The 56,480-nt window shown below is 65.6% G+C and carries 54 protein-coding genes and 3 tRNA genes (2 of these 57 only partly in view); 39 read left to right on the top strand and 18 right to left on the bottom strand.

What is annotated here, in order from left to right:
• The 11 genes from dnaA to AC50YC_RS07155 form a co-directional block, all read left to right on the top strand.
• A protein-coding gene (dnaA, locus tag AC50YC_RS07205; protein ID WP_494952874.1) for a chromosomal replication initiator protein DnaA crosses the window boundary here: on the top strand, positions 1-906 show its 3' portion. 516 nt of this gene lie to the left of the window's left edge; 906 of the gene's 1,422 nt are visible here — the last part of the coding sequence; the start codon falls outside the window, past its left edge; it ends in the stop codon at positions 904-906.
• Between the two features lie 533 nt (positions 907-1,439).
• Positions 1,440-2,564, top strand: a complete 1,125-nt coding sequence (gene dnaN, locus AC50YC_RS07200; protein WP_494952873.1) for a DNA polymerase III subunit beta — start codon at positions 1,440-1,442, stop codon at positions 2,562-2,564.
• 96 nt (positions 2,565-2,660) lie between these two features.
• Positions 2,661-3,545, top strand: a complete 885-nt coding sequence (gnd, locus tag AC50YC_RS07195) for a phosphogluconate dehydrogenase (NAD(+)-dependent, decarboxylating) (RefSeq protein WP_494952872.1) — start codon at positions 2,661-2,663, stop codon at positions 3,543-3,545.
• Between the two features lie 26 nt (positions 3,546-3,571).
• The gene (recF, locus tag AC50YC_RS07190; RefSeq protein WP_494952871.1) at positions 3,572-4,762 is read left to right on the top strand and encodes a DNA replication/repair protein RecF; all 1,191 of its coding nucleotides are present in this window, start codon (positions 3,572-3,574) and stop codon (positions 4,760-4,762) included.
• Entirely contained in the window at positions 4,759-5,322 is a 564-nt protein-coding gene (locus tag AC50YC_RS07185; RefSeq protein ID WP_494952870.1) for a DciA family protein, read from the top strand. Before recF ends, AC50YC_RS07185 begins: the two co-directional genes overlap by 4 nt.
• A 422-nt stretch (positions 5,323-5,744) precedes the next feature.
• Complete coding sequence (gene gyrB, locus AC50YC_RS07180) at positions 5,745-7,829, top strand: DNA topoisomerase (ATP-hydrolyzing) subunit B (RefSeq protein WP_494952869.1); 2,085 nt, start codon at positions 5,745-5,747, stop codon at positions 7,827-7,829.
• Positions 7,830-7,890: 61 nt separating this feature from the next.
• Complete coding sequence (gyrA, locus tag AC50YC_RS07175) at positions 7,891-10,602, top strand: DNA gyrase subunit A (protein WP_494952868.1); 2,712 nt, start codon at positions 7,891-7,893, stop codon at positions 10,600-10,602.
• On the top strand, positions 10,599-11,252 hold the full coding sequence (locus AC50YC_RS07170; RefSeq protein WP_494952867.1) for a DUF3566 domain-containing protein: 654 nt from the start codon (positions 10,599-10,601) through the stop codon (positions 11,250-11,252). The genes gyrA and AC50YC_RS07170 overlap by 4 nt, the downstream gene beginning before the upstream one ends.
• A gap of 98 nt (positions 11,253-11,350) precedes the next feature.
• A tRNA-Ile gene (locus AC50YC_RS07165) sits at positions 11,351-11,424 on the top strand.
• A 63-nt stretch (positions 11,425-11,487) separates the two neighbouring features.
• Entirely contained in the window at positions 11,488-11,610 is a 123-nt protein-coding gene (locus AC50YC_RS07160; RefSeq protein ID WP_494952866.1) for a DLW-39 family protein, read from the top strand.
• A 73-nt stretch (positions 11,611-11,683) separates the two neighbouring features.
• Positions 11,684-11,759 (top strand) — tRNA-Ala (locus AC50YC_RS07155).
• Positions 11,760-11,834: 75 nt separating this feature from the next.
• Here AC50YC_RS07155 and AC50YC_RS07150 read toward each other — a convergent pair.
• Positions 11,835-12,203 (bottom strand): cupin domain-containing protein, encoded by a 369-nt coding sequence (locus tag AC50YC_RS07150; protein ID WP_494952865.1) that lies wholly within the window; start codon positions 12,201-12,203, stop codon positions 11,835-11,837.
• 117 nt (positions 12,204-12,320) lie between these two features.
• Between AC50YC_RS07150 and AC50YC_RS07145 the strand changes: the two genes are divergently transcribed.
• Entirely contained in the window at positions 12,321-13,235 is a 915-nt protein-coding gene (locus tag AC50YC_RS07145; protein ID WP_494952864.1) for a DMT family transporter, read from the top strand.
• 34 nt (positions 13,236-13,269) lie between these two features.
• Here AC50YC_RS07145 and AC50YC_RS07140 read toward each other — a convergent pair whose 3' ends face one another.
• Both AC50YC_RS07140 and AC50YC_RS07135 read right to left on the bottom strand, forming a co-directional pair.
• Positions 13,270-14,145 carry a glycosyltransferase family 2 protein gene (locus tag AC50YC_RS07140; RefSeq protein ID WP_494952863.1) on the bottom strand — a complete coding sequence of 292 codons (876 nt, stop codon included), beginning with the start codon at positions 14,143-14,145 and terminating at the stop codon, positions 13,270-13,272.
• A gap of 156 nt (positions 14,146-14,301) precedes the next feature.
• The gene (locus AC50YC_RS07135) at positions 14,302-15,282 is read right to left on the bottom strand and encodes a hypothetical protein (RefSeq protein WP_494952862.1); all 981 of its coding nucleotides are present in this window, start codon (positions 15,280-15,282) and stop codon (positions 14,302-14,304) included.
• A gap of 155 nt (positions 15,283-15,437) precedes the next feature.
• Between AC50YC_RS07135 and AC50YC_RS07130 the strand changes: the two genes are divergently transcribed.
• Both AC50YC_RS07130 and AC50YC_RS07125 read left to right on the top strand, forming a co-directional pair.
• Positions 15,438-15,983 carry a peptidylprolyl isomerase gene (locus tag AC50YC_RS07130; RefSeq protein WP_494952861.1) on the top strand — a complete coding sequence of 182 codons (546 nt, stop codon included), beginning with the start codon at positions 15,438-15,440 and terminating at the stop codon, positions 15,981-15,983.
• 9 nt (positions 15,984-15,992) lie between these two features.
• Entirely contained in the window at positions 15,993-16,874 is an 882-nt protein-coding gene (locus AC50YC_RS07125; protein WP_494952860.1) for a rhomboid family intramembrane serine protease, read from the top strand.
• Between the two features lie 955 nt (positions 16,875-17,829).
• On the opposite strand, the gene AC50YC_RS07120 is transcribed toward AC50YC_RS07125, so the two are convergent.
• Both AC50YC_RS07120 and AC50YC_RS07115 read right to left on the bottom strand, forming a co-directional pair.
• The gene (locus AC50YC_RS07120) at positions 17,830-18,435 is read right to left on the bottom strand and encodes a DNA-3-methyladenine glycosylase I (RefSeq protein WP_494952859.1); all 606 of its coding nucleotides are present in this window, start codon (positions 18,433-18,435) and stop codon (positions 17,830-17,832) included.
• A 120-nt stretch (positions 18,436-18,555) separates the two neighbouring features.
• The gene (locus AC50YC_RS07115; RefSeq protein ID WP_354171480.1) at positions 18,556-18,810 is read right to left on the bottom strand and encodes a cell division protein CrgA; all 255 of its coding nucleotides are present in this window, start codon (positions 18,808-18,810) and stop codon (positions 18,556-18,558) included.
• A gap of 214 nt (positions 18,811-19,024) precedes the next feature.
• On the opposite strand from AC50YC_RS07115, the gene AC50YC_RS07110 reads away from it, so the two are divergent.
• Positions 19,025-19,666, top strand: coding sequence for an aminodeoxychorismate/anthranilate synthase component II (locus AC50YC_RS07110; protein ID WP_494952858.1), 642 nt, complete (start codon positions 19,025-19,027; stop codon positions 19,664-19,666).
• A gap of 16 nt (positions 19,667-19,682) precedes the next feature.
• On the opposite strand, the gene pknB is transcribed toward AC50YC_RS07110, so the two are convergent.
• The 7 genes from pknB to AC50YC_RS07075 are packed head-to-tail and all read right to left on the bottom strand — an operon-like array spanning position 19,683 to position 29,247.
• The gene (pknB, locus tag AC50YC_RS07105; protein ID WP_494952857.1) at positions 19,683-21,644 is read right to left on the bottom strand and encodes a Stk1 family PASTA domain-containing Ser/Thr kinase; all 1,962 of its coding nucleotides are present in this window, start codon (positions 21,642-21,644) and stop codon (positions 19,683-19,685) included.
• Positions 21,645-21,650: 6 nt separating this feature from the next.
• Positions 21,651-23,468 (bottom strand): protein kinase domain-containing protein, encoded by a 1,818-nt coding sequence (locus AC50YC_RS07100; RefSeq protein WP_494952856.1) that lies wholly within the window; start codon positions 23,466-23,468, stop codon positions 21,651-21,653.
• Positions 23,465-24,922: a peptidoglycan D,D-transpeptidase FtsI family protein gene (locus AC50YC_RS07095; protein ID WP_494952855.1), complete on the bottom strand. Its 1,458-nt coding sequence runs from the start codon at positions 24,920-24,922 to the stop codon at positions 23,465-23,467. The genes AC50YC_RS07100 and AC50YC_RS07095 overlap by 4 nt, the downstream gene beginning before the upstream one ends.
• Entirely contained in the window at positions 24,919-26,370 is a 1,452-nt protein-coding gene (locus AC50YC_RS07090) for an FtsW/RodA/SpoVE family cell cycle protein (RefSeq protein WP_494952854.1), read from the bottom strand. The genes AC50YC_RS07095 and AC50YC_RS07090 overlap by 4 nt, the downstream gene beginning before the upstream one ends.
• Positions 26,367-28,022: a PP2C family protein-serine/threonine phosphatase gene (locus AC50YC_RS07085; RefSeq protein ID WP_494952853.1), complete on the bottom strand. Its 1,656-nt coding sequence runs from the start codon at positions 28,020-28,022 to the stop codon at positions 26,367-26,369. The genes AC50YC_RS07090 and AC50YC_RS07085 overlap by 4 nt, the downstream gene beginning before the upstream one ends.
• A 2-nt stretch (positions 28,023-28,024) precedes the next feature.
• Positions 28,025-28,504, bottom strand: coding sequence for an FHA domain-containing protein FhaB/FipA (locus AC50YC_RS07080; protein WP_024368146.1), 480 nt, complete (start codon positions 28,502-28,504; stop codon positions 28,025-28,027).
• Positions 28,501-29,247, bottom strand: a complete 747-nt coding sequence (locus tag AC50YC_RS07075) for an FHA domain-containing protein (RefSeq protein WP_494952852.1) — start codon at positions 29,245-29,247, stop codon at positions 28,501-28,503. Before AC50YC_RS07075 ends, AC50YC_RS07080 begins: the two co-directional genes overlap by 4 nt.
• Before the next feature lie 408 nt (positions 29,248-29,655).
• Here AC50YC_RS07075 and AC50YC_RS07070 point away from each other — a divergent pair.
• The 5 genes from AC50YC_RS07070 (at position 29,656) to AC50YC_RS07050 (ending at position 33,585) form a co-directional block, all read left to right on the top strand.
• A tRNA-Leu gene (locus tag AC50YC_RS07070) sits at positions 29,656-29,738 on the top strand.
• A 240-nt stretch (positions 29,739-29,978) separates the two neighbouring features.
• Positions 29,979-31,055, top strand: a complete 1,077-nt coding sequence (locus AC50YC_RS07065) for an ABC transporter substrate-binding protein (RefSeq protein WP_494952851.1) — start codon at positions 29,979-29,981, stop codon at positions 31,053-31,055.
• A 40-nt stretch (positions 31,056-31,095) separates the two neighbouring features.
• Positions 31,096-31,938 (top strand): ABC transporter ATP-binding protein, encoded by an 843-nt coding sequence (locus AC50YC_RS07060; protein ID WP_494952850.1) that lies wholly within the window; start codon positions 31,096-31,098, stop codon positions 31,936-31,938.
• The gene (locus tag AC50YC_RS07055; protein WP_494952849.1) at positions 31,925-32,770 is read left to right on the top strand and encodes an ABC transporter permease; all 846 of its coding nucleotides are present in this window, start codon (positions 31,925-31,927) and stop codon (positions 32,768-32,770) included. The genes AC50YC_RS07060 and AC50YC_RS07055 overlap by 14 nt, the downstream gene beginning before the upstream one ends.
• Positions 32,767-33,585 carry an ABC transporter permease gene (locus AC50YC_RS07050; RefSeq protein WP_494952848.1) on the top strand — a complete coding sequence of 273 codons (819 nt, stop codon included), beginning with the start codon at positions 32,767-32,769 and terminating at the stop codon, positions 33,583-33,585. Before AC50YC_RS07055 ends, AC50YC_RS07050 begins: the two co-directional genes overlap by 4 nt.
• Before the next feature lie 56 nt (positions 33,586-33,641).
• Here the strand turns inward: AC50YC_RS07050 and AC50YC_RS07045 are convergent, their stop codons facing one another.
• Positions 33,642-34,331: a TetR/AcrR family transcriptional regulator gene (locus AC50YC_RS07045; RefSeq protein WP_494952847.1), complete on the bottom strand. Its 690-nt coding sequence runs from the start codon at positions 34,329-34,331 to the stop codon at positions 33,642-33,644.
• 187 nt (positions 34,332-34,518) lie between these two features.
• Here AC50YC_RS07045 and AC50YC_RS07040 point away from each other — a divergent pair, with 187 nt between their 5' ends.
• The 4 genes from AC50YC_RS07040 (at position 34,519) to AC50YC_RS07025 (ending at position 39,015) form a co-directional block, all read left to right on the top strand.
• Positions 34,519-35,931 (top strand): flavin monoamine oxidase family protein, encoded by a 1,413-nt coding sequence (locus AC50YC_RS07040; protein ID WP_494952846.1) that lies wholly within the window; start codon positions 34,519-34,521, stop codon positions 35,929-35,931.
• A 46-nt stretch (positions 35,932-35,977) separates the two neighbouring features.
• Entirely contained in the window at positions 35,978-36,889 is a 912-nt protein-coding gene (locus tag AC50YC_RS07035) for a universal stress protein (RefSeq protein WP_494952845.1), read from the top strand.
• The gene (locus AC50YC_RS07030; RefSeq protein ID WP_494952844.1) at positions 36,886-38,409 is read left to right on the top strand and encodes an APC family permease; all 1,524 of its coding nucleotides are present in this window, start codon (positions 36,886-36,888) and stop codon (positions 38,407-38,409) included. Before AC50YC_RS07035 ends, AC50YC_RS07030 begins: the two co-directional genes overlap by 4 nt.
• A 123-nt stretch (positions 38,410-38,532) precedes the next feature.
• On the top strand, positions 38,533-39,015 hold the full coding sequence (locus tag AC50YC_RS07025; protein WP_494952843.1) for a pyridoxamine 5'-phosphate oxidase family protein: 483 nt from the start codon (positions 38,533-38,535) through the stop codon (positions 39,013-39,015).
• 56 nt (positions 39,016-39,071) lie between these two features.
• Here the strand turns inward: AC50YC_RS07025 and AC50YC_RS07020 are convergent, their stop codons facing one another.
• Both AC50YC_RS07020 and AC50YC_RS07015 read right to left on the bottom strand, forming a co-directional pair.
• Positions 39,072-39,710: an NADPH-dependent F420 reductase gene (locus AC50YC_RS07020; RefSeq protein WP_494952842.1), complete on the bottom strand. Its 639-nt coding sequence runs from the start codon at positions 39,708-39,710 to the stop codon at positions 39,072-39,074.
• A gap of 78 nt (positions 39,711-39,788) precedes the next feature.
• Complete coding sequence (locus AC50YC_RS07015; RefSeq protein WP_494952841.1) at positions 39,789-40,421, bottom strand: hypothetical protein; 633 nt, start codon at positions 40,419-40,421, stop codon at positions 39,789-39,791.
• 156 nt (positions 40,422-40,577) lie between these two features.
• On the opposite strand from AC50YC_RS07015, the gene AC50YC_RS07010 reads away from it, so the two are divergent.
• A complete protein-coding gene (locus AC50YC_RS07010) occupies positions 40,578-40,961 on the top strand; it encodes a VOC family protein (RefSeq protein ID WP_494952840.1) in 384 nt (127 codons plus the stop codon).
• 53 nt (positions 40,962-41,014) lie between these two features.
• Here AC50YC_RS07010 and AC50YC_RS07005 read toward each other — a convergent pair whose 3' ends face one another.
• Positions 41,015-41,419, bottom strand: a complete 405-nt coding sequence (locus AC50YC_RS07005) for a DUF5997 family protein (protein ID WP_441404776.1) — start codon at positions 41,417-41,419, stop codon at positions 41,015-41,017.
• Between the two features lie 78 nt (positions 41,420-41,497).
• Here AC50YC_RS07005 and AC50YC_RS07000 point away from each other — a divergent pair, with 78 nt between their 5' ends.
• Entirely contained in the window at positions 41,498-42,250 is a 753-nt protein-coding gene (locus AC50YC_RS07000; RefSeq protein WP_494952839.1) for a LysR family substrate-binding domain-containing protein, read from the top strand.
• 22 nt (positions 42,251-42,272) lie between these two features.
• On the opposite strand, the gene AC50YC_RS06995 is transcribed toward AC50YC_RS07000, so the two are convergent.
• Entirely contained in the window at positions 42,273-42,608 is a 336-nt protein-coding gene (locus AC50YC_RS06995) for a hypothetical protein (protein WP_494952838.1), read from the bottom strand.
• 225 nt (positions 42,609-42,833) lie between these two features.
• On the opposite strand from AC50YC_RS06995, the gene AC50YC_RS06990 reads away from it, so the two are divergent.
• Genes AC50YC_RS06990 through AC50YC_RS06955 form a run of 8 tightly spaced genes read left to right on the top strand, consistent with a single transcriptional unit; the run spans position 42,834 to position 49,048 of the window.
• Positions 42,834-43,136: an urease subunit gamma gene (locus AC50YC_RS06990; protein WP_494952837.1), complete on the top strand. Its 303-nt coding sequence runs from the start codon at positions 42,834-42,836 to the stop codon at positions 43,134-43,136.
• 9 nt (positions 43,137-43,145) lie between these two features.
• Entirely contained in the window at positions 43,146-43,475 is a 330-nt protein-coding gene (locus AC50YC_RS06985; RefSeq protein WP_494952836.1) for an urease subunit beta, read from the top strand.
• Positions 43,472-45,241, top strand: coding sequence for an urease subunit alpha (gene ureC, locus AC50YC_RS06980; protein WP_494952835.1), 1,770 nt, complete (start codon positions 43,472-43,474; stop codon positions 45,239-45,241). The genes AC50YC_RS06985 and ureC overlap by 4 nt, the downstream gene beginning before the upstream one ends.
• 19 nt (positions 45,242-45,260) lie before the next feature.
• Positions 45,261-45,743, top strand: a complete 483-nt coding sequence (ureE, locus tag AC50YC_RS06975) for an urease accessory protein UreE (RefSeq protein WP_494952834.1) — start codon at positions 45,261-45,263, stop codon at positions 45,741-45,743.
• Positions 45,724-46,413, top strand: coding sequence for an urease accessory protein UreF (locus AC50YC_RS06970; RefSeq protein WP_494952833.1), 690 nt, complete (start codon positions 45,724-45,726; stop codon positions 46,411-46,413). The genes ureE and AC50YC_RS06970 overlap by 20 nt, the downstream gene beginning before the upstream one ends.
• A gap of 27 nt (positions 46,414-46,440) precedes the next feature.
• Positions 46,441-47,058, top strand: a complete 618-nt coding sequence (ureG, locus tag AC50YC_RS06965; RefSeq protein ID WP_494952832.1) for an urease accessory protein UreG — start codon at positions 46,441-46,443, stop codon at positions 47,056-47,058.
• 38 nt (positions 47,059-47,096) lie between these two features.
• Positions 47,097-47,927: an urease accessory protein UreD gene (locus AC50YC_RS06960; RefSeq protein WP_494953065.1), complete on the top strand. Its 831-nt coding sequence runs from the start codon at positions 47,097-47,099 to the stop codon at positions 47,925-47,927.
• Positions 47,927-49,048 carry a HoxN/HupN/NixA family nickel/cobalt transporter gene (locus AC50YC_RS06955; protein ID WP_494952831.1) on the top strand — a complete coding sequence of 374 codons (1,122 nt, stop codon included), beginning with the start codon at positions 47,927-47,929 and terminating at the stop codon, positions 49,046-49,048. The genes AC50YC_RS06960 and AC50YC_RS06955 overlap by 1 nt, the downstream gene beginning before the upstream one ends.
• On the opposite strand, the gene AC50YC_RS06950 is transcribed toward AC50YC_RS06955, so the two are convergent.
• Positions 49,045-50,988 carry a pectate lyase-like domain-containing protein gene (locus tag AC50YC_RS06950; RefSeq protein ID WP_494952830.1) on the bottom strand — a complete coding sequence of 648 codons (1,944 nt, stop codon included), beginning with the start codon at positions 50,986-50,988 and terminating at the stop codon, positions 49,045-49,047. The genes AC50YC_RS06955 and AC50YC_RS06950 overlap by 4 nt on opposite strands.
• A gap of 256 nt (positions 50,989-51,244) precedes the next feature.
• Between AC50YC_RS06950 and AC50YC_RS06945 the strand changes: the two genes are divergently transcribed.
• The 5 genes in view from AC50YC_RS06945 to AC50YC_RS06925 are tightly spaced (at most 25 nt apart) and all read left to right on the top strand, a layout consistent with a single transcriptional unit that may run on beyond the window.
• Positions 51,245-52,537: an ABC transporter substrate-binding protein gene (locus AC50YC_RS06945; RefSeq protein WP_494952829.1), complete on the top strand. Its 1,293-nt coding sequence runs from the start codon at positions 51,245-51,247 to the stop codon at positions 52,535-52,537.
• Positions 52,538-52,540: 3 nt separating this feature from the next.
• Positions 52,541-53,533, top strand: coding sequence for a carbohydrate ABC transporter permease (locus tag AC50YC_RS06940; RefSeq protein WP_494952828.1), 993 nt, complete (start codon positions 52,541-52,543; stop codon positions 53,531-53,533).
• The gene (locus tag AC50YC_RS06935; protein WP_494952827.1) at positions 53,530-54,444 is read left to right on the top strand and encodes a carbohydrate ABC transporter permease; all 915 of its coding nucleotides are present in this window, start codon (positions 53,530-53,532) and stop codon (positions 54,442-54,444) included. Before AC50YC_RS06940 ends, AC50YC_RS06935 begins: the two co-directional genes overlap by 4 nt.
• Positions 54,441-55,916: a glycoside hydrolase family 1 protein gene (locus AC50YC_RS06930; protein WP_494952826.1), complete on the top strand. Its 1,476-nt coding sequence runs from the start codon at positions 54,441-54,443 to the stop codon at positions 55,914-55,916. The genes AC50YC_RS06935 and AC50YC_RS06930 overlap by 4 nt, the downstream gene beginning before the upstream one ends.
• A 25-nt stretch (positions 55,917-55,941) precedes the next feature.
• Positions 55,942-56,480: the 5' portion of a LacI family DNA-binding transcriptional regulator gene (locus tag AC50YC_RS06925; RefSeq protein ID WP_494952825.1), read on the top strand. Its footprint extends 520 nt past the window's final position; the window shows 539 of its 1,059 coding nt (coding positions 1-539); it begins with the start codon at positions 55,942-55,944; its stop codon lies off the right edge, out of view.

The raw sequence follows: 56,480 nt of genomic DNA, 5'->3' as shown, positions 1-56,480 counted from the left end.
GACTCCGGACTCGGCAAGACCCACCTGCTCCACGCGATCGGCCACTATGCCCGACGGCTCTACAGCGGGATCCGGGTCCGGTATGTGAACTCCGAAGAATTCACCAACGACTTCATCAACTCCATCCGTGACGATGAAGGCACCAGCTTCAAGACGACCTACCGCAACGTGGACGTCCTGCTGATCGATGACATCCAGTTCCTCGCCGGCAAGGACCGGACCTTGGAGGAGTTCTTCCACACCTTCAACGCGCTGCACAACAACAACAAGCAGGTGGTCATCACCTCCGACCAGCCGCCCAAGCTGCTCGCCGGTTTCGAGGACCGGATGAAGTCACGGTTCGAGTGGGGCCTGCTGACCGACATCCAGCCGCCGGAACTCGAGACCCGGATCGCGATCCTCCGGAAGAAGGCCCTGAGCGAGGGCCTGTCCGCCCCGGACGACGCCCTGGAGTACATCGCTTCGAAGATCTCCAGCAACATCCGCGAACTCGAGGGCGCGCTGATCCGCGTCACGGCCTTCGCCAGCCTCAACCGCCAGCCGGTCGACGTGGCCCTGGCCGAGATGGTCCTAAAGGACCTCATCACCGATGACGGGGCCCAGGAGATCACCTCCGCGCAGATCCTCACGCAGACCGCGGACTACTTCAAGCTCAGCATGGAAGAACTCTGCAGCAAATCCCGGACCAGGACACTGGTGACCGCCCGGCAGATCGCGATGTACCTGTGCCGGGAACTGACGGACATGTCCCTCCCCAAGATCGGGCAGGAGCTCGGCGGCCGCGACCACACCACGGTCATCCACGCGGACCGCAAGATCCGTGAGCTCATGGCCGAGCGCCGAGTGATCTACAACCAGGTGACCGAGCTGACCAACCGGATCAAGCAGCAGCAGCGTAATTCCTGAGCTGATTCCTGACCTGCCCGGACGCGCACTCTGACCTTATTAACAGGTGCCTGTGGACAAGCCTGTGGATAGTTAAGGGGACAACTGCGGTTAATGGGCTTAAAACCCTTAAGGCGCCTGTGGATCAGCGGAACGGGCAAAAATGTTATCCCCATCCACACCCTGTTTAAAACCTGCTCCGCCCACAGTCCATGAACAGGGCTTAACCGCGGAATCGCGCCGCCAAACAGGGTTATCCACAGTATCCACAGCAGTTATTAACACTACTAATCCCTAGAAAATGAAATTCCCTCAAATAACAACTTCCGTCCGCACCCCGCACACAGCCCAGGACCGTTCCGGACTCCGGCCGGAAACCGGCACCGGGCCGGCCAGGCCGAACCACACGGATGTAACCCGGGGATGGGAGAATCACACTTCTTGCGGCTAAGCTGTCTGCAGTGTGTCCGTCCTGGACATCTTTTGTGATTCCTTGCCGGGCCCCGGGCCCGACCACCAGCGATGACAGCAGCAATGAAAGGCGGCACCCTTCCGTGAAGTTCAGAGTCGAGCGGGACGTCCTGGCAGAAGCCGTGACCTGGGCCGCCCGGTCGTTGTCTCCGCGGCCGCCAGTACCCGTACTTTCCGGCCTGCTCCTCAAAGCTGAAGCCGGTACCGTCAGCCTCTCGAGCTTCGATTACGAGACTTCAGCCAGGCTCGAAATCGCCGCTGACATCACCACCGAAGGCACGATCCTGGTCTCCGGACGCCTGCTTGCCGACATCTGCCGCAGTCTGCCCTCAGCACCGGTCGAGATCCAGACCGACGGAAATAAAGTCACCCTCAGCTGCCGCCGAAGCTGCTTCCACCTGGCCACCATGCCGGAAGCCGAATACCCGCCCCTGCCGGCATTGCCCCCCATCAGCGGCACCGTCCCGGGCGACTCGTTCGCCCAGGCTGTCTCCCAGGTGATCATCGCGGCGAGCAAGGACGATACCCTCCCCATCCTCACCGGCGTGCGGATGGAGATCGAGGACGATCTCATCACCCTGCTGGCCACCGACCGCTACCGGCTGGCCATGCGGGAGGTCCCGTGGAAGCCGGTCACCCCGGGCATCTCCACCAGCGCACTGGTCAAGGCCAAGACGCTTAACGAAGTAGCGAAGACCCTTGGCGGCAGCGGCGACATCAACCTTGCCCTCGCCGAAGATGACAGCAGGCTCATCGGGTTCGAAAGCGGCGGCCGCACCACGACGTCGCTCCTGGTCGACGGGGATTACCCCAAGATCCGCTCACTCTTCCCGGAGTCCACCCCGATCCACGCGACCGTGCAGACCTCCGAACTCGTCGAAGCCGTGCGGCGCGTCTCCCTCGTGGCGGAACGCAACACCCCGGTCCGGCTCGCCTTCACCCAAGGCCAGCTGCACCTCGACGCCGGAACCGGCGAAGACGCGCAGGCCTCGGAAGAACTCGAAGCCCAGCTCACCGGTGACGACATCACCGTGGCCTTCAACCCCCACTACCTGATCGAGGGCCTGAGCGTCATCGAAACCAAGTTCGTGCGCTTCTCCTTCACCAGCGCGCCCAAGCCGGCCATGATCACGGCCCAGAAAGAGGCCGACGGCGAGGACCAGGGCGACTACCGCTACCTGGTCATGCCGGTCCGGCTGCCCAACTAGCTGGCAGCTGGTTCCGCCGTGATCCTCTGGAACGGCTAGACCCTCTGGCTGACGCCACCACCCGAAACACCCCAGCGCAGAAAAGAGATCATCTAAGTGCACATCGGACTGATCGGCCTTGGAAAAATGGGTTTCAACATGCGCGAACGGCTGCGCAAGGGTGGAATCGACGTCACCGGTTTTGACCGCAACCCGGACGTCACCGACGTCGCCAGCGTGGATGAACTGATCGCCGCCGTGCCGGCCCCGCGCCTGATCTGGGTGATGGTTCCCTCCGGCGAGATCACCGATGCCGTGATCACCGAACTCGGCAGCAAGCTCGATGCCGGCGACCTGGTGATCGACGGCGGCAATTCCCGCTTCACCGAGGACCAGAAACACGGTGCGGCACTGGCGGAAAAGGACATCCGCTTCGCCGACTGCGGTGTTTCCGGCGGCGTCTGGGGCCTGCAGAACGGCTACGGCCTGATGGCCGGCGGGGACGCCGCCGATATCGAACGGGCGATGCCCGTCTTCGACGCACTCCGTCCCGAGGGCGACCGCGCCGACAGCTTCGTGCACGTCGGCGGGGTCGGTGCCGGGCACTACGCCAAAATGGTCCACAACGGCATCGAATACGGGCTCATGCAGGCCTATGCCGAAGGGTACGAACTCCTTGCCGCCAAGGACATCGTCACCGACCTGCCCGGCACGTTCCGCGCCTGGCAGAAGGGAACCGTGGTCCGGTCCTGGCTGCTGGACCTCATGGTCAAGGCCCTCGATGAGGACCCCGGCCTGGAATCGATCGACGACTACGTCGAGGACTCCGGCGAGGGCCGCTGGACGGTGGAAGAAGCAATCGCCAACGCCGTGCCGGCCCCGGCCATCACGGCGGCACTTTTTGCCCGGTTCTCGTCCCGGGAGGACAACTCCCCGGCAATGAAGATGGTTTCCGCGCTGCGTCACCAGTTCGGCGGTCATGCGACCCGTCCGGCCAAGTAGTCCTGCCCTGAAATCCTGAACCCCGCGTGTACCTAGAACAACTTTCGCTCACAGATTTCCGCAGTTACGCCCAGGTGGAGTTGAGCCTGGAGACCGGCGTTACGGTGCTGGTCGGCTCAAACGGCATTGGCAAAACCAACCTGATGGAAGCCATTGGCTACCTGGCCACGCTCAGTTCTCACCGGGTCAGTTCCGACGCCCCGCTGCTGCGGTTCGGCACCGAACGGGCCATGATCCGCGCGAAGCTGGTCCGCGGTGAGCAGTCCACCGTGCTGGAACTGGAAATCAACAGCTCCCGCGCCAACCGCGCCCGGATCAACCGCAGCAATCCGGTGCGGGCGAGGGACATCCTGGGTATCTGCCAGACGGTCCTGTTCGCCCCGGAGGACCTGGCCCTGGTCAAGGGCGATCCGTCCAGCCGGCGACGATTCCTGGATGAGCTCCTGGTCAGCCTCATCCCGCGGCACTCGGCCACCCGCAGTGACTACGACCGGGTACTGAAGCAGCGCAACGCGCTGCTGAAATCCGCCCGCGCCGGGAAATTCAGTTCGGGGCATGAGGCCACCCTGGATGTCTGGGACCAGCACATGGCCCGGGCGGGAGCCGAGCTGTTGCATGCACGGCTCGAACTGGTGGAACGCCTCCGGCCCCACCTCAGGAACGCTTACGCCCAACTCACCGACGGGTCCAAGGAAGCGGGTGCCGTCTACCGCTCAACGCTGCAGGGTGCCGTGGAGGACGACGGCGCGGTATCGGCCGCTGCTGCCGGAGCCGCCGAGGACCTGCGGCCGCTTTCCGTCGACCAACTCACCGAACGCTACGTCCAGGCCTTCGCATCGTCGCGGCGCAAGGAGCTGGAACGTGGGATCTCCCTCGTCGGCCCGCACCGTGACGAGCTCGAACTGGTCCTGGGGGAGGCCCCCGCGAAGGGCTATGCCTCGCATGGCGAAACCTGGTCCATGTGCCTGTCCCTGCGGCTGGCCTCGTACTACGTGATGCTCGACGACGCGCGCACCGGCGGATCCGCTCCCATCCTGATCCTGGACGACGTTTTCGCCGAGCTGGACGTCCAGCGGCGGCGTAAACTGGCGGCAATAGTATCCGGCGCCGAGCAGGTGCTCGTGACTGCCGCCGTCGAGGACGATATCCCATCGGAACTGGCCGGGCGGCGGGTGAAGGTAGTCCCGGGAGGAATCGATGAGCGGGAAGATCGATGAATAAGGATACCGACGGCGGCCTGCAACCGGGCCGCGATCCCGACGATATCGACGCCGCCCAGTCGGCCCTGAACAGGATGCGCGAAGCGGCCGCGTCCCGCGGCGAAATCCGGCGCAAGGCTCCTCCGCGCCCCGGCAGCACCCCGCAGAAGACCGGCCGCAGTTCCGGCGGCACCCGCGGCTTCGGACAATTCCACGGCACCGGCCGGGACCCGATGGGGCTCGGCAAGGTGGTTGGCCGTCTCGTCGCGGAGCGCGGCTGGAGCTCACCGGTCGCCGTTGGCTCGGTGATGGCCGAGTGGGCAACACTCGTGGGGCCGGAGATTTCCGCCCATTGCACCCCGGAAAGCTTCACCGACACGACCCTCCACGTCCGCTGTGATTCCACCGCCTGGGCAACCCAACTGCGCCTGCTCAGCATGAGCCTGCTGGAGAAATTCCGCACCGAACTCGGCGACGGCGTCGTGACCAAGATCCAGGTCCTCGGACCTGCAGCGCCGAGCTGGCGCAAGGGAAGCCGGACCGTCAACGGGCGCGGCCCGCGGGATACCTATGGATGAGTCCGGATTTTCGTGGTTCCCGCCGCACCCGATCTGAAGCACTCCTTGCAAAACTATTGAAAAATCCGCAAATGGCGTGTAGGGCGCTCAGACGCGGCGGAGTCGTATAGGCACCCGCATCCGGTGGTCCTGGAGCCTTGCAGGTATGGCCTGTGGCCTCCCAGCGGTACTTTCCTCCCCGTTTGGCCCCCGGGAATGCGGGTTTCGCCCCTATAACACGGTAGAATCGGGGGTAGATAACTGGGCGCCGGTGAAACGTTGACTGAGTCCGTTTCCGACGCAATATCCGCGTGCGGTAGACGGATCCTCGAGCCAGCAGCACAACCGGTGTCTTCAGCGACGTGCCCGTTGGCAGTAGCTCTTTCCTTTCGGGAGGGGGCAACGGCTGGCCTTTAACGAAAAAAGAGGAGTCGAAAGCGCCTGTGGCTAACGACAATGCAGAGATCCCGGCAGTGGAACCAGTAGTGGCGGGAACGGCGGATACCCCGCCGGAAGCCGCAACTCCCCACGGCTACGGCGCCAGCGACATCACGGTGCTCGAAGGCCTGGAAGCTGTCCGGAAGCGTCCCGGCATGTACATCGGCTCCACCGGGCCGCGCGGTTTGCACCACCTGGTCTATGAAGTCGTGGACAACTCAGTGGACGAGGCCCTGGCCGGGTACTGCACTCACATCGAAATCGTGCTTCAGGCCGACGGCGGGGTCAAAGTGGTCGATAACGGCCGCGGCATTCCGGTTGACATGCACCCGACCGAGCACAAGCCCACCGTGGAGGTCGTTATGACCATCCTGCACGCGGGCGGCAAGTTCGGCGGCGGCGGCTACGCGGTGTCCGGCGGCCTGCACGGCGTTGGCATCTCCGTGGTCAACGCGCTCTCGAGCCGCGTCGACACCGAGGTCCGCCGGCAGGGCCACGTCTGGCGGATGTCCTTCGCTGACGGCGGCAAGCCGCAGGGCGGGCTGGTTCAGGGTGAAGAGACATCTGACACCGGCACCACCCAGACGTTCTACCCGGATGCCGGCATCTTCGAATCCACGGATTTCGATTTCGAAACACTGCGCGCCCGCTTCCAGCAGATGGCCTTCCTGAATAAGGGGCTGCGGATTACGCTCACCGACGAGAGGCGCGCCGCGGAGGAACCGTCCGAGGACGGGGATCTGGACCTCGACGCTATTCCGACCGAAGGTGAAGTACCGGCCGAGTTCCACACCGTCGTGTACCAGTACGACGACGGGTTGCTGGACTACGTCAAACACCTCAACTCCGGCAAGAAGGTCGATGTGGTCCACGAGGACGTCATCGCGTTCGAAACCGAGGACAAGGAACGGCACATCGCCCTGGAAATGGCGATGCAGTGGACCAACGCGTATTCCGAGAGCGTCCACACCTATGCCAATACCATCAACACCCACGAGGGCGGCACGCACGAAGAGGGCTTCCGCGCCGCGATGACTTCGCTGATCAACCGCTATGCGCGGGAGAAGAGCATCATCAAGGAAAAGGATGACAACCTCACCGGTGATGACATCCGCGAAGGCCTCACGGCGGTGATCTCGGTCAAACTGGCCGAGCCGCAGTTCGAGGGCCAGACCAAGACCAAACTCGGCAACTCCGAGGTGAAGGGCTTCGTCCAGCGTGTGGTCACGGACGGACTGGGCGACTGGCTCGAACGCAACCCGGGCCCGGCCCGCGATGTCATCCGCAAGGCCATCTCGGCAGCCCAGGCACGTATGGCAGCGCGCAAGGCCCGCGACAACGCGCGCCGCAAGAGCCCGTTGGAATCGTTTGGTATGCCCGGCAAACTCTCCGACTGCTCTTCGAAGAACCCGGAGAAATGCGAGGTCTACATCGTGGAGGGCGACTCCGCTGGCGGTTCCGCCAAGCGCGGCCGCAACCCGGAAACCCAGGCCATCCTGCCGCTGCGCGGCAAGATCCTGAACGTGGAGCGGGCCCGGCTGGACAAGGCCCTGGGCAACGCCGAGGTCCAGTCCATGATTACCGCTTTCGGCACGGGGATCGGCGAGGACTTCGACCTGAGCAAACTGCGCTACCACAAGATCGTCCTCATGGCCGATGCGGACGTCGACGGCCAGCACATCACCACCCTGCTGATGACCCTGCTGTTCCGCTACATGCGCCCGCTGATCGAGAACGGCTATGTATACCTCGCGCAGCCCCCGCTGTACCGGATCAAGTGGTCCAACGCCCCGCACGACTACGTCTACAGCGACCGGGAACGCGATGCACGGCTGCTGTCCGGCCAGGCCGCAGGCCGCCGGATCCCCAAGGACAACGGCATCCAGCGGTACAAGGGACTCGGTGAGATGGACTACACCGAACTGTGGGACACCACCATGGATCCGGATCACCGCACCCTGCTGCAAGTCACCATGGACGACGCCCTGGCCGCGGACCAGACTTTCTCCACACTCATGGGCGAAGACGTCGAATCGCGCCGAAACTTCATTCAGCAGAACGCCAAGGACGTTCGGTTCCTCGATATCTAGCGGCCACCAAAGCCCTTCATATTCCCGGACTGATATATACCTGAAACGGAAAATATAGACTATGAGTGACGAAACACCAGAAGTTCCGGCCGGCCCGGCCGATGCCGACGCCGTTATCGAGGGCACTGTCCTGGACACCGACGTGCTGACCGACCGCGTCGAACAGGTCGACCTGCAAACGGAAATGCAGCGTTCCTACCTCGACTACGCGATGGCCGTAATTGTGGGCCGGGCCCTTCCGGACGTCCGCGACGGCCTAAAGCCGGTGCACCGCCGGGTGCTCTACGCGATGTTCGACGGCGGCTACCGCCCGGAGCGGTCCTTCAACAAGTGCGCCCGTGTGGTCGGCGAAGTCATGGGCCAGTACCACCCGCACGGTGACACGGCCATCTACGATGCGCTGGTCCGCCTGATCCAGGACTGGACCATGCGCTACCCGCTGGCGCTGGGTCAGGGCAACTTCGGTTCTCCCGGCAACGACGGTGCTGCTGCACCGCGGTACACCGAAACGAAGATGGCCCCGCTGGCCATGGAAATGGTCCGCGACATCGACGAGGAAACCGTTGACTTCCAGGACAACTACGACGGCAAGAACCAGGAACCCACCATCCTGCCGGCGCGTTTCCCCAACCTCCTGGTCAACGGCTCCTCGGGCATCGCCGTCGGCATGGCCACCAACATTCCGCCGCACAACCTCCGCGAGGTCGCCGACGGCGTGCAGTGGTACCTGTCCAACCCGACCGCAAGCCGCGAAGAACTGCTCGAAGAGCTGATCGTCCGCATCAAGGGACCCGACTTCCCGACCGGCGCCACCATCCTGGGACACAAGGGGATCGAGGACGCGTACCGCACGGGCCGCGGCTCGATCACCATGCGTGCCGTCGTCAACGTGGAGGAACTCCAGGGCCGCACCTGCCTGGTGGTCACGGAGCTGCCTTACCAGGCCAACCCGGACAACCTGGCGATCAAGATTGCGGAACTCGTCAAGGACGGCAAGATTTCCGGCATCGCGGACCTCCGCGATGAAACCTCGGGACGCACCGGCCAGCGCTTGGTCATCGTGCTCAAGCGCGACGCCGTCGCCAAGGTCGTGCTGAACAACCTCTACAAGCACACCCAGCTGCAGGACAACTTCGCAGCGAACATGCTGGCGATCGTCGACGGCGTGCCCCGCACGCTGAGCCTGGATGCGTTCATCCGCCACTGGGTCACCCACCAGATGGATGTCATTGCACGCCGCACCCGCTACCGCCTCCGCAAGGCCGAGGAAGAAGCGCACATCCTGCGCGCCCTCCTCAAGGCGCTCGACGCGCTCGACGAAGTCATCGCGCTGATCCGGGCCTCAAACACCACCGAAGCGGCCCGCGACGGCCTCATGCAGCTCCTCGACATCGATGAACTCCAGGCCCGCGCCATCCTCGACATGCAGCTGCGCCGGCTCGCGGCACTGGAACGCCAGAAGATCCAGGACCGCCACTCCGAACTCGAAGCCCTGATCGCCGAGTACAACTCGATCCTGGCCTCCGAGGAACGCCAGCGCGCGATCATCAGCACCGAACTGGGCGAAATCGTGGCCAAACACGGGGATGACCGCCGCACCAAGGTGCTGCTGGGCTTCGACGGCGACATGTCGATGGAGGACCTGATCCCCGAAGAGGAAATGGTCGTCACGATCACCCGCGGCGGCTACGTCAAGCGAACCCGCAGCGACAACTACCGCTCGCAGCAGCGCGGCGGCAAGGGCATCAAGGGCGCGCAGCTGCGCGGCGACGACGTCGTCGAGCACTTCTTCGTCACCACCACCCACCACTGGCTGCTCTTCTTCACGAACCTTGGCCGGGTGTACCGGGCGAAGGCGTACGAACTCGTGGAAGCCGGACGCGACGCCAAGGGCCAGCACGTGGCGAACCTGCTCGCATTCCAGCCGGACGAACACATCGCCCAGGTGCTGGATCTGCGGGACTACCAGCAGTCGCCGTACCTGGTCCTGGCCACCAAACGCGGTCTGGTGAAGAAGACCCGCCTCGAGGACTACGACACCAACCGCTCCGCAGGCGTCATCGCGATCAACCTCCGCGACGGCGACGAGCTGGTCTCCGCACAGCTGGTCTCGGAGACGGATGACCTGATGCTCGTCTCCCGCATGGGCCAGTCGATCCGCTTCACCGCAACCGATGAGGCCCTGCGCCCGATGGGCCGGGCAACCTCCGGTGTCACCGGAATGAAGTTCCGCGAGGACGACGAACTGCTGGCCGCCGACGTGGTCACGGACGGTTCCTTCGTGTTCGTCGTCACCGAGGGCGGCTACGCCAAACGCACCGCGGTGGAGGAATACCGCCTCCAGGGCCGCGGCGGCCTCGGCATCAAGGTCGGCAAATACCAGGAGGAGCGCGGCCACCTCGTGGGCGCCCTGATCGTCCAAGCGGAAGACGAGGTCCTGGTGGTCATGGAAGGCGGCAAGGTGGTCCGTTCCTCCGTGGCCGGAGTGCCGGCCAAGGGACGCGACACCATGGGTGTTATCTTCGCCAAGCCGGACAAGAACGACCGCATCATCGAGGTGGCGCGCAACAGCGAACGAGGCCTCGAAACCGACGAACCACTCGACGACGATGCTGCCGAAAGTCAGGCATCGGCGGCGGATGACGTAACGTTGGCTGAAAATAACGGATCACATGATGGGTCCGCAGCGGAAGAATCAGCACCGGCCCCGGAGTCAGATGAGTCATCAGGCAATGCCGAGCTGGACGAAGACAATACCGGAGGTAACGAGTGAGTAATTCCGACTCATATCCCAAGCCGAACAGCGGCGTTCCCGGCGGAGTGCGGCAGCCTGCTGCCGCTCCGCGGGTAGGCGCGCCGTCCCGTCCCGAGCAGCGCCCGGGGGTGGCAGGCGGTCCCAATGGTTCCGCTCAGCGCCCGCAGGTGCCTGGCCAGCGTCCGGCCACGCAGGGACGCCCGGTCGCTCCCGGGCAGCGCCCGGCCACCCCCGGACAACGCCCGGACCAGAACCGTCCGGGCCAGAGCACCTCGGGGCTGATTAAGCCGGCCCCCAAGGCCAAGGTCCGCCGCGCCCGCCTGCTGGTGAGCAAAGTGGATCCCTGGTCCGTGCTGAAGATGGCCTTCCTGCTCTCGGTAGCGCTGGGCATCGTGACAGTTGTGGCCGCGATTGTGCTCTGGACGGTGCTGGATCTGACCGGAATCTTCGACCAGGTCGACGGTCTGCTCGGCACCCTGGCCGGTTCCGAGGGCGGTGGCTTCGAATTGAAGAAGGTCGCCTCGCTGGGACAGGTGGCATCCTTTGCCACGATCATCGCCGTCATCAACGTCGTCCTGCTGACGGCGCTCTCGATGCTCTCGGCCGTGCTCTACAACATCTCGGCCACCCTGGTGGGCGGCATCGGTGTCACCCTCACGGACGACTAAATCCCATAGTTTTCCCGGATTTTTCCCGGGGAAATGCCTCGATTTGAGATCGGGCCGGGATGTGCTGTAAAGTCGTATCTCGGCCCGATGAGGCATCGGGGCGTATAGCTCAGGCGGTTAGAGCGCTTCGCTGATAACGAAGAGGTCCCAGGTTCAAGTCCTGGTACGCCCACGGAATCTGTACGGATTCAAGTGGAGGTTCGGTGATATTTGTTTATCGCCGGATCGGAACGGGGTGAATGTGAAGAAGTTGCTCGTTGTTGCAGCTACGATCGCAGGCGTCCTGCTCTACAAGAAAGTGCAGGAATCCGAGGCCCGGAAAACTGTCTGGAGCGAATCAACCGATACGGTTGACTAGCCCGGACTCCCCGGAACGGGAGCTGGAAATCAGCTCCTCGGACTAGGGTATGATTGTCGGGTTGCTTCTTATGGGGGGCATGGCGCAATTGGTAGCGCACCTGCTTTGCAAGCAGGGGGTTCGGGGTTCGAGTCCCCGTGCCTCCACCATAGGAAAGGCCCCGGATCGCGGAAACGCGGTCCGGGGCCTTTTGCATGCCCAGCTGGTAGCCGGGGAATTACTCCTCATTCCTTGGGCTTCGCGTAGTCGCTCATGCCCTGCCAGTCGATGAAGACGTACGGTTCGTCGCCGACAACCCACGCGTCGTGCCCCGGCGGGATGATGCCGAAGTCACCCGGGCCGAACTCGTTCTCCTCGCCGTTGTCCATCAGGACCTTGAGGCGGCCCGAGATGGTGTACCCCTTGTGGGCAACCATGCAGCTCTCTGTCTGGGCGATCGGCTTGACGTGCAACGACCACTTCCAGCCCGGCAGGAACGTCACCCGTGCCACGGCATCGGCGTCCAGATTGACGATCTCCACCTGACCCATGCCGTCCTTGACGGGGCGGGTCTCCTCCGGATGGTCCAGGCTCTTGCGGATGGTTGAAGCCATAATGGTCTCCTTTGTGGATGATTGTGAGACCGGATTTAAGACTGGCACCACCGCCTGCCACGGTCAAGGATGCATCAGCAACAGGTGGCAGCAGCGAGCCCACACTACTGTTGGACCGTGAACTTCTTCCTCGCCGCCCTGGGCGTCCTCGGCGTGGCCTCGTCCGGGCCGCTCATTGCCGCCACCCTGGGTGCCACCTCCGTCAGCGCCCTGGCGATCGCCTTCTGGCGCAACGCCATCGGATCAGTCGTTATGGCCGGCCCGGTATTGGTCCGGAACCCCCGCCAGTTCGGCCGGGTTACCGGCCGCGAATTTCGCTGGTCCCTGGCGGCGGCCGTCGCCCTGGCGCTGCACTTCGCCTGCTTCATCACCTCACTGCAGTTAACCTCGGTCGCGGCAGCCACCGCCCTCGTTTGCCTGCAGTCCGGCTGGATCGCCGTCTTCCAGCTCTTCCGGGGGGTCAAACACCGCTGGCCGGTCCTGGTGGGCCTGGGGATCGCGTTTGGCGGTGTCGTCGCCATTACCGGGTTCGACATGGGTACCTCGCCGGAGGCGCTGCTGGGCGACCTGCTCGCGGTGGCGGGCGGCGCCCTGGCCGGTGTCTACACGCTGGCCGGCGGCAAAGCGCGGCAGACCATGGGGACGGGCGTCTACACCACCCTGTGCTACGGGATGTGCGCGGCCGTCGTGGCGGTGCTGGCATTGTTCTCGCAGCAGCCGCTGGCAGGTTTTGAGGCTGCCGGCTGGATTGGCATCCTGGCGATCACGGTGTGCGCCCAGCTGATCGGTCACACTGCCTTCAACCACCTGCTCGCCACCATGAGTCCGCTGCTGGTGTCCATGATCATCCTGCTGGAGATTCCGGGGGCCGCGCTGCTCGCCGCAGCGTTCCTGGCGGAGACCCTGCCGGCAGGAACCTACGCAGGCCTGGCGATGATCCTCGTGGGGCTCGCCGTCGTCGTCCTGGGGCAGCGCAGTTCACGCACCGGGTGGCGCACTGCAGCCGGACTGGCGGAGCTGGGTACGGATTGACGACGACGGCGGGCGGCGCCGTCAGCGCTGGGGATTACTGGCCGCCGCGGCGGGCGGGCTGGGCCGTGTTGACGGTGTGGATCGCGCGCAGCAGTTTGGCCGGGAAGTACACCGAGAAGAAGACCACCATGGGGGCCTTGAGCGCCATCTTCTTGACGTTGTGGGCCTTGTAGGTGCGGTCGAAACGCGTCACGTAGTAGCGGTAGTCCCGGGGCGAGTCCTCCAGCCGGCGTGCGGACATGCCGGAGACCATCTGCGGCCAGTACTGGATCCGGAGGTCGTGGTCGGCCAGGTGCAGGGACAGATCGATGTCCTCGTGCATCTCGTCCTTCTCATCCCGGCACGTCTCGGTCCGGATGATTTCCCAGGCGGAGCGTCGGAGGGCCATATTGGAGCCGAAGAGAAAGTGGTACTGGTGCTTGGCCAGCTTGAGCATCAGCTGGCGCATCTTGTCGTCGGCTTTGAGGCCGAAGCGCCGCATCGGCATATCGTAGTAGACCACCGGCCCGGTCGCAGCGTGGACGGACTTGTCCCGGAAGGCCTTCTGCACCTGTTCAACCCAGTCGGGTTCCAGGACGGAATCGGCATCGATCCGGCCCAGGATGTCCCCGGTGGCATGGTCGAGGCCGAAATTGCGGGTGGGGATCAGGCCCTGGTCCCGGTCCTGGCTGAGCAGGATGATGGGGCTCTCCGGGTATTCCAGTTGCATCTGCCGGACGATGTCGGCCGTGCGGTCCTTGGACATGTTGTCGACGACGATGATCTCGTGTGCCGGGACAGACTGGTACACGGCGGCAATGAGACACTGCCGGATGACGCTTTCCTCGTTGTAGGCCGGGATGACAATAGACACAGCCGGTGTGTGCACAGCATCGAGTAAGGCATCCTCAGAGGATTTTTCGGGTGACATCCCCCCAAATTTAGCACCAACGCGGTTTTTCGAGTCCGGCGCCGGGCGGTGCCCCGGCTACAAACTGGTAAACATCGGGTGCAAAAAGGGAGGGATCCCGCCACAATGGCGGAATCCCTCCCTTTAGCGGCTGCCCGCAGGCCGCCGGCGGTCTGCTTAGCTGCCGGTGGTCTTGTCCGTGCCGTTGTTGCGGCTCGCGGCGATGTTCCGGACAGCGGTCTTCGCATCGGTGGCAACCTTGGCGGAAGCGTCCTTGATGTCCTCAACAGCGTCCTCGGCCGCGTGCTTGGCCTTGTCCGCGGCTTCGTCGGCGGACTCGGCAGCGTCAGCCGACGCGTCAGCAGCGGTGTCGGCGGCGGCAACCGTGGCGGCGCCGGCCTGACCGGCAGCTTCCTTGGCGGAATCCTTGACGTCGTTGACGGTGGTGGCCGGAACGGGTGCCGGCGTGACCGGAGCCGGCGTCTTCCAGGGGTCCTCGACCGGCCTGGAAGCCCGCCAGGCGGCAACACCGGCGGCAACTGCCGCGGCGATGATACCGAAGATCAACAGCCCGCGGTGCTTGGGCTTCTGCTTCTTGACCAGCTCACCGCTGACGGCCTTGCTCGCCTTGTTCGCGGCGACCTTGACGTGGCTTCCCGCGGCCTTCGCCTGTTCCTGAACGGAGTGGATGATTCCCGCTTCGCCGAGCCGCTGGGCAACCGCATCCACATGCGCCGGAGCGCTCTGGAGCGTACGGTGCACGGCGTCGGACGCGTGGCCGATCTGATCCGAAAGCTTCGGCAGGTACTCCACGACCACGAGGTCGCGCGCGTTTGCGATCACCGGCGTCGCCTTGTCCAGTGCCTCGTGCAGGCGCGGGGTGGCGCTGTCAACGGCGTCGTTGATCCTTGGTGCGAGGTGGGCGAGCCCGTCCTGGAGACGCGGGGTCACCGTCGCCACGCCATCGGCGAGATTGTGGGCCGCCGACTTGAGCCCCTCCTGGATCTTGGGAGAAGCGGTATCCAGGCCCTGCTGCAGACGCGGAACGGCCCAGTTGACTGCGGCTTCAACCCGCGGCGTTGCCCAGTCCTTGGCGGTCTCTACTCCGGTGCTGACTGAATGCTCCAGCTCACGGGCAATACGGTCCGTTTTCTTCACAACTACCTCCCGATTAATGTGACGGTTCTGCAGTTAGCCTACGTGTCCCAGACCTCACGGGCTATTCTTCAAGCCGATTTTGGGCCGATTTCACCCAGCGCGGAACTGGCGGACCGGCCCGGTGTGTGATGGCCTCTCATGGAAGAATAGGGCCTATGACTGCCATCGCAACTGCAAAAGCAACCATCCACACGAGCATGGGCGACATTGTCGTCAACCTCTTCGGCAACCACGCCCCCAAGACCGTCGAGAACTTCGTCGGACTGGCAACGGGCGAGAAGGCCTGGACCCACCCGGAGTCCGGCGAGGACAAGACCGGGACGCCGCTCTATGACGGCACCATCTTCCACCGCATCATCAAGGACTTCATGATCCAGGCGGGCGATCCCCTGGGCCGTGGCGTGGGCGGACCGGGCTACAAGTTCGACGACGAAATCCACCCGGAGCTGACCTTCAACGAGCCCTACAAGCTGGCCATGGCGAACGCCGGCATCCAGATGGGCCGCGGCACCAACGGGTCGCAGTTCTTTATCACCACCATCCCCACCGGCTGGCTGCAGGGCAAGCACAGCATCTTCGGCGAGGTGGCGGACGATGATTCCAAGAAGGTTGTCGACGCCATCGAGGGTGTCCGCACCGGTGCGGGCGACCGTCCGGTCGAGGACGTCACCATCAACAGCATTGACGTAGAAAAGCTCTAAGCCCAGCGCATGAGCTACGGAATTCCGGCGGCAGAGCCGTCCGCGGAGATCCCGGTGTGCCCCCGGCACCCGGACAGGCCCGCCTATGTGCGCTGCCAGCGTTGCGGGCGCCCCGCGTGCCCCGACTGCCAGCGGGCGGCCGCCGTCGGATTCCAATGCGTTGACTGTGTCAACGAAACGAAACGCACCACACCGGACGTCAAGACCGTCTACGGCGGCGCCGTGACCTTGGGCAAGCCTGTGGTCACGCTTTCCCTCATCGGGCTGTGTGCCCTGGTCTTTGTGTTTCAGTGGCTGGTTCCCAACGATTGGATCTACCGGAACCTGGCCTTCGCCACCGTCTTCGCCAGCCCGGAGTCCGGGGTCTTCGAGCCTTGGCGGATGGTGACGTCCGCCTTCCTTCATTCGCAGGGTTTCATCCTCCACATCGTGCTCAATATGTACATGCTGTGGGTGTTTGGCCAGGCACTCGAACCGCTCCTGGGACGAATCAGATTCCTGGCGGTGTATTTGCTGTCCGCCTTTGGCGGTTCGGTCGGCTATCTGCTGCTGACACCGGGATACGTCGCGGGCCAGCAGCTGAGCGGAGTTGTCGGCGCTTCGGGCGCCATCTTCGGGCTCTTCGGAGCCATGCTGGTGGTCCAACGCCGCCGCGGCGGCGACACCAGGCAACTCTGGGTGCTGATCCTTATTAACGGCGCCATCGGCTTTGTGGTCCCCTCGATCGCCTGGCAGGCGCACCTGGGTGGGGCCGTCACCGGTGCCCTGTGTGCTGCCGTACTGGCGTACACACCCCGCGGCCCGCGCCAGGGCCTGCTGCAGGCCGCCGGTCTGGTGTTGGTCTTCGCCCTATTGGTCGCCGTCTCCGCCCTCCGGGTCGCCAGCGCCTGACCCCGCGGGCCCACCCCTGCCGTGCCGCACCTGACGGTCACGCCGGCCTGCCGCGCCGCACCTGACGGTCACGCCCCCTGCCGCGCCGCACCTGACGGTCCAGCCCCCTGCCGCGCCTCTCGCGCGGACCCTCGTCCTGGGGTTTCCCACAGCGTGGTCCCGTTTTCCACAGCGCAACACGCCCGCGCATGCTTTGTGCACTCTCACCAGCAGTCGGCGGGAACCGCAAGAAGACCCGCCCACCGGTCGAACCGGAAAGTTGTCCACAGGGTTTATCCACACTGTTGGTAACTTACACGTCTGTAGTTCAGGCGGTCGTCCCGGATCTGACGGCCACACCGGGCGATTCCTCGCCGGAGCCCTTTGCGATCTCCACAAATGTGGATAACTCCTGTGGGCAGCCCTGTGGTTAAGTGGACAACTTCCCCGGGAATCCACGCTGGTGCGCTGGGGGCGCCTGCGTGGTCGAACAAGCGATGCCGATGCCCAAGGCCGTCCCCGGGTCGGTTCCGGGATCAAATCTGATTTCAACAGGGTTATTCACAATGTTAATAACTTGTGGGTTGCAGTAATGTGGCCAGAATCAGCGCCAGCTGGGGCCGAACCCCTCGGAACCTGTCTCAAACCGCTCAGTTATCCCCAGGTGTGGATAAGTTGTGGGTACCGCAGTGTTGTTAAGTGGATAACTCGGCCGGGTGGCTGGAGGCGCTGAACAGGCGCGGCCGTCTCCGCGTGACGCTTCCCTCTTCCGGCAACGGGGAACATCCTCCGAAGTTATCCACAGGGAATCCACACTGTTAATAACTTACAACCCCGTAATTCTCCGCCGAGCCTTCTTTGGAGGGTCATTCTGAGCGCCATAACGCGCAGGAAAGGCCCGCTCAGGATCGAAACCCCTGCAAAGTTATCAACACTGTGGATAACTCAAAACCCGGAGTTGTGCACAGTAGGAGCCTCAGCGTGGCCAGATTCCGGAGGTTCCCCTGCGGTGGCTGTCCAGCAGATGGGTGTCAATCATCCCGATGGCTTCCATCAGTGCGTACATCGTGGTGGGTCCGACGAACGCGAAGCCCCGCTTCCGCAAGGCCTTGGACAGGGCGATCGACTCGGCCGAGGTCGTGGGGATTTCCTCAGGGGACCTCGGCTCGGGAGTGGACTCCGGCTGGAAGGCCCACACGAAGTCAACAAGCCCGCCATCCTGCCGCAGATCCAGGGTGGCCTGGGCGTTGGTGATGGCGGCCCGGATCTTCAGCCGGTTTCGTACGATGCCGGCGTCGAGGAGGAGGCGGTCAACATCGGCGTCGGTGAACGCGGCCACCGTCTCGGGATGGAAGTCGTGGAATGCAGCCCGAAATGCCGGCCGTTTCCGGAGAATCGTCGCCCAGGAGAGTCCTGCCTGGAAAGCCTCGAGGCTGATGCGCTCGTACAGGCCCTGCTCGTCGCGGACGGGAAGTCCCCACTCGGTGTCGTAGTACTCGCGCAGCATCGGATCCACGGCCGCCCACGGGGGCCGGGCCAGGCCGTCGTCGCCGATTACCGGTCCGGTTAGTGCCGGGGCCATCTGGACTCCTTCGCTTGCGTTGTTCTTCAGCTCCAGCATTATCTTCCCCTCGGAGGACACGGCGTTAACGCGAAAGACCGGCACACAGGGTGTACCGGTCTTCGTAACGTGCTGCGGCGTTCAGGAACGCCAGCGGGTGGTCATCAGGAAGCCAATGATGGCAATGCCGAAGCCGGCGATGATATTGCCGGATCCCCAAGCGGCGACGGGAAGTGTGCCTTCGCTGATGTAGAAGGTGATGATCCACAGCAGACCAATGATCATCAGGCCGAACATCACCGGCTTGAACCAGACCGGGTTGGGCTTATTGGCCTGCGCGGCGGAAGTCTGCGGCGTTTCGTGGGCAGTCCGTTTGCGGCGCTTTGACTCGGGCACGGGTCCTCCTAGGCGGCTGGACCAGGAGCGGGACCCTGGCTTGATATCCTGCAAGAAGGAATACCCCGGCGGTCAGCGCTCTTGGTCACGTTGAAGTTCTTATTCGGAGCCAATTCTAGCCGTAGTTCACACCACGGGGATGTCCGCCGCGAATGTCCGGAATGGCACGATTCACCCTGTTCTCTGTTTCAACGATTGGTTCAGCAAGGCACCCATGAGCACAACCAAGATTCTCGTCGTCGACAACTACGACAGCTTTGTGTACACCCTGGTGGGATACCTCCAGGAACTCGGCGCCGAGACCACGGTGGTCCGCAACGACGATGTCACCCTGGCCGAGGCAATCGACCTGGCGGAGGCACGCGACGGCGTCCTCATCTCCCCTGGCCCCGGGAACCCCGCGGGCGCCGGCGTCTGCATCGAGCTGATCAAGTGGTGCGGCAGCCACAACAAACCCATGCTTGGGGTCTGCCTGGGACACCAGGCCCTGGCCGAGGCCTACGGGGGAACCGTCACGCACGCGCCCGAGCTGATGCACGGCAAAACGTCCCTCGTGGAGCATCACGGCACCAGCGTGTTCGCCGGGCTGCCTTCGCCTTTCACCGCGACCCGCTACCACTCCCTCGCCGCCGTGCGTGAGAGCATCCCGGAGATCCTGGAGATCACCGCGGAGACGGGAAGCGGAGTGGTTATGGGGCTCCAGCACCGCAGTGCCCCCCTTTGCGGAGTGCAGTTCCACCCTGAGTCCGTGCTCACCGAAGGCGGCTACCAGATGCTCGGGAACTGGCTGGAGTCGCTCGGTATGGCCGGCGCTGCCCAGCGTGCCGCCTCGCTAAGCCCGCTTATCAAGCACTAAGCCCGCCCCGGAACGCTCAGTCGCCCTTGTCGCCCTTGGTGGACGTCGGGGTCGGGGTCGGCGTGGGTGTGGGTGTGGGGCTTGGTGGCGGGGGCGGAGCCTTGGCCACGGTGACGGTCACCGTCTTGCCCTGTTCCACCAGCGCCTCCGCAGGGTCGGACTGTCCGGTGACCTTACCCGGTTCGACCTGGGAGTTTTCGACTTCCGTGGCGGTCATGCCCAAGCCCAGCGCCTTCAGGGCGGCTTCAGCCTCGGCTTGAGGAAGCCCGACGAGCTGGGGAACCACCACCTTGCCGGTGGAAACGATAATTTCGACGATGCTGCCGGTGGGTACGTTCTGGCCCGGCGCCGGGTTGGTAGTGATCACGATGCCGGCCGGGACCGTGGGACTGTTGGCCATGGTGGTACCCGGCGCTCCGGCGAGACCGTTCTGGCGCAACATATCGCGCGCGGCAGCCTCCGTGCGTCCCGGCAGGTCGGCGGGGATGGTGATGACGCTGGGGCCCTCAGAGATGTTGAGCGTAATGTCGGAATTCGGGTCCAGCGAGCTCCCCGTGGCCGGGACGGTACCGATCGCGATGCCCTTGGCAACGGTTTCGTGCTGCATCCGGCTGAGCTGGGGTTTCAGCCCTACATTGTAGAGCTTCTGGAGGGCCTCGGTCTCGGTCAGTGATGTCACCGACGGCACCAGCACTTTAGCGATCGGGGGCGGCGGCTGGTTCATCATGTTGTATAGCCACAGGCCGCCTCCTGCCAGCACCAGGACGGTGACGAGCATCAGGGCGGTGATCCACGTCCGACGCCGGGACTTCTGACGCGGAGTGTGCTCGCGTTCGGGCGGCAGGACCAGCGGCAGGCTTCCGGTATCAGCGGCGCCGTAGACGACACCGTGGGCCATCAGGGCGTTCTCATCGTCAGCCGGGGTCTCCAGCACGGGCCGGAGCCGGCCGGTGGGGGTCTCATCGAGGAATTTCGCGCCGGTCACGGAGAAGGCCGCAGTCGGGGTGCCGTCCGGGGTCGGGACCGTGTTATTGGGGTCGGTGGGAGCTTCACTCGCGGCCGGCGCGGTGACGCCGACTCCGCTCCGCGCAGCCCGGAGGGCACGGCGGAACGCTGCGGCATCCTGGAAGCGGTCCGCGCGGTTCTTCTGCAGCGCCTTCATCAGCACGCTGTCCAGTGCTTCGGAGACGTCAGGATTCAGGCTGCTGGCCAGTTCGGGGATCTCTCGCACATGCTGGTAGGCCACCGAGACGGGGCTGTCCCCGATGAAGGGCGGCCGGCCCGCCAGCATCTCGTACAGCAGGCAGCCGGCGGAGTAGAGGTCACTGCGGGCATCGACGGTCTCACCGCGGGCCTGTTCCGGTGACAGATACTGGGCAGTGCCCACCACGGCCTGGGTTTGGGTCATGGTCGCTGCCGAGTCCGCCATGGCGCGGGCAATCCCGAAGTCCATCACCTTGACGCTGTTGGAGTCCGGGCAGAACATCACATTGGCGGGTTTGATGTCGCGGTGAACAATACCGGCCTTGTGGCTGTAATCCAGCGCCGCGAGCACCCCAAGGGTGAAGTCGATCGCTTGGTCGATGCTGACTTCCTTGGCCCGGATCAGGTCCCGGATCGTCTTGCCGGAGACAAACTCCATCACGATGTACGGCACCCGGACGGTGTCCTCGTGGTCGCCGGGGACGGCGTGGTCCCCGGTGTCGTAGATGGCCACGATCGAGGGATGGTTCAGCGCGGCGACGGCCTGCGCTTCGCGTTTGAACCTGGCCTGGAACTGGGGGTCCCGGGCCAGGTCCGGACGGAGCAGCTTAACTGCCACGGTGCGTCCCAGCCGGGTGTCGAGGCCGCGGAAGACGTCGGCCATGCCGCCGCGGCCGATCAGCTCACCCAGCTCATAGCGTCCGCTGAGGACGCGCTGCGTGTTCACGGGGCCGCGGTCCTCCCGGTGCGATGGGGTGCGGGGTGAAGTGGGCATGGTGGGCTACGTTCCCGTTGGGCTGGGGGTTGATTCCACGGCCGCGGCCTTGGCCAGGTGGTAGGTCACGAGCGAACCGGCGGGAACCTTGGCGCCGGAGGCGGGCTCGGAGCGGACGAAAGTCCCGGGGTCCTCGTCTTTGTTCGTCGGATTGACATCGACACCCTTGGCCCACCGCAGGCCCGCATTCAGGATGGCCTGCTGGACGGTGGCTTCGCTCGCCCCGGATTGCAGGGTCGGGACCGTCACGGTTTCGGGGGCTTCCGGTCCCTTGGAGTAGGACACGGTGATGGTCGTGTCAGGCTGGACCCGCCCGGCCGGGTCTATTTCCAGTACCGTCCCGGGGGCGGAGGCGTCGAAGACTTCCACTCCGGTGACACCAAGGCCCAGGCCAATCAGTTCGTTGCGAACTTCGTTGTATTGCCGGCCCAGGTAGCTTTCCGGAATCAGGTTGATTGCAGCCGGTGTCGACTGCGTGGGGGTGGCGGAGCTGCTGGTGGGGCTGGGGCTCGTGGACGTGGGCGAGGCGCTGGTGGTGGTCGGTGACGCGCTGGTCGTGGTGGCACTGCTGCTACTCGCAGGAGTCTGCGGGAACAGGATTCCGGCCTGGGTCAGCATGACGCCCACCAGTGCGAACAGCACGAGCAGGATCAGGGCAATCAGCGGCCAGGTCCAGGGGCTGCGGCCGCGGCGTTCCGGCTCATTGACCGGTTCGTCGTAGTCGTCGTCCTCCTGGACCCAATTGCGTTCCGCGGCGAGGGCGTCGGCACGCGACAGCGTGTTGCGTGCTCCGTACGAGCTGGCGGCGGCTCCGGCAGCGGTCCCTGCCGCGGCGCCCGCACCGGCGGCGCCGACCACCGGCAACGCCGAGGTGGCCGAGGTCGGACGGTCCGCAGCGCCGATGACACCGGTTGCTGCCGTGGGCATGTCCACCGGTGCCGTGATCGGCCCGGTTGCTGCCTCGAAGAGCAGCATGCCCGGGACGGCGGCGTGTGCCGCCGCGATGTCGCCGTTGCGGATGGCCTCGGCGGCCTCGGACAGCTTGAGGGCGTCGGCCGGGCGGTTCTTGGGGTCCTTGGCCAGCATGGACATCAGCAGGGCTCGGACCGGCTTCGGCAGGGTTTCCGGCAGCGGCGGCGGAGCGTCGTTGACCTGGGCCAGCGCGATCGCGATCTGGGATTCCCCGGAGAACGGACGATGCCCGGTAAGGCACTCGTATCCGATCACGCCGAGGGCGTAGATATCCGAGGCGCCGGTGGCCAGCTGGCCGGTTGCCTGCTCGGGTGCGAGGTACTGGGCGGTGCCCATCACCTGGCCGGTCTGGGTGAGGGGGACCTGGTCGGCCAGGCGGGCGATGCCGAAGTCCGTGACCTTGACGCGCCCGTCCGGGGTGATCAGCAGGTTGCCCGGCTTGATGTCGCGGTGGACCAGGCCCTGGGCGTGGGCCACGGAGAGGGCGCGGGCGGTCTGCGCGATCATGGACAGGGTGCGGTCCGGGGAGAGCACCTGTTCATGTTCGATGATGCTGCTCAGCGGCTGGCCCGGGACCAGCTCCATGACGAGGTAGGCGGAGCCCTCTTCCTCGCCGTAGTCAAAAACGTTGGCGATGCCCACGTGGTTCAGGAGCGCCGTGTGGCGGGCCTCGGCGCGGAACCGCTGGAGGAAGCCGGGGTCGCCGGTGTACTCCTCCTTGAGCACCTTGATGGCGACGATGCGGCCAAGGATCAGGTCTTTGGCTTTCCAGACTTCTCCCATGCCGCCGATCGCAATACGCGTGGTCAGCTGGAACCTGCCGCCGAGGGTGATTCCTGATGAAGGCCTCACTTATTCAACACCGCCTCAAAAATCTTCTTCGCGTTCGGACTGGTTAGCTTTGCGCCGGTGGTGATGTCTACGCCTTCCATGACGATAGTGACTGCCACCTGCGGGTCATTCGCCGGGGCAAACCCGGTAAACCATGAGTTGTTCAGGCCGTCGCCGAGTTCGGCGGTACCGGTCTTGCCGGCCACCCTCACGCCGGGCACTGCCGCCCCGCGGCCGATGCCCTCGCTGACTACGCTGACCATCCATTCGTTGATCTGCCGGGCAATCTCCGGTGTGGTGGAGGTCAGCAGGGCCTGAGGTTTCGGCTCGCTGATCGGCCGCAGGTCCGGGGAGCGGACGGCCTTGATCAGGTTCGGCTGCATCTGGACCCCGCCGTTGGCGATTGCGGCCGTCATCTGGTTGATCTGGAGCGGAGTGGCCCGAACGTCCCGCTGGCCGATCGACGACTGTGCCAGGCTCGCGTCGTCCAGCACTTCGGTCGGGAAGAAACTCGGGGCGGAGTCCAGCTTCAGCTGGTCGCCGAAGTCCTTGCCGAAGCCGAACTTCTCCGCCTGGTCCGCGATGGCCGCCTGCCCCAGATCCAGGGCAATACTGGCGAAGGGGGTGTTGCAGGACTGCTGCAGGGCGAAGGCGAACGTCGCCGTGTCGCGGGTGTAGCAGTTGCCGCCGGCATAGTTGGGCAGCGTGTACTGGATGCCGGGGAAGGACATCTCCGCCGGGTTGGGCAGGACGCTGTCCTTGTTGTACTTTCCTGAGCTGAGGGCCGCGGCTGTGTCGATGATCTTGAAGACCGAGCCCGGTGCCAGCAATTCCCCGGTCGGGCCGCTGACGTTCTGGTTCAGGTTGATCCCGGGCACCTTGTTGAGCTCGGCGAAGTTGGCGGCCTCGGCCACGGGATCCTGGGTGGCGATCAGGTTGGGGTCGTAGGAGGGCTTGGACACCATGGCCAGGATCGCGCCGGTCTTCGGGTTGGTCACCACGATCGATCCGCGCTGGCCATCCGGAATGAGGTCGAAGGCGAGCTTCTGGATCTCGGGATCCAGGGTGAGCTCAACCGAGGCGCCCTTGGGCTGGTTGCCCAGGAACAGCTGGCCGACCCGGTCCAGGAACTGCTGGTCCGAGCTGCCCGCGAGCTCTTCGTTCATCGTCTTCTCGAGCCCGGTCACGCCGAAGCTCCTGGAGAAATAGCCGGTGATCCCGGCGTATGGTTCCGGCTGGTTGTAGGTGCGCTGGAACTTGCAGCTCTCCGCGGCAGGCACAGACTCCGCCACGGGGGCACCGCCGACAATGATCGCGCCGCGGTCGTTGCAGTAATTCTGCAGGAGGGTGCGCTTGTTCCACGCATTGGCCTCCAGCTCGTCCGCGCCGACCACCTGCACGTAGCTGAGGGCACCGAAGATCAGGACGAACATCGCGATCGCGGCGATCCAGGCATTACGAATGGCTTGGTTCACAGCTTCACCACCTCCGTGGGGGCGTCCGGACTGTTCCGTCCGGTGCCGGGAACGGCGGCCGGCTTCGAAGGCATAGCCGGCATTACTTTCTGTGGGTCGGGTTCCTCACCGGGAGCCAGCGGTGTTGTGTCCACCGGGCCGCGGGCCGTGTGCGAGATCATCAGCAACAGTCCCACGATGATCCAGTTGGCCAGCAATGAGGAGCCGCCCGCGGCCAGGAACGGGGTGGTGAGGCCGGTGAGAGGAATGAGACGGGTGACGCCACCGATCACGACAAAGCACTGCAGCGCGATGGCGAAGGAGAGCCCGGTGGCCAACAGTTTCCCGAACGCATCCCGGGTGCCGAGTGCCGCCCGGAAACCGCGGGTGAAGAGCAGCAGGTACATCAGGACGATCGCGAAGAGGCCAATCAACCCCAGTTCCTCGCCGAAGGAGGCAATGATCATGTCGCTGTTGGCGAAAGGAACCAGATTGGGGCGTCCCTGGCCGAGACCGGTGCCCACCAGGCCGCCGTTGGCCATGCCGAACAGTCCCTCGACGATCTGCAGGCTTCCGCCGAACGCCCGTCCGTAGACTTCGTCGGTGAAAGCGTTGATCCAGCCGTCAATCCGCAGCGCGACGTGGGAGAAGACACGGGAGGCGACGAACCCGCCGGCGGCGATGAGCCCGACACCGATGATGACCCAGCTGATGCGGCTCGTGGCGACGTAGATCATCACCAGGAATAGGCCGAAGAACAGGATCGACGAGCCCAGGTCCCGCTGGAAGATCAATACGCCGATGCTCACAAGCCACGCGGCAATCATGGGGCCCATGTCCTTGAACCGCGGGAACTGGATGGGGCCGACTTTCCGGCCGGCCAGCAGGATGAGATCGCGGTTCGAGGAAAGATACCCGGCAAAGAATATGGCGAGGGTGATCTTGGCAATTTCGCCAGGCTGGAAGGTCATCGAGCCGACCTTGATCCAGACCCGCGCGCCCAGGATTTCACCGGCCGTGATGCCGGGGACGAGCGGAAGGATCAGCAGAAACGCACTGACGGCCAGGGAAATATAGGTGAAACGGCGCAGGATCCGGTGGTCCTTGAGGAACCAAATGACGGCGATCGAAACGGCCATGGCCACCAGGGTCCAGCGCAACTGGTTGTTCCCCGTGTCCTCCCCGACCCGGTCCAGCCGGTGGATCATCGCGAGGCCGAGGCCGTTCAGTGCGACCACCAGCGGAAGAATTACCGGATCGGCATATTTCGCCCGAATCCGGAGGACGATGTGGAAAGCAAGGGCGGCGACGGCGAGCAGGCTCGACTGGAACCAGAAATCGGTGTCGAACGCCTTCTGCTGGTCCACCCCGACCAGGGCGTTGGCCCCGATGCCGACGGCGAGGGCCAGCACCAGCAGGACAAGTTCAACGTTCCGCCGCGGCCTGGGCGTGGGATCGATGGGTGTCATTGGTCCCCCTCACAGATAGGGGCCGTCGCCGTCGGCGAGGGTGCCGCAGTTCCGGCAGCGCCGGGACTCGCCGTCGCGCCCGGATCCGCGGTGGCGCCCGGATCCGCTGTGGCGCTGGGATCCGCCGTCGCACCGGGGGTGGCTGGGGTTGGGGACGGGGTGATGCATTCGTCCGCGGGTGCGGTGGTGCCGGTTCGCTCAAGGTTCTTGACGATTCGCTGGGCGTCATAGAGGTCCCGGGCCGGCACGGTCTGGCGCACCCGCTGCTGGGAAAATTCGGGCAGATCTGACATCCGGATTTCGGTCACCGCTTCGAGGGTGGAGAGCTGGATGGGCCCCAGGCGCTGAGAGACCCCGTTGTAGATGGCCACGTGCTGGTCGTGCTCGCCGATGTAGTACCTCGTCTGGGTCCAGGCGTAGCCGAGCCACAGACCCACCGTGAGTAGTGCCACGATGGCCGCGGCGATGGAGACCGTCACCCAGCGGCGGGGCCGGCCGGCCTGCCGGTACTCGTCGGCTTCCTCCCTCGCCTGCTCCGACTTGTGGGTCAGGACCGTCGCAGCCCGGCGGGCCATGGTGCGCCCCGCGATGGTCGGAATGGAACCGGACTCCGCGGCGGCCGCGGCAGCGCCCACGAGTTCGTGGGGGCGCCCGGCAAGTTCCTCGCGGAGCACCTCGGCGGACAAGTGCTCGCCCAGGTGCGGATCGGTGGAGGTGGGCGGTTCGCCCTTTTCGGGGGCACCGCCAGCCGGCCTGTCGCCCGGTGAACCGGTGTCCGAAGGGGACGCCGTGGCCACGGACGGGTTGGGGGCCGTTGCTGCCGCGCCAGCCAGCGGGACGATTTCGACGGCGGCCGTCCGGACGTCGTCGGTGGTCTGTTCGGCGATTTCCAGCATCACCACGGTGACGTTGTCCGGAGCGCCGGCGTCCAGGGTGAGATCGACCAGCAGTTCGACGCATTCACGCAGGTCCTTGGTCTCCCGGACCGTGCGCTCCACGACGTGGCCGGCCACGTAGTTCAGGCCGTCGGAACAGAGCAGCCAGCGCTCACCCGGCTCGACGTCAAGCGTGTCCAGGTCAAGTTCAGGGCTGGCGTCGACGTCGCCAAGGACGCGCATCAGGACGTTCTTGTGCGGATGGGACTCGGCTTCGTCGGGGCGGAGCCGGCCTTCGTCGATGAGGCGCTGGACGAATGTGTGGTCCACGCTGACCTGCTCGAATTCGCCGTTCCGCAGCCGGTACGCGCGGGAGTCGCCAATATGGGCGAAGTGCAGCTTGCCTTCGGCCAGCAGGAGGGCGGTGACAGTGGTGCCCATGCCAGCAAGTTTGGGATTCATGTGGACGAGTTCGGAGAGCAGCGAGTTGGCGGTCTGGATCTCGTCCGCCAGGACGGTGCCGGCGTCGCCGTCGTAGTCGTCGCTGTCGAGGTGGATCATGTCCAGCACCGTGGCGGCAGAGGCGACGTCGCCGCCTGCGTGTCCTCCCATGCCGTCGGCAACGACGGCGAGGTGGCGGCCGACGTAGGCGGAGTCGTCGTTCTTCGCGCGCACGCGGCCGACGTCGGAACGCGCGGCGTAGCGCATGATGAGTGGCCGCTTGGAGGCAGTTGTTTCGCCTTCGGCCCTGTCTGCGGGGTGGTCCGGGGCAGCCACGGCTACGGCCTCAATTCAATGACCGTCTTGCCGATTCTCACGGGGACACCCAGCTCTACGGGCAGTGCCCTGGTCAGCTGCTGGTCGGCCAGGTAGGTGCCGTTGGTCGAGCCAAGATCCTCGATGAACCAGCGGCTGCCTTGCGGGAACAGGCGGGCGTGGCGGCCCGAGGCATAGTCATCCTCCAGCACGAGGGTGGCTTCCTGCGCGCGGCCCAGCAGGATGGGGCTCGCCGCAAGGGGGATCGTGGTGCCCTTGAGTGGCCCTTCGGTCACGACCAGCTGGCGTGGCTGCTGCTTGACTGGGGCCGCCGGTTCGGCCAGAGCCGGATTCTTGCGGACCTGCCTCGCCGTGGGGGCGCCCGCTGCAGCCTTGCGGCCGATCATGAGGTCGCGCCTCATGGCGGCAACAATGCTGAAGATCAGTACCCACAGGAGCAGGAGGAAACCGAAACGCAGGGCGGTGATGGTCAGTTCGCTCACTGGCGGCCGCCTGGGCTGGCGGGCAAGAGTCGGAAGATGATTTTGGTCCGTCCCATTGTGATCGTGGAGCCGTCGTTGAGTTCCGAGGAACCCACGATCTTGTGGCCGTTGACGTAGCTGCCGTTCGTGGATCCCAGGTCGACGGCCTGGGCGTTGCCCTGCCCCGTACGGATTTCCAGATGGCGGCGGGAAACGCCGGTGTCGTCAATAAGGATGTCTGCTTCGGAGGAGCGTCCCAGCACGATCGACGGCGCATTCAAGGAGTAGCGCTGCCCGTCAATGTCCAGCACAGGCTGCATCCGGGAAGGCTGGCGCGTCGGCGCGGCAGGCATTCCGGCGTGCGCGGGAGGCTGCGTGGAGGGGGAGGAGGAGGACTTCTCGGTCCGGGACTTGATTTCGAAGTCGCCGGCTCGGCGGTCCCCGTCCCGGCGGAAACTGATCCGGACGGGACCCGGCAGGGTGTAGCCCTGGCTGCGCACGTGGTTGATGACGACGTCGCACAGTTCTTCGGCGAGCGGGGTTCCCCATTCCTGGGCCCGCTGGAAGTCATCGTCACTGAGGAGGACGTCGAAGACGTTGGGGGCGAGGGTCCGCCCGGCGGCGATGGTGATGGCCTTGTTGTCAACCTCGCGGCGGAGGTGGCTGGCGATCTCGACAGGCTCAACCTGGGCGCGAGAACCGGTGGAGAAGACTCCGCGGACGGCCTTTTCGATGCCGCGCTCGACTTTGTCCAGCAATCCCATGGTCCTTCTCCTTTCGTGACGGCTGCAGGGCAGCGTTCGTTCCGGAACTCGGTTGCCCACATCTGCGGGAGCCCGCTGTTAACGGGCACTCCTACATCAGATACTACTGGGCGAGTCTGGGAATGGCCTTAATGCGCGTCGCCACTCCGCGCCGGGAAATTGCTTCGGACCGGCTCTGACGTGCACTGACATCGGCCCGATCCGCCCGGCGGGGACGGGTTCCTGGCGGCGCGGTGAGCCCCGGGGCTCACCGCGCCGGACCCCGGATTTCGGGCGCAGAACGTCCTGCACCATCCCTCGCCGGGAGCCGATTGGTGTTTTCCCGCTGTTGTCCGTTATGCTTGATCTCGCTGCTTTTACGAGGTTCACGGCCTGATTTTGGGCCAAGAACTATGTGGAAGAAGTTGCGCGCGAGTGGCGGAACGGCAGACGCGCTGGCTTCAGGTGCCAGTGTCCGAAAGGGCGTGGGGGTTCAAATCCCCCCTCGCGCACGCAAATGAAAGAAACCCCGGTCTTCGGACCGGGGTTTCTTTCGTTTAACCCGCGGAACTGACGCGTCTGGTTCAGCCCGCAACCAAGACCGCCCAGCGCCGCGGCGCCGATCTAACCGAGAGTTAACTTTACGGAAACGGCAAGGCGCAGATTCCTGAAACAACCGTTCCCTAAGGTCAGTGCCAGACGACCCCGCGGGGGTCGTTCTAATGCACCGGCTCCCGATTTGGAGAAGTAGAATGACGGCTTTTGGTTCGGAAATGCGCCCGACGCGCCGCATGCTGCTGGCGGGGATGTCCTCCGTCGCACTCGTGGCCCTTACCGGCTGCGGCGGCGGGACCAGCGCTGCGACGTCGACGGCCAGTGGTGCGGCGGGGGATCTCGGGACACTGGAGGTCCAGTTGTCCTGGTTGAAGAACGCTGAGTTCGCCGGTGAATATTTTGCCGACAGCAAGGGCTATTACAAAGATGCGGGCTTTACGGCGGTCAACCTGATTGCGGGCGGCCCGGGCGGCGCTTCGGCGGAGACCATGGTCCTTTCCGGCAAGGCCCTGGTTGGCACCTCGTCGCCGGTGGGAGTAGCCCCGGTGGTGCTCAATGAGGGTGCGCCGTTAAAGATCATCGGCTCCACGTACCAAAAGAACCCGTTCACCATCGTGTCGCTCGCGGAAAATCCGATCACCGCCCCCGGTGACCTGATCGGCAAGAAGATCGGGGTGCAGGCCGGCGTCAACGAGACTCTCTTCGATGCCCTCCTGGAGGTCAACAGTATTGATCCGTCCCAGGTCACGAAGCTGCCGGTGCAGTACGACCCGCAGCCGCTGCTGAATGGCGACGTCGAAGGGTTTTTTGCCTATCTCACCAACGAGGTCCTGACCCTCGAGCTGGGCGGGCACAGGACCGCGGTGCTGCCGTTCGCGGACAACGGCCTGCCCTTCGTCGCCGAAAGTTTCGTCGCGACCGAGGATTCCATCAAGAACAAGCGGACAGAGCTGAAAGCGTTCCTGGCGGCAACTATCAAGGGCTGGAAGGACGCGCTGGCGGACCCGGCGGAATCGGCCAGGCTCGCCGTGGAGGTTTATGGCAAGGAGCTCGGCCTCACCCTGGACAAGGAAAAGGCCCAGGCGGAGGCGCAGAACAGCAAGCTCATCGAGACTCCGGATACGGACAGCAACGGACTTTTCTCCATCTCCCAGGAGCTGATGGAGAAGAACATCGAAATACTCAAGCTGGCCGGCTACGACACCACGGCGGAGCAGATCTTCGACCTGAGCCTCCTCGACGAGGTCTACGCCGAGAACCCGACCCTGAAGTAGCCATGCCCGGAAGTAAGTTTGACGAATGTAAGTAGGACGAATGACTGACGTGAGCACGGCTGCCGTCTCCCACGGCATGCTCTCCGGTACCGGCATATCGCTCAGCCGGCTGGGCAAGAGTTTCCGCATGGGCCGCCAGAGCGTCGTGGCCCTGGAAGACGCCAACCTGAGTACATCGCAGGGAACGTTCCTGTCCCTGCTGGGGCCCTCAGGATGCGGCAAGTCCACCATCCTGAGGATCCTCGCCGGCCTGGAAACCCCCACGACCGGCCAGGTCACGGTGGACGGCCACACCCCGGCTGAGCTGCGCACCCGGCATGAACTGGGTATCGCCTTCCAGGATCCGGCCCTCCTGCCATGGCGAAGCGTGGTCTCCAACATCCGCCTGCCCTTCGAAGTGGCCGGTCTGCCCGTTGACCATGCCATGGTGGACGAGCTGGTGGGGCTGATCGGCCTGAGGGGGTTTGAAAAGGCCAAGCCGGCGCAGCTTTCCGGCGGTATGCGGCAGCGGGTCTCCATCGCCCGGGCGCTGGCACTCAAGCCGTCGGTGCTCCTGCTGGACGAACCGTTCGGCGCCTTGGATGACATGACGCGTCAGCGCCTCAATCTTGAACTGCTGCGCATCTGGACGGAGAAGCCGGCCACCACGCTTATGGTCACCCATGGAATCGCGGAGGCAATGTTCCTCTCCGACGTCGTCGCCGTAATGAGTGCACGGCCCGGCCGGATCAAGGAAATCATCACTGTTGACCTTCCCAGGCCAAGGACACCGGAGATGATGCGGACGCCAGAGTTCCACGCCCTGTGCGACCGGGCTTCTGAGCTGCTGTTCGGCGACGTCGGCGCGCACCGAGGGGAGGGAGGGTCCCGTGACGACGACTGACACGAAGACAGCGCCCGTTTCCCGGCCGTTTCCGCCGTGGGCGGCGGCGGGAATCGGGGTGGCGGCCACCGTTGCGCTCTGGTGGCTGGCCGCGGCCACCGTACTTTCAGGGGTGGGGGCCGCAGGCGACGGAACGGGCGGCGCCGTGCCCACACCGGGCGAGGTTGTTAGCCAACTGGCCGGCGACGGCGTTGGTTTCTATTGGCCCAACCTTGCGGTCACGGTCGTGGAGGCGTCCGCCGGCTATTTCTGGGGCAATATTGCAGCGCTCCTGCTGGCCGGCAGCGTGCTCGTGTTGCCGGCCCTGGAGCGGCTTGTCACCCAGCTGGCCGTCATCAGCTACTGCCTGCCGATCGTGGCCATCGGACCGCTGGCCTTCATTGTGATCGGATCGCCCGCGCGCGGCCAGGCGTCGGGAACAGCCGTGCTCCTTGCCGGCATCTCCGTTTTCTTCACCACCGTGGTGGGCGCCCTGTCCGCGCTGAAAAGTGCGGACCAGGCGAGCCTGGACCTCGTTGCCGTCTACGGCGGCGGCAGGTTCAAGCAGCTGGTCAAAGTGCAGCTCATTTCGGCGCTGCCGGGGATCCTCACCGCGCTCAAGATCGCCGTTCCCGCGGCCGTGCTGGGGGCAGTCCTGGGCGAATACGTGGGAGGAGTGGACCGCGGGATCGGCCCGGCGCTGGTCAACGCGCAACAGAACCTCGAAATTGCCCGGGCCTGGGGGGTCGCCCTGGTCGCCGGACTGCTGGCCGGCGCCGGATATGGAGTCTTTTCCGTGATCTCACGGTTCGTCACTCCGTGGTCCGCCGGCCGACCGGGGGCCTCCCGATGACGTCGCGAAACCACGGTCCCGCCGTCCTTAAAGGCCTCGGCCGTGCGGCAGTGGGGCTGCTGGTGTCCCTGGCCGTCGTGCTGCTGCTGTGGGTGGCGCTGCTGAAGTTCTTCAACATCTCGCCGTACGTGGGCAAAGGCCCCCTGGATGTCTTCAACTTCCTCTTCACCGTCCCGGCATCCGGCGGGAACCGGCAGGCTGTCCTGCAGAACCTCGGCCAAACCATGATCGACGCCTTTCTCGGCTTCGCCGCCGGGATAACCGGGGCCGTGGTGATCGCGGCCGTCTTTGTCCTCTTCCGCGGCGTGGAGAGTGCACTGATGCCGATCGCCATGCTGCTGCGCTCCGTGCCACTGGTCGCGTTGGCGCCAATCATCATCCTCATTTTCGGGCGGCAGGAACCGGCCGTGGCCGCCATCGGGGGGATCGTGGTGCTGTTTCCTGCCCTGGTGACGATTGTCTTCGGACTCCGCTCGGCGTCGCCCGCCATGCTGGAGGTCGTCGATGTCTACGGCGGCTCCCGGTGGACGGCGCTGCTGAAGGTTGCCTTGCCGTCATCCCTCCCGTCCTTCTTTACCGCAGTCAAGGTCTCCATCCCGGGAGCGGTGACGGGGGCCTTGCTGGCCGAATGGCTGGCCACGGGTAAAGGTGTGGGCTATGCGATCATCTCAGCCGTCTCCCGCGCCAGGAACAACGAGGTGTGGGCGCTGGTGGTGGTGATCACGCTCGTGTCGATCATCCTGTACACGGTTGTCGCCCTGCTGGAGGACGCCATGCTGAGGAGATCCGGGCAGGCACCGTCGACGTCGGCATGACTGGCCGGGCGCGCCGGTGCGCCGGTGCAACGTGCGAGGCACGTCCTCGTCGGCGGTCAGCCGCGGAGCGCCCCGAAGCGCGCGATCATCGCCTCCAGGCCCAGGTTGAAGGCGACGTCGGCGGGCTTCTCGTAGCCTTCCAGGTCCTGGTGCTTGACTGCCGCGGTGAAGTTCGGCGTCGAGTCCGCCATGCTGCCGGAGTCAAAGATGTCCGCCGGCGCGGTGACGTCATAGGCGGAGCCGAAGATGAAGGACTCCATAGCCACGATTGCGGAAACGATCCGCCCCCGGGGGAAATCCGCGCGGCTGAATCCCGCGCTGACGGCCTCGTACATGGCCAGCGTCTTGGGGGCGTCGGTCACCGGGAGCACGGCGATCACCGGGATGAGCGGCGTGTGCTTGGAGAACACGTCGCGGTAGCTCCAGGCCCAACGGCGCACGGCCTGGTCCCACGGTTCGGTCTCGAAGGCGGTCACGTCAACGAACGACGTCAGGTGGTCCTGGACCAGGACCAGGACATCGCGCTTGGACGAAACATGGTTGTACAGGGCCGACGGCGCCACATTCAGCGTGCGCGCCAGGGCAGCCATGGTGAACCCGTCGTAGCCGCTCTTCCCGATAAGCTGCAGGGCCGCCGCGGTGATGCCGTCCTGGTCGAGGACGGCGGCAGCGGGCCTGCCCACCCGGCGGCGCGGTTTGGCGTCGTGGCGGTGTGGATCTGCAGGGGCGCTGGTTGATGCCGGCATTGCTGGCCTTTCTGCGGTCGGTCTCCTGGGTGCTCCCATTGTGTCCCCAACTTTACGGCCAGTTTGCCAGCGAAATTTCTTGTGCGGGAGGTCTTCCCTGATGCCCGTGAAGGGTCTATAGTCAATCCTAAATGAATGGCATTCATTTAGTGGTCCGCATCACTTCAGCGGCCACAGAGAGGACATCATGCTGGAACTTGACCGCGACGTCGTCATCGTCGGAGCTGGCCCCGCCGGGCTGACCGCCGCCCGGGAACTGAAGAGGGCCGGCCTCAGTGTGGCCGTCCTGGAGGCGCGCGACCGTGTCGGCGGCCGCACCTGGACCGACACGATTGACGGCGCCATGCTGGAAATCGGCGGCCAGTGGGTCTCCCCGGACCAGACCGAACTGCTGGCGCTCCTCGACGAGCTCGGCCTGCAGACCTATTCCCGTTACCGCGACGGCAAATCTGTCTATATCGGCTCCGACGGCACACGCACCCTGTACTCGGGCGATACCTTCCCGGTCAGCGAAACCACCGCCGCCGAAATGGACAAACTCACCGCCCTGCTGGATTCCCTCGCCGCCGACATCGGCGCCACCGAACCGTGGGCGCACCCCAAGGCCCGGGAGCTGGATACCGTCTCCTTCCACCACTGGCTGCGGCAGAACTCCTCGGATGAGGAAGCCTGCAACAACATCGGGCTCTTCATTGCCGGCGGCATGCTCACCAAGCCGGCCCATGCGTTCTCCGCGCTGCAGGCCGTGCTGATGGCTGCCTCCGCCGGTTCCTTCAGCCACCTCACCGATGAGGACTTCATCCTGGACAAGCGCGTCGTCGGCGGCATGCAGCAGCTTTCCGAGCTGCTCGCCGCCCAACTGGGTGACGACGTCGTGCTGGACAGTCCGGTGCGCACCATTAACTGGGCGGCGTCCTCCGCAGGAGGAACTGAAGAAAACACCGCCGGTCAGCGCGTGACCGCTGTTTCGGAACGCGCCACCGTGAACGCGCGCTTCGTCATCATGGCCGTGCCGCCGAACCTCTACTCCAGGGTCTCCTTCAACCCGCCGCTGCCGCGCCGCCAGCACCAGATGCACCAGCACCAGTCACTCGGCCTGGTCATCAAGGTGCACGCTGTCTACAGCACGCCGTTCTGGCGCGAGGACGGCCTCTCCGGAACCTGCTTCGGCGCCGGCGCCCTGGTCCAGGAGGTCTACGACAACACCAACCACGAAGACACCCGCGGCACCCTGGTCGGTTTTGTCTCGGATGAGAAAGCCGATGCAATGTTCGAGCTCAGCGCCGAGGAACGCCGCCGCGCCATCCTCGAATCGATGGCCGGATTCCTGGGTGACAAGGCCCTCGAGCCGGAGGTCTACTACGAGTCGGACTGGGGCTCCGAGGAGTGGACCCGCGGCGCCTATGCCTCCAGCTACGACCTCGGCGGACTGCACCGCTACGGAAAGGACCAGCACGCCCCGGTCGGCCCGATCTACTGGTCCTCCTCGGACCTCGCTGCCGAGGGCTACCAGCACGTCGACGGCGCGGTCCGGATGGGACGCCAGACTGCGGCCCGGCTTGTCGCAGCGGCAGACCGAACCCCCGTGGCCTCCAATTAGCCCGACGCTCCCACCCACGCCCAACAGTTCAGAAAGGACCGGCCAGATGCGTTACGTAGTGGGGTATTCAGCCAATGCCAGGGGCCACGATGCCGTTAATCTGGCCGCAGCGCTGGCACGCGGCCGCGGTGCCAGCTTGGACCTCGTCCTGGTGGTGCCCGAAGTCCAGCAGTTCGGCGCCGCCCATGCGCCCAAGGCAGGCTTCGAGAACCTCCTGAACGAGCAGGCGCGCCAATGGCTCGATGAGGCCCTGGCCCTCGTCCCCGCGGACGTTCCGGCGCAGGCGCACATCCGCAGCGGCGACTCGGACGCCCAGGCGCTGATCGAGGCGGCCGAGGAACTAGGGGCGGACGTCCTGGTCATCGGGGCAAGCAGCACCGGCCTGTTCAAGCGGTTCACCATCGGTTCGGTGGCCAGTGCACTCCTTCACGCGTCCACCGTTCCGGTGGCCCTGGCACCGCACGGCTACTACCGCCAGGAGGCCCTGACCCGCATCAGTTGCGGACTCGGCACCCGGGCGGGAGCGGAGAAGCTGCTCGATTTCGCCATCGGCATGGCGGCGAACCGGGCGGTCCAGTTGCGGGTGGTGTCGCTGCTTGCCCTCGACGGCGGGGACCCGGGCGCGGCCGATGCCGCCCGCGAGTACGCGGAGAAGACCGTCGCGGCCGCGGCGCCGGTCAGCCCGTCGGGCGTCCAGCTGGCAGCCAAGACGGACGTCGTCGTCGCACAGGGCCGGAGCATCGAAGAGGCCGTGGACGGCCTCGACTGGGAGGACGGCGAGGTCCTGGTCATCGGTTCGAGCCGCCTGGCCCAGGGCCGGTCCATCTTCCTCGGCAGCACGGCCAACCGGATCCTGCGCGCCCTGCCGGTGCCGATGCTCGTGGTCCCCAGCGGCTACGAACTCAAGCACCAGAATCCGTCAACATCGAATGACACGTCCGGAGAGGCACCCCAATGAGCACCGAACACGTGACGGCCAAGGCCTCGCACGACACCCACGCAGGACTGAGCGCCAAGGGCCTCAAAGCCGGATCGGTCGGCCTGATCGGCGCCGTCGTCATCGGGGTGTCCTGTATTGCCCCTGCCTACACTCTGACCGCGGCCCTGGGCCCCACGGTCGCCGAAGTCGGCGTCCAGCTGCCGGCCATCTTCCTGGTGGGCTTCATTCCGATGCTGCTCGTCGCGTTCGGCTACCGGGAACTGAACAACGCCATGCCCGACGCCGGAACCTCCTTTACCTGGGCTTCGCGCGCCTTCGGCCCGTGGATCGGCTGGATGGGCGGCTGGGGACTGATCGCCGCGACGATCATTGTGTTGTCCAACCTTGCCGCCGTGGCGGTGGACTTCTTCTACCTCATGCTGGCCCAGCTGTTCGGCAACCCCGAGCTGGCGGACCTGACCCTGAACCTGCCGCTGAATATCGCCACCACGCTGGTGTTCATCGCGCTGGCCTGCTGGATCTCCTACCGCGGCATGGAAACTACCAAGGGTGTGCAGTACGTGCTGGTCGCGTTCCAGCTCTTCGTGCTCGGCTGGTTCGCGGTCGCCGCTTTCAGCCACGTCGCCAACGGCACCGCCTTCGATGCCACCGCGATCACCCCCGACTGGTTCAACCCGTTCGCCGTCGAATCCTTCTCGGCCTTCGCCGCCGGCGTCTCCCTCTCGATCTTCATCTACTGGGGCTGGGACGTCACCCTGACCATGAACGAGGAAACCCGGAACCCGGAGAAAACCCCGGGCCGCGCAGCCACCGTCACCGTGCTCGTCATCGTGATCATCTACATGACCGTCGCTCTGGCCACGCTGGCGTTCGCCGGCATCGGGCAGGAGGGCCTGGGAGCCGGAAACCCGGAAAACCAGGGCAGCATCTTCGCCGTCCTCGCCGGACCGGTCATGGGCCCGTTCGCCATCCTGATGTCTCTGTCCATTCTGAGCAGCTCGGCCGCGTCCCTGCAGTCGACGTTCGTCTCACCAGCCCGGACGCTGCTGGCCATGGGCCACTACAAGGCGCTGCCGACCAAGTTCGGCCGGATCAGCCCTACCTTCAAGTCCCCGAGCTACGCCACGATCGCGGCGGCCATTGCCGCGGCGGGGTTCTACGTGATCACCCGGACCACCTCCGAGAACGCCTTGTGGGACACCATCACCGCGCTGGGCATGATGATCTGCTTCTACTACGGCATCACCGCCCTGGCCTGTGTCTGGTTCTTCCGGAGCGAGGCCTTCAGCGGGGCACGGGCATTCTTCTTCAAGTTCCTCTCCCCGCTCCTGGGCGGGGTCATCCTGCTGGTGATGTTCGTCAAGACCGCCTATGACTCCATGGACCCGGCGTACGGTTCCGGATCATCTGTCGGCGGCATTGGCCTTGTGTTCATCCTGGGCATGGGTGTGATTCTGCTGGGTGTAGTGCTCATGCTGGTCATGGCCAAGATCCGCCCGGAGTTCTTCAAGGGCAAGGTCCTGCCCACCGGGTACTAGGCCGCCGCCGCAACACGCCAGAAAGATCCTCCTTCCGGCAGCCCACTGGAAAGTAAGCACACTTACCAATAGGCTGGCGGGAGGGGGATCTTCCCCCGTTCGGAACCAGAACGAGGTGACAGCATGTCGGACGCAGAAAACATCAGCAAAGTTACGGACATCATCAACGATTCACGGATCGGGATGTTCACCACCGTCAACGAAGAAGGCGCCCTCGTCAGCCGGCCGCTGGCCGTCCAAGACGTGAAGGACGACGGCGATATGTGGTTCTTCACCTCCGCCACCACCTCCCAGGTGGCCCATGTCCGGGCGCACGCGCGCGTCAACGTCTCCTTCGGCAAAGGCACGGAATGGGTGTCGGTCGCCGGGACGGCGGAAGTCGTTACCGACCGCCAGAAGATCCACGAGCTCTGGAACCAGATGGTCGAGGCCTGGTTCCCGGACGGCCCGGACACCCCGGAGGTGGTCATGCTGCACGTCGATTCCGACTCCGCCGAGTACTGGACCAGCCCCGGCGGAACCGCCGCGACGGTGCTGCAGTGGGTCAAGTCCAAGGTCACGCACAGCCGGATGAGCGTGGGGGAAAGCGGCACGGTCGAACTCTAGGCCCGTCCTGCACCGCGGCGGGTCTAGGCACCCGCCGCGGGGGTACCGGCGTCGGACTAGTCGATGATCTTGAGCCCGCTGGCCCAGTTGAACGCCTCGTAGGCGGGGTTGGCCTGCAGTGCCATCACGAGGAGCTGGAATCCTTCCAGCTCCCGGGCATGCCGTAGCCCGCCCACCCGCAGGGGCCGCAGTCCTGCGGCCGCCGCGAACGATGCGACCTTGTTGGCCGCCTCCTCGGAGTCCGAGGCGATGAAGACATCCAGTGGCATCCCGCCCTTTGATCCGTCCGTCAGCGGGCCGGCGAACGTCGTGTTGAAGGCCTTGACGACTTCTGCCCCGGGCAGCAGGGCGGCGATTTCCTCGGCGGCCGAGGACCCAGGTTCCACGGTGAGGGAATCGAAGGTGTCCGCATTGTCCGGGTTGCTGATCTCCACCACGGTCTTGCCGCTCAGGGTGTCGCCGTAGTGCGTCGCCACTTCCTTGGCCGGTCCGAAGTAGAGGGCCAGCACCACGATGTCACCCTCCGGGATATCGCCCAGTCCTCCGGATGCGGCGTCACCACCCAGCTCGGCCGCGAGTTTGGCCGCGTGTTCCGGGGACCGGCTGAGGATCTGGAGCGAACGTCCCGCGGCCACGGCGCGCGTCCCGATCGCCCGTGCCATGTTGCCGCTGCCGATGATGGTGATGTCTGCCATGGTGCTTCCTTCCGGGGATGACCGAGGATTGCGGGACGTGGAGTGCGGCAGGGGGTTCAGCTGTTGCGGTTCGTGCGCTCAGCCGCGCGCCGGATCCGCGGTGGGATGTCCGGCGGGTCGGGTCGGGGTGTCTTGCCCGACCCCGGCGGCCCGTTCGGCGTCGGCGAGGGCCTCCTCCAGCCGCGCAACCGCCGGGGCATAACCGGCGTCCGTCCCGCCGCGGAGCCGCTCCGCGGCCTTCATCGCCCGGATCAGGGCCGCCGTCTCCGGCTGCCGCGGATCACTCATGGCGGGATAGTCGATGCTGTGCGCGGGATCTAGTTCGTAGCGCTGCCATCGGGCCACGGCGCTGCGGTGCCGGGGCGCGGCCGCCTCATTGCTGGCCGCGATGTGCCGGGAAACCCGCCGGTCCTCGCGCCGGCTGAGGACCCGGGGAGTCCAGAAGTAGGAGGCAGTTGCGGCGGCAACGGCGAGGACACCCAGCAGCAGGCCGGCCCACGGTGCGGCGAGGGCGGGGAGGATCACGGCCGGCGCCACAATGGCCAGGCCGGCGAAGAGGTCCCAGAACACGGCGTCCGGCAGGCCGTCGCCGTCGGCGGCCACATGCTTGCGGATGAGATAAACGGAGGCTCCCGACGCGCACACGACGACGACCGCCAAGGCAAACAATTGCCACAGCGCAAAGGGGGCGGGTTCGAACAGGGACGGCATTACAACACCTCCAGGGATCCGGCCCGGGCGGGCGCGGTTCCGCTGATTCCATTGGAATCCATTGAAGGCGGGCCGTCAATGGTCCGAGCACTGTGCGGGAGCCCGGCGCGGTGCGTCCGGTTCACACCGGGTCCGTCCCGGCGTAGCCTAAGGCCCATGCGACTGAAAATGTGCAGCATCCACGTCAAGGACCCCGCTGCGGCTTACGAGTTCTACACTGGAATCCTGGGTTTCGAGAGCCTCCTGGCCATGCCGGAGCATAACCTGTACATCGTGAAGGACCCGGCAGGGTCCGGCGGCGGATCAGTCGGGCTCCTGCTGGAACCCAGCGACAACCCGATCGGGTCCACCTACATGAATGCACTCCACGACGCCGGGATGCCCGCGATTGTCCTGGGTGTGACCGACGTCCGGGCGGAGTACAAGCGGCTCTCGGCCAAGGGCGTGATATTCCAGGCCGAGCCCTCCGACGGTCCGGGCGGCACCACGGCGGTGTTCGACGACGGGTGCGGGAACTTCGTCCAGCTCCACCAGGACTGAGGCAGGACCGGCCCTCGCCGGGACCCCGGGCGTGCCCTGGGCGGAAGCCGCTGCTACTCGGCCGCGGCGCGAGCCTTCTTGGCGTCCTTCTTCGCAGCCTCGTCCTTGACCCGCTGGGCCTCGGCGCGGACGGCGGCGTGGGTGGAACGTTCGGCGACCAGCCACGCCGGGGGAGCTTGCAGCAGCGCGGTGATTTCCGCCGTCGTCAGCGCTTCCTCAACGCCGCCGCGGGCCAGGCCGCTGATGGAGACATTGAGCTTTTGCGCGACCACCGGGCGGGGGTGCGGGCCGTTGCGGCGCAGCTCGGCGAGCCACTCCGGCGGGTTTGCCTGGAGCTCGGCGAAATCGGCGCGGGTGATGACCGAATCCTGGAACTCCTGGGGTGTTGCGGGCAGGTAGATACCAAGCTTCTTGGCAACGGTGGCCGGCTTCATGGACTGGGAGTTTGCAGAGGTCATGCTTCAAGGGTATCCGGCCAGAGGCTGACTGGTCACCGGCGCTGAGCCCGGCGCCAGCCCGGGCGGTACTGTGAACATGTGTCCGCAGCAGAAGAAACACCCCAGACCCCCGACGAAACCGCCGCCGTCCCGGCCGTAGCAGCAGCACGGGAGTTGCGGTTCGCCTACGTCGCCGGCGTGACGCCCGGCAAGTGGACCCGGCGCTGGGAAGAGCGGATGCCCGATGTTCCGCTGCACTCCTTTATGTCCGACGAGGGCGCCCAGCTCACCGTGCTGCGGGACGGGTCCGCGGACCTGAGCTTCGTCAGGCTGCCGGTGGACCGCGAAGGCCTGAGCGTCATCCCCCTGTACGAGGAACAACCCGTGGTGGTGGCACCCAAGGGGCACGAGATCTCGGTGTTCGAGGAGGTGGCCTTCGCCGACCTGTCCGCGGAGACGTTCCTGGACGTCGCCGAACTCGGCGGACCGGAGATGGCCCTGCAGGTGGTGGCCTCCGGAGCCGGCCTGGTGATCCTGCCGATGTCCGTGGCACGCCATTTCAACGTCAAAGGCACCGTGGCGCGCCAGCTCACCGGCGCGCCGACGACCGAGATCGCCGTGGCATGGCCCAGCGACAGCACGGACGAGGTGATCGAGGAGTTCATCGGGATAGTCCGCGGCCGGACCGCCGCGAGCTCCCGCCAGCCCTCCGCCCAGCAGGAAAAGCCCAAGAAAGAGCCGAAGCCGGACCGGCGCGGTCCCGCGGTCAAGAAGCCCAAGGTGGCGCAGCGCTACGCGCCCAACCCGGACAAAGGCCGCGGCAAGGGATCACGGAAAAAGGGCAAGCGCTAGGACGCTGCCCGACCCGGAACGGCTACTTGGCGCAGGCGTCCTGCAGGGCCTTGACGGAGTCGCCCGGAACCTGGTCGCCGGAGTCGGCGATCTGGCGCAGCGGGGTGGTGATCTCGGCGGGAACACCTGCGGTCTCTGCACCGGCGACCAGGCCGCCCAGCAGTTCCTTGTCCTGGACACTGACCAGCCCGTCCTCGACGAGTGTGCAGGCCTGCTTCTTCACTTCACTGCCGGCCGCCGTGGCAACCTGGGAGGCGCCGTCGCTGACGGCTTTGTTCGCAGCGTCCTCCACCTGCCCGCAGCCCGTCAGGGCAATCATGAGGGTGGCAGCGGACAGGGCGGCGAGGCGGAGTTTCATTCATCCACCCTAACAACCGCTCCTGAGCGGAAGCTGGTTGCGGGCCGTCAGTGCATGCCCTTTTCGGCCGTGTGACCCGCTGAGCCCGGGACGCCGCCGGCGCCGTCCGCGTCCGGCGCGCCGCAGTTTGTTTCGCCGGAAACCTGCAGGAAACGTTCGCCGTCTACTCTGGCAACACCGCGGCGCCGCCAGGCCCGTGACCGCCGGTGTTGAAGGGATTCCGTCATGCATCTTCTGCCCCGTGAGCAGGAAAAGCTCATGATCGTGGTCGCGGCCGACCTCGCCCGCCGCCGCCAGTCACGGGGGCTGAAGCTGAACTTCCCGGAGGCGGTGGCCATCATCAGCTACGAGCTGATCGAGGGCGCCCGGGACGGCAGGAGCGTGGCGGAGCTGATGAGCTACGGCACCACCGTGCTCCGCCGGGAGGACGTCATGGAGGGCGTGCCCGAGATGATCCACGACGTCCAGATCGAAGCCACGTTCCCGGACGGCACCAAGCTCGTCACCGTCCACGACCCGATCCGTTAGGGGAGCACGATGATTCCCGGAGAATACGTTCTCGGCCCTGAGCCCGTGCTGGTCAACGCCGGCCGGGAGGCGACCGACGTCGTGGTGACCAACACCGGCGACCGTCCCGTACAGGTGGGCTCGCACTTCCACTTTGCCGAAGCGAACGCCGCCCTGACGTTCAACCGGCGGGCCGCCTACGGCCGGCGCCTGGACATCCCGGCGGGCACGGCGGCCCGCTTCGAGCCGGGGGACAGCAAGACCGTCCGGCTGATCGAACTCGCCGGCCGGCGCGAGGTCTACGGTCTCAGCAACGCGGTCAACGGCGCGCTTGCCCCGATTGAAGGAGCACGCAAATGAGCTTCGAAATATCCCGCAGGCAGTACGCGGACCTGTACGGACCCACGACCGGCGACTCCATCCGCCTCGCCGACACCGACCTTTTCCTCGAGATCGAGAAAGACCTCACCGTGTACGGCGAGGAAGTGGTCTTCGGCGGCGGCAAGGTGATCCGCGACGGCATGGGCCAGAACGGCCAGCTGACCAGGGACGGGGGCGACCCTACTGGTCTCGGCGGCGAAATTCCGGACACCGTCATCACCAACGTGGTCATCCTGGACTACACCGGGATCTACAAGGCCGACGTCGCGCTCCGGGACGGCCACATCTTCCGGATCGGCAAGGCCGGCAACCCGCAGATCACCGACGGTGTGGACATCGTGATCGGTGCCAGTACCGAAATCATTGCCGGTGAGCGGAAAATCCTGACCGCCGGCGGCGTGGACTCGCACATCCATTTCATCTCCCCGGACCAGGTCCCCGCCGCCCTGTGCAGTGGCGTGACCACCATGATCGGGGGCGGCACCGGCCCCGCCGAGGGCACCAAGGCCACCACCGTCACCCCCGGTAAATGGCACATCCAGCGGATGCTGCAGGCGGCCGAAGGGCTGCCAATCAACATCGGCCTGTTCGGCAAGGGGCACGCGTCCGCCGTCGAGCCCCTGGCCGAGCAGATCCGCGCCGGCGCGATCGGGCTGAAAGTCCATGAGGACTGGGGCTCCACGACGTCCTCGATCGACACCTCGCTCAAGGTCGCGGACGCCTACGACGTCCAGGTGGCCATCCACACCGACACCCTGAACGAGTGCGGCTTTGTGGAGGACACCATCCGGGCCATCGACGGGCGCGTGATCCACACCTTCCACACCGAGGGCGCCGGCGGCGGGCACGCCCCGGACATCATCAAGATTGCCGGGCTGCCCAACGTCCTGCCGGCCTCCACCAACCCCACCTTGCCGTACACACGCAACACGATCGAAGAGCACCTGGACATGCTCATGGTCTGCCACCACCTGAACCCGGATATTCCGGAGGACGTGGCGTTTGCGGACTCCCGCATCCGCGCCGAGACCATCGCCGCGGAGGACGTGCTCCAGGACCTGGGGATTTTCGCGATCACGTCCTCGGACTCCCAGGCCATGGGCCGGGTGGGCGAGGTGGTGATCCGCACCTGGCAGGTGGCGGACAAGATGAAGAAGCAGCGCGGGGTGCTCAAGGACCCGGACGGTGGAGTGCACGGCGCCGCCTCCGGCCTGGGCGCGGAGAGCGATAACTTCCGCCTGAAACGCTACGTGGCGAAATACACCATCAACCCGGCCATCGCGCAGGGCATGGCGGACTCCATCGGCTCGGTGGAGGCCGGGAAGTTCGCGGACCTAGTGCTCTGGGACCCGGCCTTCTTCGGGGTCAAGCCGGAACTGGTGCTCAAGGGCGGGCAGATCGCCTATGCACTCATGGGGGACGCCAACGCCTCCATCCCCACCCCGCAGCCGCGGACCATGCGGCCCATGTTCGCCGCCTACGGCAAGGCCCTGCAGCAGTCCTCCATTACCTTCCTCTCCCTGGCCGCCATCGACGCCGGGGTTCCGGCGGAGCTGGGCCTGGAGAAGGTCATCCGGCCCGTGTCCGGCATCCGCAACCTCACGAAAGCGGACCTCAAGTACAACGGCGCCACCCCGGAGATCGAGGTGGACCCGGAAACGTACAGGGTGACGGTCGACGGCGAGGACGTCACCTGTGAGCCGTCCGACGTGCTGCCCATGGCGCAGCGCTACTTCCTTTTCTAGGCGTCCAGAGGAGACAGGCATGATCATCGAAAAGGTCCTAGGCAACACGCACGACCTCCCTCCGGGTCCGGACCCGTATGCCGGGCTGCACCGGGAAAAGGTGGTGCTCCCCAGCGCCCAGCTGGTCAAACGTGTCCAGCGTGTCACTACCGACCACGGCAAGGAACTTGGCATCCGCCTCCCCTCCGGTGCCGGGGACCTGCGTGACGGCGACATCCTGCAAGTCGCGGAAGCCAACATGATCGTGGTGTCGGTGCTGCCCACCGATGTCCTCGTCATCGCGCCGCGCTCCATCCATGAGATGGGGGTGGTGGCGCACTCGCTCGGCAACCGGCACCTGCAGGCCCAGTTCTTCGACGCCTCCTCGGAGTACCGGGCCGAGGTCATGGTCTGCCAGTACGACCACACGGTGGAGGACTACCTCAAACACGTCGGAGCGCCCTATGACCGCCAGGAGCACGTGATGCCCGTCCCCTTCCGCCATGCCGAGCACTCCCACTAGCCCGGCGTCCTACCAGCTGGCCCTGCAGCAGCTGTGTGATTCGGCCCTGCCCACCGGGGCGTTCGCTCACTCGCTGGGGTTTGAGAGCTACATCGACCGCGGGCTGGTGCACGATGAGCAGTCCTTCGGCGTGTGGCTGTCCGCCTTTGTGGGGCAGCAGCTGAGCTACTCGGACGCCCTGGCCATCCGTTTCCTCTATGAGGGCGACCCGATCTCCGAGCTGGATTCGCTGCTGACGGCCCAGCTGCTGCCCCGGCAGCTGCGCGAGGCCAGCGTCAAGATGGGCACCCGGCTCCTCGAAATCGGCGCGGAGATCTTTCCGTCACCGGGTCTGGCGGAGTACCGGGAGCTGGTGGGTTCCGGCCGCGCCGCCGGCCACCAGCCCCTGGCGTTCGCCGTCGTCGCGCGTTCGCTCGGTGTACCGCTGCCCGAGGCCCTCGCCGCCTACCTATTCGCCGCGGTCACATCGCTGACGCAGAACGCCGTCCGGGCCATCCCGCTGGGGCAGAACGCCGGCCAGCGGCTGCTGCGGACGGCAGCCGGCGACGTCGCGGCCGCGGTCGGGCGCGCCGGCAGCCCGGACCGGTCCGACTTCGGCGCGGTCAGCCCCGGCCTGGAAATTTCGCAGATGCGGCACGAGCGCCAGCGTGCCCGCATGTTCATGAGCTAGCCACAAGAAATATGTCTGGAGAAGAATATGTCTGAGCCCATCAAAATCGGCATCGGCGGCCCGGTGGGCGCCGGCAAGACCCAGCTCGTTGAGCGCCTCACCCGCCACATGAGCCGGGACATCTCCATGGCCGCGATCACGAACGACATCTACACGATCGAGGACGCTAAGATCCTTGCGGCCAACGGCATTCTCCCGATCGACCGGATCATCGGTGTGGAAACCGGCGGGTGCCCGCACACAGCCATCCGCGAGGACACCTCCATGAACACGGCCGCGATCGAGGAACTCAAGAGGCGGCACCCGGACCTGCAGGTGATTTTTGTGGAATCCGGCGGGGACAATCTCTCCGCGACATTCAGCCCCGAACTGGTGGACTTCTCCATCTACATCATCGACGTGGCTCAAGGCGAGAAGATCCCGCGCAAAGCCGGCCAGGGCATGATCAAGTCTGACCTCTTCATCATCAACAAGACCGACCTCGCACCCCACGTCGGCGCGGACCTGACCGTGATGGAACGGGACTCGCGCGAATTCCGGGGCGTGAAGCCGTTCTGCTTCACCAACCTCAAGACCGACGAAGGACTGGACCGCGTCATCGAATGGGTGCGGCGCGATGTCCTGATGCTCGACCTGGCGTCATGAGCACGACGGCGGATTCCCCTACTGCTGTTGTCGCACCGATGGGGGAGCTTGCGTTGCGCATCGGCGTGCGCGCTGGACGGTCGGTGGCCTCGCATCAGTTTCATCAGGGCGCCTTGAGAATATTGCGGCCGCATTACCTGGATGACTCCGGACAGGTTTGTTATGTGGTGGTCAATCCTGGCGGGGCATATTTGGGGGCAGACCTCTATGTCATTGATGTGGAGGTGGAGGACGGGGCGAGGCTGCTGCTCACTACCCAGTCCGCCACCAAGATCTACCGGACGCCGGGTTCCTTCGCGGAGCAACGGACGCGGCTGCGCCTGGGGGAAGGATCGCAACTGGAATTCGCCCCGGACCAGCTGATCGCCTACCGGGAGGCCAGCTACCGGCAGAACACGCACATCACCCTGCACCCGACGTCGAGCCTGGTCATGTCCGAGGTCATCACCCCCGGCTGGTCGCCGGACGGTGCCTCGTTCCGTTACGAGGAATTGCGGCTCCGGACCGAAATTCTGGTCGAATCCTCAGGGAGGAGCGCTCTGCTGGCCCTCGACAACCTGCTGATCCGGCCGCCGACGCATGATGTGACAGGGCTGGGATTCTTGGAGGGATTCAGCCATGTGGGATCCCTGATCGTGGTCGACCGGCGGGTCGACCAGGCCCTCGCGGACGAACTCCACGTGCTGGCCGGGGGGCATGATGCCTATACCGGCGTCTCCCTGACTGCCACGGCTGATGGCATCAGCGGCCTGGTGCTCCGGTCCCTCTCGAACAGCACCGAAGAACTCAACCGGCTGCTGGGCGCCTGCAGCGCCCTGCTCCGGCAGCGATGGCACGGCACGGCGCCGCTGGACCTCAGGAAATACTGATGACCACATTGACCGGATTCGCCGCCCTGTACCGCCGGCGCGAGCAGCTCCCGTTGCGGACCCGGCTGCTTGTCACCTTCGGCGCCGTAGTCGCCCTGCACGCGGCCGCCGTCGTGCTTCTCCTGGCCGCTCTGGTGACGGCCGGTGAACCGCTGGCGCTGGGCCTGGTGCTGACTGCCTATCTGGCGGGCATCAAACACAGCTACGACTGGGACCACCTCGCCGCCATTGACAATTCGACGCGCAAGTTCGTGGCCCAGCACCAAGACCCCGTGAGCGTCGGTTTCGCCTTCAGTCTCGGCCACAGTTCGGTGGTGATCCTGTCCGGGATCCTCGTGGTGGGCGGCGCCGCGATGGTGGGCCAGTTTATGGAGGACGGCACCACCGGAAACCTTGTGCTGGGGCTGATCGGCAGCGGCGTCTCGGGGATCTTCCTGCTGGCCATCGGGCTGTTCAACGGATCCGCCTTCATCCGGGCCACGCAGGCCTACCGGAGGGTGCAGGGCGGTAGCGCAGTGCGGGCGGAGGATCTTGAGGCCAAGGGATTCGTGGCCCGGCTGCTGGCGAAGCCCCTGTCCCGCGTGCAGCGGCCGCGGAACATCTACGTCATTGGCTTCCTTTTCGGGCTGGGTTTCGACACAGCCACCACGATCGGCCTGCTGGTGATGGCGGCGGCCGCCTCCCTGGCCGGGGTCTCCCCGCTGGCCCTCCTGGCGCTTCCGCTGGCATTCACGGCGGCGATGACGCTGTGCGACACCGCCAACGGGGTAGCCATGATGCGCATGTACAGCTCCGCCATCTACAATCCGCAGCGGAAGTTGGGCTTCAATGCGCTGATTACCGGCATCTCCGCTGTGTCGGCCCTGGCCATTTCATTCATCACCCTGGGCGGGTTCTTCAACTCCGCATTCGGCCTCGAGGATCCCGTGACCACCTGGCTCGGACAGATCGACCTGGGCGAGGCCGGGCTGCTGCTGGTGGCCTGCCTGTTGACCATCTGGGGAGTAGCCTCCGTGCGCGGGCGCCTGGCCGCGGCACGCCGGCCAACTAGCCGGCCGGCGTCCCGGGTTTGCCTGGCCGGCGGGCGGGACGTGGCGTCCCGCCCGCAGGCGGCGTCTTAGCCGAAGCTGGCGACGTAGCTGGGAACCCCGACGGCGTCCGTCGACACCGGCGCGCCGGTGTCGTTGATGACATGGTCCAGGGTCCCGGCGCCGAGGTTGACCGTCAGCAGGCCGTGGAGCTTAACTCCGGGCGTGACCGGTACTTCGAAGCCCCGGGTGGCGTGAATTGTGGGGTCGACGTTGTTGTAGACGTAGCTTCCCCCGCCCCAGAGTTCGTGGGTCTTGACCGAATCGGCGATCTTGTAGCCCGCCCAGCCAAGGACTCCGTCATGCTGCCAGGCGGCCTGGTTGGGAGCGTCGTAGGGCAGTTCGTTCTGGAAGAACACCGTCTTGCCGTGCTCGCCGTTCCAAATGACGTTGTACTGCTGGTAGTGCTCCACGAACAAGCCGGTGGCCGTGACATGGTCGCCGTTGATGATGACGCCGTTGTCCCCTGTGTTGGTGGTCCAGCCGACGCCGTTTCCATGGTCTGCCCGCCAGGCCCAGATGTGGTCCAGGAGCACGTTGTCGCTGTTGACTTCCAGGCTGAGCGAGGCCTTGCCCACGTGCGGGCCGCCGATACGGAAGAACACGTCGTGGAGCGTGGTGGGATTGGCCGGATCGCTGCGATTCAGTGAGGTCGGGGATCCGCCGGCCGCTGGATTCTTGGCCTTGCCGATGCGCATCAGCGCGGGCGAGTTCACGTCGCCGGCATCCACCGTGACGGCGGCGATGTCGACGCCGGGGACATCCGCGACGGTCAGCGGTACGGCGCCGTTGACCGCGGTGAGGGTTGCCATCCCGAGCCCGAGGACGACGGTGTTGGCACGCTTGACCTCGATGCTCTGGTCGATGTCGTAGACCCCTGGAGTCAGCAGCAGGTTCTTGCCGCGGGCCAATTGGGAGTTGATGGTCTTCACCGAATCGCCGGGGCTGGCCACGTAGAAGTCGGACAGCGGGATGCTGCGGCCGGCCGTCGGACCGTTTTCCCATGTGGTCCCGGCGGAGTCCGTGCGGACCGCGGGAACGAAGACGCCGTACTTGCCTGCGGCGTCAAAGGTGAGGTACGGCTTCTCCCGGCTGACCGGGGTGCTCGCCAGGTTGGTGTACGGCGGATTCGGGAACGACTGCGCCGGGGCACCCTCCACACCGGAAAAGACCTGGTTCCAGACCCCGTTGGACCAGTCGCCGATGCTGCTGTCGCGCACGAAGTACTGCTGCTGTGAGCCGTTGATGACGGGGCCGGTCTTCGAATCGGAAATGAAGCCGCCGCTGGCGAACTGCGGCCCGGCGGTGCAGTAGTCCATCAGGGAGAGGTTGCCGCCGGTGACGTTGACCCGCCGCATGGGGGAGGCCTGCGAGGCAGCCCAGAAGTTGGCCGAGCCGCGGCAGCCGTCGAGACCGGTGACGTTGATGGTGAGGTTGGACAACGAGCGCCAGAAGTTGTTCAGTGCGATGCAGTTGTCCGCGGTCAGGCACCGGTTGTAGACGTCAACGTGCCCGTTGATGGTGACATCCGTGGGTGAGGCGCCCAGGCCCGCGACCTCGGTCGAGTATCCAACCTGGACGATGAGGGGCTCCTCGGCGCTGCCGTAGGTGCCGGGCTTGAACAGCAGGGAGTACCGGTTGGCTCCCATTTCGTCGTCGACCTGTTCGGCCGCAATGGAATCGACAGTGGCCTGAATCTCAGCCACCGGCATGCTGGGGTCGAAGATGCGGACGTTGGGACCGAAGCCGGGGTCTTCTGCCTGCGGGACGGCCGGGGCGGCGGCTTGGGTTGGTGCCGGGGCGGGCGCCTGTGGCGTGGCCGCCACCGAGGCGGCCGCCACTCCACCGCCGCTGCCGATCAGGCCGATGAGGAGGGCGGCGGTGCCGGCGATGGAGCGGACCCGGAGGCGCCGTGGCTGCTGAATCTCAGCCAGGGCTGCCGCCGGTCGAGCGGGAAATTGGGCTAGCGGCATTGCTGGTCCTGTTCTCTGGGGGTGTGGGAGCGCTCCCGCACTGGAGCGTAGCACCGCCCCCGGCGGTGGGCAAGGGTTCGATCCCCTGGGGAGTACCCGCTCTTGACAATGCGATGTGAGGTAGGACACCATGTCCGTGAGAGCGCTCCCACACGGACCGCCCAGCTCGCCGATGGTGGGCCTGCCCCCATCCGGCACCGGCACCTTTTCTCCGGCGCTGTGAAACGGATGGAACTTTGACGAAGGAGTCTCCCCTGTGAAAAACCCCAGCAAATTCTCTGTGCTGTCGGCTGCGGCCGCCTGCCTGGCCCTGTCGCTGACGGCCTGCGGATCCTCCGCTCCCGAGAAAGCCGGCGCCGGGGAGGTCACCGGCTCAAAGCCGGTGACACTGACCGTTGGCACCTTTAACGAGTTCGGCTACGAAAAGCTTTTTGAAGAATACGAAACGTTGAACCCCAACGTCACGATCGAGCACAAGAAGGCCGCCACAAGCAACGAAGCCCGCGATAACCTCACTACCCGGCTGGCAGCCGGATCCGGCCTGTCCGATATCGAAGGCGTTGAGGTGGACTGGTTGCCCGAGCTGCTGCAGTACCCCGACCGCTTCACCGACCTGAGCGACCCGGCTGTCGAAGGACGCTGGCTGGACTGGAAGGCCGACGCCGCGAAGACTGCCGATGGGAAGCTTCTGGGCTACGGAACGGACTCCGGACCCGAGGCGGTCTGCTACAACGCCGAGCTGCTCAAAAAGGCGGGCATGCCCACCGAGCGCGAAGAAGTCGCGAAGATGCTGGGCGGGACCTGGGACAGCTACTTTGAGGCCGGCAAGAAGTTCAAGGCCGCCAACCCGGGCGCGGCGTGGTTCGACTCCGCGGGGGCCATCTACCAGGGAATGAGCAACCAGCTCGAGAAGGCCTATGAGGAGGAAGACGGCACCGTCATCGCGACGGAAAACCAGAAGGTGAAGGACATCTACAACCAGGTGCTGACAGCCTCCACGGATGATGGACTTTCGGCCCACCTCAAGCAGTGGAGCGACGACTGGGCCGCCGGGTTCCAGACGAACGCGTTCGCAACAACCCTGTGCCCGGGCTGGATGCTCGGTGTTATTGAAGGCAACGCTGCCGGGGTGACCGGCTGGGACGTCGCCAACGTCTTCCCCGGAGGCGGCGGTAACTGGGGCGGCTCCTACCTGACGGTCCCCACCCAGAGCGAACACCAGGCCGAGGCCAAGAAACTGGCCGGCTGGCTGACCGCCCCCGAGCAGCAGATCAAGGCCTTCACGGCGAAGGGCACCTTCCCGAGCCAGAAGCAGGCGCTGGAAAGCAACGAACTGCTCGGCGAGACGAACGCCTTCTTCAACGGTGCCCCCACCGGTCAGATCTTCGCCGAGCGGGCCAAGGCCGTTGACGTAACCCCGTTCAAGGGCACCAAGTTCTTCGCCATCAACGACGCCATGCAGCAGGCACTCACACGCGTGGACGTCGACAAGACGGACGACGCCGCCTCCTCCTGGGAGAAGTTCGTCACCGCCGTGAAGTCCCTGTAAGCCATGACGATCACGGACCAGGTCAAGCCCCAAAGCGTCGGTGATGAGCCGCCGCCGCCGGGCGGCGGCAAGAGCGTCCGACGTCTGGCGTTCTCCCAGCAGGTCTCCAAGTGGGATGTGAAACTTTCCCCGTACCTCTACATTTCCCCGTTCTTCCTCCTGTTTGCCGTCACGGGTCTTTTCCCGCTGCTGTACACGGGCTGGGTTTCGCTGCACAACTGGAACCTCATCGGCGGGCAGGGGAAGTTCACGGGCCTGGAGAACTATGCGTTCGTCCTGGCGCAGCCCTACTTCTGGAACGCCGTCGGCAACACCCTCAGCATCTTCATGCTGTCCTCCGTTCCCCAGGTTGTCATTGCCCTGCTGATAGCGGCGGTGCTGGATGCGAACCTGAGGGCCCGGACGTTCTGGCGGATGGGGGTCCTGGTGCCGTTCGTCGTCGCGCCGGTGGCGGTGGGCCTGATCTTCAACAACCTCTTCGCGGACCAGTTCGGTCTGATCAACGAGATTCTGAAGGCTCTCGGCCTGGATCCGGTCCGCTGGCATTCCGAGTCGCTGGCCAGCCATACGGCGATCGCCACCATGGTGAACTTCCGCTGGACCGGCTACAACGCCCTCATCTTCCTCGCGGCCATGCAGGCGATCCCGAGGGACGTGTTCGAAGCTGCGACGATCGACGGTGCCGGCCGGCTGCGGCAGTTTTTCTCTGTCACCGTTCCGATGCTGCGGCCCACCGTGATCTTTGTGGTGATCACCTCCACCATCGGCGGACTGCAGATCTTCGATGAGGCGCGGGTGTTCGACCAGTCCGGGCTGGGCGGGGCGGACAGGCAGTGGCAGACGCTGACCATGTACATCTGGGAACTTGGCTGGGGCCAGCGGAACTTCGGCAGGGCCTCCGCCGTGGCGTGGCTGCTCTTCGTGATGATCGTGCTGATAGCCCTGCTCAACTTCATCATCACCAAGCGCATAGCAAGCCAGGGAGGCCGCAAATGAGCTCCATCCCCATGATCGAACAGAGCGCAGGCAAGGGCGCCGCCCGGGCCGCCGCACGGCGGGGGCCCGGCAGCGGGCGCAGAACGGGAACCTCCAGCGTCCGCCGGCCCGGCTTCCTGACGTACGGTTTCCTCGGAGCCGTCCTGCTCGCGTCCCTCTTTCCCCTGTACTGGTCCTTCCTTGTAGGCAGCCACGACAACACGGTCCCGAGCCGCGGCATCCCGCTGCTGCCCGGCGGAAATTTCCTCGCCAACGCGGAGAAGGTCTTCGACAGCATCCCGTTCTGGAAGGCCATGGGCAACAGTCTCATCGTCTCCAGCGTGACTGCGGCCTCCGTTGTGGTGTTCTCCACCCTCGCCGGCTTTGCCTTCGCCAAGCTTCGGTTCCGGGGGAGCAAGGGGCTGCTGGTCTTCGTCGTCGCCACCATGGCCGTCCCGACGCAGCTGGGTGTGGTCCCGCTGTTTATCGTGATGTCCAAGCTGGGCTGGACCGGCTCGCTGTGGGCTGTCATCATCCCCGGTGTTGTGACGGCCTTCGGGGTGTTCTGGATGACCCAGTATCTCCGGGACGCCCTTCCGGATGAGCTCATCGAGGCGGTGCGGATGGACGGCGCCTCGATGATCCAGGCCTTCTGGTACATCGGATTTCCGGCTGCCCGGCCGGCTGCTGCCATGCTGGCCCTGTTCACTTTTGTAGCCACCTGGACGAACTTCTTCTGGCCATTCATCGTCCTGGACCCCTCCAACCCCACGTTGCCGGTGGCGCTGCAGCTGCTGCAGGCCGCACACTTTGTGGACTACTCGGTGGTGCTGGCAGGTGCGGTCCTGGCCACCGTGCCGCTGCTGCTGTTGTTTGTCGCTGCAGGCCGCCAGCTCGTTTCCGGAATCATGCAAGGAGCAGTAAAAGGATGAACACCACCCCACTACCATTCCCCGAAGGCTTTCTGTGGGGGGCGGCCACAGCTGCCTACCAGATCGAAGGGGCGGCCCACCTCGGCGGCAGAAAGGACTCAATCTGGGACACGTTCTGCCGGGTTCCCGGCGCGGTCGCCGATGGCCACAATGGCGACGTCGCCTGCGACCACTACCATCGCACTGCCCAGGATGTGGCGTTGATGAAGTCGCTGCACCTGAAGGCGTACCGGTTTTCGGTGTCCTGGGCCCGCTGCATGCCGGACGGCAGGACACCGAATCCTGAGGGGATCGCGTTCTACTCCCGTCTGGTGGATGAACTGCTCGCCGCAGGCATCACCCCCTGGCTGACGCTCTACCACTGGGACCTGCCGCAGGCCCTGGAGGACGAGGGCGGCTGGGCCAACCGGGAGACCGCCCGGCTTTTCGCCGCCTACGCCGCCGTGCTGCACGAGGCGATCGGTGACCGGGTGCGGATCTGGACTACCCTCAACGAACCGTGGTGTTCGGCGTTCCTTGGCTACGCCGCCGGCGTCCACGCCCCGGGCCGGCAGGAACCGGCGACCGCCCTCGCGGCAGCCCACCATCTGCTGCTCGGGCACGGGCTCGCCGTTGCCGAACTGCGCCGGCGTGACCCGGACGTGAGCCTCGGCATCACCCTGAATCTCACCGTTGCTGATCCGGCCGACCCCGGCTCCGCGGACGACCGGGACGCGGCCCGCCGCATCGACGGGCTGCACAACCGGATCTTCCTGGATCCGCTCTTCCGCGGCGAGTACCCCGCGGACGTGCTCGAGGACGTTGCCGGACTCGGGTTCGACACCGTCGTGCAGGACGGTGACCTGGCCGTCATCTCGGCGGCCGTGGACTTGCTGGGCGTCAATTACTACCAGGGCGAGGCCCTCACCAAGGCCGCGTCTCCTGCCGACCATCCGGACCGCCCGGAAACCGTGACGACGACGGCGCAGGCCGCGCCGGAGTCCGTCGGCCGGCCTGCGGCATCACCGTTCGTCTCCGCTGACGGCGTGCACTCGGTGCCGCGCGGGCTGCCGGTGACGGGCATGGGCTGGGAGGTCCAGCCCGAAGGCCTGTTCAGGCTGCTGACGCGGCTCCAGCGCGAGTACACGGGACCGGCCGGTATCCCGATCTACATGACCGAAAACGGTGCCGCCTACCCGGACGTTCCCGACGCCCAAGGCTTCGTCGACGACCAGGACCGGCTGGCCTATTTTGACGCACACCTGCGGGCGGTGCGGGAGGCGATCGACGCCGGCGCGGACGTCCGCGGCTACCTCGCGTGGTCGCTGCTGGACAACTTCGAATGGGCCTACGGGTACCACCAGCGCTTCGGTCTGGTCCGGGTGGACTACGAGACCCTGGAGCGGATACCCAAAGCCAGCGGCCTCTGGTACGCGAAGGTGGCCGCGTCGAACGCTGTACCGGCCCACCAGATGGTCTCGCACATGGGATGACCGGGGATGTCGTATTCTCAAAGTGATGAGCGAACAGATCCACCGGGGTGTCCGGCCCGAACCGGCGAGGCCAAGCCCCACCCTTGAAGACCTCGCGAAGGCGGCGGGAGTGTCCCGCTCGACCGCCTCGCGGGCCATCAACGGCGGCTCCCGGGTCAGCCCGGAAGCCCGGGCAGCCGTGGACGCCGCCGTCGTTGCCCTTGGCTATACCCCGAACCCGGCGGCACGGAGCCTCGTCACCCGGCGGACCTCATCGATCGCCCTGGTCATCAACGAACCCGATGCCCGCGTCATGATGGACCCGTTCTTCGCCGCCGTGATCACCGGGGTGACGGAGGCGCTGCGCGAGACGGAAATGCAGTTGGTCCTGCTGATGTCCCGTGCCGGCGGCGACCCCTCCCGGACGGTCCGCTACCTGCGCGGCGGCCACGTCGACGGAGCCATTGTGGTCTCGCATCACAAAGCGGATGGCTGGACCGAGGAGCTCGCCGCGTCCGGGCTGCCCACCGTATTCATTGGCCGGCCCTGGGACGCGGATCTCGGCATCCACTACGTTGACGTGGA

It is taken from the genome of Pseudarthrobacter sp. MDT1-56 (assembly GCF_059383555.1).
This window is presented reverse-complemented; position numbering and strand designations above follow the sequence as displayed.

Excerpts from the sequence above, each read along its gene's own strand:
- AC50YC_RS07185 (WP_494952870.1), top strand. The coding sequence starts at position 4,759 with ATGAATAAGGATACCGACGGCGGCCTGCAACCGGGCCGCGATCCCGAC.
- gyrA (WP_494952868.1), top strand. The coding sequence starts at position 7,891 with ATGAGTGACGAAACACCAGAAGTTCCGGCCGGCCCGGCCGATGCCGAC.
- AC50YC_RS07150 (WP_494952865.1), bottom strand. The coding sequence starts at position 12,203 with ATGGCTTCAACCATCCGCAAGAGCCTGGACCATCCGGAGGAGACCCGC.
- AC50YC_RS07140 (WP_494952863.1), bottom strand. The coding sequence starts at position 14,145 with ATGTCACCCGAAAAATCCTCTGAGGATGCCTTACTCGATGCTGTGCAC.
- AC50YC_RS07130 (WP_494952861.1), top strand. The coding sequence starts at position 15,438 with ATGACTGCCATCGCAACTGCAAAAGCAACCATCCACACGAGCATGGGC.
- AC50YC_RS07125 (WP_494952860.1), top strand. The coding sequence starts at position 15,993 with ATGAGCTACGGAATTCCGGCGGCAGAGCCGTCCGCGGAGATCCCGGTG.
- AC50YC_RS07120 (WP_494952859.1), bottom strand. The coding sequence starts at position 18,435 with ATGGCCCCGGCACTAACCGGACCGGTAATCGGCGACGACGGCCTGGCC.
- AC50YC_RS07110 (WP_494952858.1), top strand. The coding sequence starts at position 19,025 with ATGAGCACAACCAAGATTCTCGTCGTCGACAACTACGACAGCTTTGTG.
- pknB (WP_494952857.1), bottom strand. The coding sequence starts at position 21,644 with ATGCCCACTTCACCCCGCACCCCATCGCACCGGGAGGACCGCGGCCCC.
- AC50YC_RS07090 (WP_494952854.1), bottom strand. The coding sequence starts at position 26,370 with ATGACACCCATCGATCCCACGCCCAGGCCGCGGCGGAACGTTGAACTT.
- AC50YC_RS07075 (WP_494952852.1), bottom strand. The coding sequence starts at position 29,247 with ATGGGATTGCTGGACAAAGTCGAGCGCGGCATCGAAAAGGCCGTCCGC.
- AC50YC_RS07065 (WP_494952851.1), top strand. The coding sequence starts at position 29,979 with ATGACGGCTTTTGGTTCGGAAATGCGCCCGACGCGCCGCATGCTGCTG.
- AC50YC_RS07060 (WP_494952850.1), top strand. The coding sequence starts at position 31,096 with ATGACTGACGTGAGCACGGCTGCCGTCTCCCACGGCATGCTCTCCGGT.
- AC50YC_RS07050 (WP_494952848.1), top strand. The coding sequence starts at position 32,767 with ATGACGTCGCGAAACCACGGTCCCGCCGTCCTTAAAGGCCTCGGCCGT.
- AC50YC_RS07045 (WP_494952847.1), bottom strand. The coding sequence starts at position 34,331 with ATGCCGGCATCAACCAGCGCCCCTGCAGATCCACACCGCCACGACGCC.
- AC50YC_RS07040 (WP_494952846.1), top strand. The coding sequence starts at position 34,519 with ATGCTGGAACTTGACCGCGACGTCGTCATCGTCGGAGCTGGCCCCGCC.
- AC50YC_RS07035 (WP_494952845.1), top strand. The coding sequence starts at position 35,978 with ATGCGTTACGTAGTGGGGTATTCAGCCAATGCCAGGGGCCACGATGCC.
- AC50YC_RS07030 (WP_494952844.1), top strand. The coding sequence starts at position 36,886 with ATGAGCACCGAACACGTGACGGCCAAGGCCTCGCACGACACCCACGCA.
- AC50YC_RS07025 (WP_494952843.1), top strand. The coding sequence starts at position 38,533 with ATGTCGGACGCAGAAAACATCAGCAAAGTTACGGACATCATCAACGAT.
- AC50YC_RS07020 (WP_494952842.1), bottom strand. The coding sequence starts at position 39,710 with ATGGCAGACATCACCATCATCGGCAGCGGCAACATGGCACGGGCGATC.
- AC50YC_RS07015 (WP_494952841.1), bottom strand. The coding sequence starts at position 40,421 with ATGCCGTCCCTGTTCGAACCCGCCCCCTTTGCGCTGTGGCAATTGTTT.
- AC50YC_RS07010 (WP_494952840.1), top strand. The coding sequence starts at position 40,578 with ATGCGACTGAAAATGTGCAGCATCCACGTCAAGGACCCCGCTGCGGCT.
- AC50YC_RS07005 (WP_441404776.1), bottom strand. The coding sequence starts at position 41,419 with ATGACCTCTGCAAACTCCCAGTCCATGAAGCCGGCCACCGTTGCCAAG.
- AC50YC_RS06995 (WP_494952838.1), bottom strand. The coding sequence starts at position 42,608 with ATGAAACTCCGCCTCGCCGCCCTGTCCGCTGCCACCCTCATGATTGCC.
- AC50YC_RS06990 (WP_494952837.1), top strand. The coding sequence starts at position 42,834 with ATGCATCTTCTGCCCCGTGAGCAGGAAAAGCTCATGATCGTGGTCGCG.
- AC50YC_RS06985 (WP_494952836.1), top strand. The coding sequence starts at position 43,146 with ATGATTCCCGGAGAATACGTTCTCGGCCCTGAGCCCGTGCTGGTCAAC.
- ureC (WP_494952835.1), top strand. The coding sequence starts at position 43,472 with ATGAGCTTCGAAATATCCCGCAGGCAGTACGCGGACCTGTACGGACCC.
- ureE (WP_494952834.1), top strand. The coding sequence starts at position 45,261 with ATGATCATCGAAAAGGTCCTAGGCAACACGCACGACCTCCCTCCGGGT.
- AC50YC_RS06970 (WP_494952833.1), top strand. The coding sequence starts at position 45,724 with ATGCCGAGCACTCCCACTAGCCCGGCGTCCTACCAGCTGGCCCTGCAG.
- ureG (WP_494952832.1), top strand. The coding sequence starts at position 46,441 with ATGTCTGAGCCCATCAAAATCGGCATCGGCGGCCCGGTGGGCGCCGGC.
- AC50YC_RS06960 (WP_494953065.1), top strand. The coding sequence starts at position 47,097 with ATGGGGGAGCTTGCGTTGCGCATCGGCGTGCGCGCTGGACGGTCGGTG.
- AC50YC_RS06955 (WP_494952831.1), top strand. The coding sequence starts at position 47,927 with ATGACCACATTGACCGGATTCGCCGCCCTGTACCGCCGGCGCGAGCAG.
- AC50YC_RS06950 (WP_494952830.1), bottom strand. The coding sequence starts at position 50,988 with ATGCCGCTAGCCCAATTTCCCGCTCGACCGGCGGCAGCCCTGGCTGAG.
- AC50YC_RS06940 (WP_494952828.1), top strand. The coding sequence starts at position 52,541 with ATGACGATCACGGACCAGGTCAAGCCCCAAAGCGTCGGTGATGAGCCG.
- AC50YC_RS06935 (WP_494952827.1), top strand. The coding sequence starts at position 53,530 with ATGAGCTCCATCCCCATGATCGAACAGAGCGCAGGCAAGGGCGCCGCC.
- AC50YC_RS06930 (WP_494952826.1), top strand. The coding sequence starts at position 54,441 with ATGAACACCACCCCACTACCATTCCCCGAAGGCTTTCTGTGGGGGGCG.